Origin of the sequence: Nonomuraea sp. NPDC047529, from assembly GCF_040642995.1 — a bacterium.
Taxonomy (GTDB): Bacteria; Actinomycetota; Actinomycetes; order Streptosporangiales; family Streptosporangiaceae; genus Nonomuraea.
The window spans coordinates 1-54,835 of record NZ_JBEYTJ010000049.1; the positions used below are offsets into that span (position 1 = coordinate 1).

The window sequence follows — 54,835 nt, forward strand, 5'->3', positions numbered from 1 at the left end:
GGTGCCGGTGGTCCGGTCATCACGCCCTACAAGGGCAGAGATAAGCCCGCCTCTCAGAAGCGGGCCAACCGATCACACGCCCGCCTTCGCGGTCCGGGCGAACGCGCCAACGCCCAGCTCAAGACCTGGCGCATCCTGCGGAAGCTCCGCTGCTGCCCACTCAAAGCTGGGCACCTCTGCAAGGCCATCGCTCTTCTGCAGAACTACGAAGTCGCCCGAGGATGAAAAGAGGTCAGTGATCAGTGGCGTCGCATGAATCGTCGGAACGCGATGTTGGAATTGCGGCGGCTGCGGTTCCCACATCGGCCGGGCCGGGTGGCGGAGTGGTGGGGATCAGGGGTGGAAGAGGGTGTTGAGTTCGCCGAAGTCCAGGGAGTCGGCCAGGGCTTCGTACGTGCCGGTGGTGAGGAGTTCTTCGGCGGCCTTGCGGGCGGCGGTGTAGGCGGTTTGGGCGAGGGCGGTGCCCAGGCTGATCCGGCGTACGCCTGCCTGCGTGAGTTCCGCGACCGTGGGGCCGCCGGCGACGGCCATCGCGTTGACCGGGAGCGGGGACTCGGCGCAGAGCGTGGCCAGCGCGTCGAGGTCGAGCAGGCCGGGGACGAAGATGCCGTCGGCTCCGGACTCGGCGTAGGCCGCCGTGCGCCTGATCACTTCGGTCAGGCGGCCGGAGGAGGGGCCGATGGCGAAGAGGAAGACGTCGGTGCGGGCGTTGACGAAGAGTCCGGGGAGACCTGCCGAGGCTGCCGCCTCCCGGGCCGCGCGGAGTCTGGCGGTCTGGTCGGAGAGGTCGAACAGCGGGCCGCCGACGGCCTGGGAGTCCTCCAGATTGACGCCCACCGCGCCGGCCTTCGCCACCGCCCGGACGGTCTGGGCGACGTCCTCGGGGGTGGGGCCGTAGCCGCCCTCGACGTCGACCGTCACGGGTACGTCGACGGTGTTCACGATGCGTCGGGCGGTTTGCAGCATCTCGTCCCGGGTGAGGTGCTGGCCGTCGCCGCGGCCGAGGGACCAGGAGACGCCGCCGCTGGTCGTGGCGATGGCCGAGGCCCCGGCCGCGGCGATCACGGCGGCGCTGGCGGCGTCCCAGGCGTTGGGGAGGATCAGGACGGAGTCGGTGCTGAGCTTTCTGAACAGATCGGCCTTTTCCGTCGCCGTCGCGGCAGTGGCGGGAGAGTTGTCCACAGGCATGTGCGTGACCGCCTTCGGGGTGTTCGGAGTCCGGCACCATGGCTCGGTGGGTGCCTGCTCCGGGATGTTGCCGGGCGGAGGAGTAGGCGTCCATTGATTAAGCTCTGACCGAATCGTGGACGCTCTGGAGGCGGCATGAAGGCGCGGCTGGCCTTTTCGGTGAACGATCTGGCCGAGACCCGGTTCGCGGTCTCTCCCATGTGGGAGGTCGTCACGAGTTGCCGGGTGCTGGCCGGGGCCACGGTGGCCGATCCTCATCGTGGGTGGGCCGAGCAGGTGCGTCCGCGGCTGGCGGCGGCGGGGCTCGATCGTGGGTGGCTGGCCGACATGGTTCCGTCCGCCGGTCACCTTCCCGACTTTCTCAATCCGACGACCGCGTCCCATGAGCTGCCCGACGAGCTGGCGGCCATCGAGGCCGGCGACCCGGAGCGGGTTCGGCGGGACCTCGACCTGTTGTCCGCCGAGCGGGGCGGCCGGTTGTCGCCCCGGCTGCGCAACCTGCACCGCGACCCTCGGACGTACCTGCCCAGGGTCGTCGCGGAGATCGAGGCGTACTGGGAGCTCGCGATCGCGCCCTACTGGGCGCGGATCCGGTCGGTGCTGGAGGCGGACGTCTTCCATCGGGGGCGTCAGGTGGCCGAGAGCGGTACGGCCCGGACGCTCGACCAGCTGCACCCCACCGTGCGCTGGGACAGCGGAGGGCTCCAGTTGGCGCAGCGGCACTGTGCCATCACCAGGATCGAGACCGGGGCGGGGCTGCTCCTGGTGCCGTCGGTCTTCGCGTGGCCGCGGGTGCTGACGCGGTCCGTCCCGTCGGAGCCGCCTCAGCTCGCCTATCCGGCTCGGGGGATCGGCGTGCTGTGGGAGTCGCGCAGGCACGCGCCGATGGACGCCCTCGCCGCCGTGATCGGCCGGTCCCGGGCGTTGCTCCTGGCCGAACTGGACTCGCCCGCCTCCACCACCGAGCTCGCCGAGCGGTCGGGGCTTTCCGCGGCGGGGGTGTCGCAGCATCTCACCGCGCTGCGGGCCGCCGGGCTGACCAGCACCCATCGGGCCGGCCGCACGGTGTTCTACGCCCGTACGGGGCTCGCGGACGCTCTGCTCACGGCTCAGGTGTGAGCTGAAGGCCGGCTGGTTCCGGGGGCGTTCGCGCGGCCGGGGCCGGGCCTGGTCAGCCGGGGGTGCGGTGTGAGGCCGCGAGGGCGCTGATCTTTTTTGTCCCGATCATCCTGACTATTGTGATCCCCATTGTTCGGGGGGAAGGCGGGCGATGGACGCGGATGGGGCCGAGGCGTTCCTGGGCAGCCGGTACGTGCTGCTCGACGAGATCGGCGCCGGGGCGATGGGGACCGTCTGGCGGGCGCGGCACCGGGAGACCGGGGAGACCGTGGCGGTCAAGATGTTGCGCAGCAACCTCGCCGGTGACCAGGACCTGGTGCTGCGGTTCGTCCAGGAACGCAATGTGTTGCGGACCCTACGCCATCCCCACATCGTCACGATGCGTGACTTCGTCATCGAGGGGGAGCGGCTCGCCCTGGTGATGGACCTGGTCGAGGGCGGGGATCTGCGCGGCCTGCTCCAGCAGCACGGCACGCTGCCCCCGGCCGTGGCCGCCGAGCTGATGGCCCAGGTCGCCGAGGCGCTGGCGGCGGCGCACGCGATGGGTGTCGTGCACCGGGACGTCAAGCCGGGGAACGTCCTGATCGACGGGCCCACGGGGCAGGTGCGGCTGACGGACTTCGGGGTCGCGCGGATCGTCCTCGGGCCTGGGCTGACGCAGACGACCTCGATCATCGGGACGCCCGCGTACCTGTCGCCCGAGGTGGCCGACGGTGGCCCTCCCACGGGGGCGGTGGACGTCTATGCGGTCGGTCTGATCCTTTACGAGCTGATGGCCGGGCGTCCGCCGTTCGTCGGTGAGCATCCGATGGCTCTGCTCCGACAGCATGCGATGGCCATGCCGCGGCGCTTGCCCGGGATGCCCGACGCGCTGTGGGCGGTGATCGCCGCTTGCACGGCCAAGGATCCGGCCGGGCGTCCGGCGGCGGGGCAGGTGGCGGTGGCGTTGCGGGAGGCGGTGCCGTCGGTGACCGGGCTGGCCGCCTTGCCGCGGGTCGCGAAGGGGGAGGCTCCGTCCGCGACGTCCGAGCCGTTGCCGCCGCCCGCGGGTGCCGGTGGGGCGGGTCCTCCGTCCGGGGGTGCAGTTGGGGTTGGGCCGGGTGGTGGCGGGGGCTCGGTGCCGTCCGCCGGTGCAGGCGGTGGGGACGGAACGGTTCCTTCCGGGGCGGCTGCGCAGCGGCGGGGGCGGTCTCGTCAGTGGATCGTCGTCGCGAGCACCGCCACGGCGGTGGTGCTCACCGCGGCCACGGTGGCCGTCATGGCGCCATGGCGTACGCCGGACGCGGGGGCCGTGAACGACGCGGCAGGGCTTCCGGGGACCGCGACCGCCGAAGTGGCCGGGACCGCGACGCCCGTTCCGTCCGAGCCGGACGAGAAGACGTCCCAGCCGGACGAGGCGGAGGAGGAACCGCTCAAGTCGTCGCCGAAGAAGACGCCGAAGGAGCCGGTCCGTACGCCGGGAACGGGCGGCTCGGAACGCACGGCGGCGCCCAGCGCGACCACGGACCCCACGCCGGCCCGTACGGCCGAGCCCCGCCGGACGTCGACAGGGCGGAAGACGGAGGCCCCGCACACCGTGGACCCCGGCACGGAAGGGACGAGCGCTCCGCCGCGCAGCTCCCAGCCGGACTGGAAGTGCCGTTCGTGGATCTCGGCAGGCAACGGCTCGGGGGTGGAGATGTCGCCCTGCATGGCCATGGTGGGCGATGTCTTCTACCTGAAGGGACGCATCAGAGGGGCGAGTACGGTTCGCTCGGACGTGCACGTCCAGCTCTACAACACCGATGCGGATCAGAACGCCTCTCAGCCGTTCATCTGCTCCGGGGTGGCCCCGCGCAACGACGGGGAGGTCGCCACCTGCGGGCCGTTCACCACCACGGCACCGGCCATCCGGGCCAAGCACGACGTACGGCAGCGGTGGCGGCGAGCGGGGACGGCGGCGTTCGGCGGTGGCGCGGAGAGCCCCTGGCTTCTCTGGTGACAAGTGGAAGGGCCGCCCGATGGGGAGCGGCCCTTCGCGCGGTCAAGCCAGTGGTCACGGTCTGGTGGTGCAGACGGCGCCGTTGAGGGTGAAGGTGGTGGGGAGGAGGTTCGGGCCGGCGTAGTTGCCGACGAATCCGATCGTCGTCGAGGCGCCCGTGCCCAGGGACGCGTTGCCGGGCTCGCTGACGGCCTTGACGTTCGAGCCCGTCTCGGTCCAGGTGGCGCTCCAGCCGCTGCCCAGACTCTGCCAGGGCCTCGGCCAGGTGAAGCTCAGGGTCCAGCCGTTGACCGGGGCGCCGTTGTTGGTGATCTCGATGGCGCCGACGTAGCCGCTGGCCCAGTCGGTCTGGTCGGTGAGGCGGACGGCGCAGGAGCTGGTGGCGGGGGTGCCAGTGGTGAAGGTCAGGGGCGGGGAGGCCCAGGAGACGCCGCCGCCGCTGTCGCGCGCGATCACGTTGACCGTGTAGGTGCTGCCGGGCCTGAGGTTGCCCACCGTGTAGGAGGTGCCGGCGGTCTCGCCGAGCTGCTCGCTGACGGCGCCGTTCTGGCGGTGGAGCTCGTACTTGGCGATCGGGCGGGCGCCGGGGGCGGCGGCGGGCCAGGAGAGGGTGGCGGCCTTGTCGGTGACGTTCGAGGCCGTGGGGCGGCCGGGCGCGCCGGGGAGGCCGGTCTGCGGCGTGGCGGGACGCAGGACCAAGGTGGTCAGGGAGAGCGGGGGCAGCGTCTGGCTGGTGGCGGTGCCGGTGGTCGCGGTGGTGATGGAGGTGGCGCCGTTCGTGTGGGTCAGTACGGTGGGCGCGCCCGCGGCCGGCGTGAAGCCCGCGTAGTCCACGGCGACCGGGTAGGACGTGTCCGGCGAGGTGTTGATCAGCATGACCGCGAGGCCGCCGTCGGGCCGCCGGACGGCGTGCGCGCTGACCTTCGGCTGGTCGGTCCCGGCCCGGACGAACTGGTCACCGGCACGGGCGAACCTGCTGACCATCTGCAGCGCGTGGTACGGCGCGAACGGCGTGTTCAACGGCGGCTCGCACACCCCGGACGAGTTGCAGACCCCGCTGGACAGCAGCCCGAAGTCACCGTAGTCGGTGTGCCCCTCGACCTGGGTGACGTTGCCGATGCCGTTGTGCACGTTCCACCAGTCGACGGTGAACACGCCGTTCGCCAGCAGGCTCGCGTAGGCGTCGGCGGCGGCCAGGGCGCCGGGCTGGGTGTTCGTGCCGTTGCTGCTGGAGCCGGTGTTGAACTCGGTCATCGCGAGGCCGATCCGGTCCGAGCCGGGCCCGGCGTACGCGGCGATCTGCCGCCGGGTGAGCTGGATCATGTCCGGGATCTGGCCGGCCCTGTCCAGGGCGCCGGGGTACCAGTGCAGGATCACGAAGTCGATCTTCGGCCCGGCCAGGGACAGGACGACCTTGTTCCAGCTCCCGTCGTCGCCTTCGGCGGTGATGGCGTCGGGCCAGTTGGCGGGGGTGGTCAGCACCGCGCCGATCTTGATGGACGGGTCGGCCGCCTTCATGGCGTCGGCGTAGGCGACGACGTTGCGCGCGTACTCGGCCGGGCTCTTGTCGGCGTGGTCGTCGGCCTCCCAGGCGCTGCCGTAGTGGCCGTTGCCGTAGTTCTCGTTGCCGATCTCCCAGTACTTGACGCCGTAGCCCTTGGTGACGTTGGCGTGCCGGACCCAGGCGGCGGCCTCCTCCGCGGTGCCGGTGCCGTAGTTGGCGGTCACCATGGCCTGCGCGCCGGTACGCCGTACGCCGCGCATGAAGGTGTCGAAGTCGGTGTTCGGGGCGACGTACCCGCCGGGGGCGGTGTGGGTGGCCCAGTGGTAGATGTCGGAGTAGGAGCCGCCGGGGTAGCGCAGCAGCTTGACGCCCGCGTCCTTGAGGAGGTCGGCGGTCTGGTCGGTGCCCAGGTTCGAGTCCCAGATCGCATGGTTGGAACCGATGCCGGTCTCGGGGGCGGTGGCCAGGGCGGCGCGGGCGTTGACGGTCACCGCGACGGGGGTGACGTCGTCGGCGCGCGCCGGGGGAGCGATCAGCGCGGTCAGGGTCAGGAGGGCCGCGGTCGCGGCCCGGGGCAGGGTCATGCCAGGCATCGGGGTACCTCGCCGTGGGAAGCCGTGGGAAGAAGCCGTGGGTAGCGGTGTGACTCGACGCCCCCTCCTGACCAGGAGGCAAGCATGATCATGCGACGTCGGCTCCGGCCCGTCAATCGGCGCTGAAACTTTCACGCGTGACGCCGGTCAGGCGGGCTTGAGCAGGCCCCTGTCGTACGCCGCCGCGACGGCCGCCGCCCGGTCCTTGACCTCCAGCTTGGCGAAGACGTGCAGCAGGTGGGTCTTCACCGTGGCCTCGGTGACGAACAGCCGCCTGGCCACCTCACGGTTGGTGGCGCCGCGGGCGATGAGAGCGAGCACCTCCAGCTCGCGCGGGCTCAGCGTGCGCTGCTCCGGCGCGTGCGCGCGCCGCGTGAGCACCCCGGCCACGGCCGGCGACAGCACGGTCTCGCCGCGGGACGCCGCCAGCACGGCCTGCCGCAGCTCGGCGCGTGGCGTGTCCTTGAGCAGGTAGCCGGTGGCGCCCTCCTCGATCGCGGGTACCACGTCGGCGTCGTCGCCGAAGGTGGTCAGCACGAGCACGTGCGTGCCGGGGCACTGCTCGCGCAGCCGGCGGATGAGCTCGGCGCCGCTCGTGCCCGGCATGCGCAGGTCGAGGAGCACGACGTCGGGGCCGGTGCGCAGGGCCACCGCGAGCGCCTCGGCGCCGTCGGCGGCCTCGCCGACCACCTCGAAGCCGTCGGTCTCGAAGATGCCGCGCAGCCCGTCGCGGACCACCGGGTGGTCGTCGACGATGATCAGGCGTACGGGCATGGCTCACGTTCCCGGGTCGGCGGGGATGGCCGGAACGGTGGCGGAGATGCCCGTCCCCTGGCCAGGGGCGCTCTCGACGGCGAGGCTGCCGGCCAGGCGGGTGACCCGCTGCCGCATGGCCACCAGCCCGAACCCGCCGCCGGACCCGCCGGTGGAGCCGGAGCCGGGGGTGAAGCCGGACCCGTCGTCACGGACGTCGAGCGCCACCACGTCCTCCATGTACGACAGCGTGATCCCCACCCGGGCGGCCCGCGCGTGCTTGCCCACGTTGGCCAGCGCCTCCTGGGCCACCCGCAACAACGTGCTCTCCACCTCGGTGTGCAGCGGCCGGGCGTCGCCCGTGACCGACACCGGGGCGGGCACCCCCGACGCCCGCGACCAGGCCGCCGCCACCTCCGACAGGGCCGTCCCGAGCTGCGCCGCGGCCAGCGGCGCCGGGCGCAGCGCCTGGACCGAGCGGCGGGCCTCGGTCAGGCTCTCCCTGGCCAGCTCGCGTACGGTCGCCAGCCGCGCGCGCACCGCCGGCGCCGCTCCGACGGCCTCGTCGGCCGCCTCCAGCTGGGTGAGGATGCCGGTCAGCCCCTGGGCGACGGTGTCGTGGATCTCCCTGGCCAGCCGCTGCCGCTCGCCGAGCACGCCCGCCTCGCGGGCCTGGACCAAGAGCCGGGCCTGGAGGTCGGCGTTCTCCTCGGCGAGCGCGGCCAGCCGGGCGCTCTTCTCCTTCAACTGCGTGTTCTGCTCGGAGACGGTCTGGAACACCAGCCCGGTCATGGACGCCACCAGCACCCCGACCACGAACGAGGCCAGCAGCTCGACCGGGCTGCGACCGTCCGGCGGACGGGCGGCGACCAGCGTCCCGACCGTCACGGCGACCCCCGCGTACGCCCACAACCCCGGCAGCAGCGCGAAGCACTGGACGAACACCCCCACCCCGGTCACGGTGAAGACCGTGTCGATCCGCACCAGCGCCACGACCACCGCCAGCAGCACCACGAAGTAGCCGGCCACCACCCACGCCCGCGCCGTCCAGCCGGGACGGTAGGCCACCACGAACCAGTGCCAGGCCGCCGCGAACAGCGCCAGCGCCAGCACCTCCACCCGCCAGGCCCGCAGCAGCGAGAACAGCGCGGGAAGCAGCACCAGCAGGTACGGCAGGGCCGCGGTCACCCGCTCCCACCGGCTCACCACCGCAGGGCCTTCACCGCGACGCCGCCCGCGACCACGCCGACCGCCACCATGATCCCGAGCGCGAGCGGCGGAAGCGCGCCGGTCGACCAGCCGTCGCGGATCGCCTGGACGGCGGGCGCCATGGGCGTCAGGTCCCCGATCGCCCGCATCGACCCCGACATGGTCTCGCGCGGGATCACCGCGCCGGACAGGAACACCATGGGGAAGAACAGGGCGAGCCCGATCACGGTCGCCGCCCGGCCGCTGGGGGCCAGCGCGCCCAGCAGCAGCCCGACGGCGCCGAGGCTGAGCGCGCCGAGCAACCAGGCCAGGACCACGCTTGGAAGGCTCGCGGGCGCGTTCAGCCCGTAGCCGGCCACGCCGAGGACGACCAGCAGCACGCTCCCGAGCACGGCCAGCAGCATGTGCGCGGCCCACTGGGCGCCGCACAGCATGAACGGCGTGGCCGGGGTGGCCCGCAGCCGCTTGAGCACCCGCCGCTCCCGATACTGGGCCAGCGTGGCGGGCAGGACGACCAGCGCGGCCAGCCCCACGACGAAGACGGTCAGCATCGGCACGGTCGCGTCGACGAGCCGCTCGCCGCCGGGCAGCGGCCGGTCGCCGCCGCGCAGCTTGACCCAGAGCATGACCAGCGGGAAGGCCAGTGCGAAGTAGGCCGACATCGGATCGCGCAACCCCAGCCTGAGCTCGACGGCGATGACTCGCGTGAAGCCTTTCATGCCTGGGCCCTCCCCGTCAGGGTGAAGTAGGCGTCCTCCAGGGAGGCGGCCCGCGCCTCGCCGATCAGCTCGCGCGGGCTGCCCTCGGCCACCACCCGGCCGCGGTCGATGACGGCGATCCGGTCGCACAGGGCCTCGGCCTCGTCCATGAAGTGGGTGACCAGGACGACGGTGATCCCCCGGTCGCGCATGGCCCTGATCAGCCCCCAGGTGGTGCGGCGGGCGTCGGGGTCGAGGCCGGTGGTCAGCTCGTCGAGCAGGACCACCTCGGGGTCGCCGACCAGGGCCAGCGCGATGAACAGGCGCTGCTTCCAGCCGCCGGACAGGCCGCCGAAGCGGGCGTCCTTCCTCTCGGTCAGGCCCCATTCGTCCATGACGGCCCGCCAGTCGGCGGGGTGGTCGTACAGGGAGGCGTAGAGCCGCAGGGCCTCGCCGACCTTGATGCCGTCGGGGAGGGCGGCCTCCTGCAACTGGGCGCCGACGCGCTGGAGCAGCGCCCGCCGGTCGCCCTGCGGGTCGAGGCCCAGCACGCGCACGCTGCCGCCGTCGGGACGCCGCAGCCCGGACACGCACTCCACGACCGTCGTCTTCCCCGCGCCGTTGGGCCCGGCGAGCCCGAAGATCTCGCCGCGTTCCACGGTCAGGGAGACGCCGTCGAGCGCCCGGGTGTGTCTGTAGTTCTTGCGCAGGTCGTCGATCTCGATGACTGTCATGATCTGAGCATCACGGCGGAGCGGCGGCCGCGACATCCACCGATCGGTGGATGGCCGGGACGCCGCCGCCGGTGCGTCACTTGGACAGGTAGAGGGTCTTCCAGGTGCCCGCGTACAGGCAGTTCAGGGACGGCTTGGAGCCTCTGCCCTCGGCGCAGACCTTCAGCTCGACCTGGTAGACGTCGCGGTACTCGAAGGAGAACCGCTTGGCCGAGCCGTAGGAGCAGTTACGGACGCTGCGCTCCTTGAAGGGCAGGTTGCTCCCGTCGCGGTACGTGATCCGGAACACCGCCCAGCCGCAGGCCGAGTCCTTGCGGGTCTGGTCGGTCAGCTTGCCGGAGATCCGCACCGCGTCGGCGGTCGGCAGGTCGGCGTGGTCCTCGCCGGTCGCGCTCAGCGAGCCGGTCGCCTTGGCGGCGTGCCCGGGGGCGTAGTAGGGACCCCACGAGGCCGCCGAGGCGGCCTGGGCGGGGGAGGCGGCGAGCGCGAGCAGGGCGGCGGCGGCGACACCGGTCAGGACGGCGGCGGTACGGGAGGTGGTCATCGAGGGGTTCCTTCCTCTCGGGGGATGACCACACGGTGCATTGGACCGATTTCAACCGGCTTGCTGGGCCGCTTGCAAACTAGTTGTATTTGTACTGCCTCGTCGCGACCCGATGGGAGCCGTTGAAGACCGAGGCGCGGTACATGCTGACCGACCTGTCGCCGTGCTCTGCCTTGCCGCAGGTGCCGAGGCCGGCGAGCTGGTGGATCTCGTACCGGGCGGTCGGGTCGCCGGCCACGAAGTACTCGGCGCGCGCCTGGTACTCGTCGGCCCTGGTGTCGCAGGCGAAGACGTACGTGTCGCGCTCGTGGAAGCACACGCTCGCCCCGCCCTTGGTGGACGTGCACCGCTCCGAACGTCCCCGCGCGGCGGCCGGGGTGACCTCGGTGTCGCGCCTGACCGGGTACTTGGTGAGGTTGCGGACCGTCTTCCAGCGGCCCACCTTGACGCGGTGGTTGCCCTCGTACACGGCGGCCCGGAACGTCACGGTCCTGCCGATCTCGCGGTTGCCCCGGATCTCGCCCTTGCCGCCCAGGTTGTGGATGACGTACTTGGTGCCGAGGTACTCGTTCAGGTGGTACTCGACCGCGGCGTGCAGCTTGTCGTTCCGCGTGTCCTCGATCCAGATGCCCGGCCGGTCGCTGCCGTCCGGGCCCACGCACGCCTCGGCGCCCTTGACGCGCATGCAGGTGGGCTCGGCGCCGGTGATGGGGCCGGTGGTGAGGGCGGCGGTCAGGGCGGTGGTGGTCACCGGGGTCGGCTGTTGGGCGGCGGCGGCCGGCGGGCGGGCCTCGCCCCGGGCCACGGCCCCTTCCGTGGTGAGCACGGCGGCCGTCATCACGGCCATGGCTACGAGCTTGCGACCTAAAGCCACTTCGGTGTCTCCAGTCTCACGGGTCACACACCGGGCGGTGCATGAGTGTGACGCGAAAGATGTCGGAGTGGTTCAGAAATATGCGGTTTGAGCCTCGCTAGGGTGGGCTGAATGGCGGACGAGATGACTGACGAACGGCTGCGGGAGATCGCCGGAAGGCTGGCGGAGGTGCCCGGCGTGGTGGCCGTGGCGCTCGGCGGGAGCCGGGCACGCGGCACCCACCGGCCCGACTCCGACATCGACCTCGGCCTCTACTACCGGGGGCGCCTGGCCGTCGCCGACCTGCGCGAGCTGGCCCGGGAGATGACCGGTGAGCCGACCGACGTGACCGAGCCCGGCGGCTGGGGCCCGTGGGTCGACGGCGGCGGCTGGCTCACCATCGACGGCCTGCGGGTCGACTGGATCTACCGCGACCTCGACCGCGTGCGCCGCGTCTGGCACGACTGCCGCGCCGGCCGGTACGAGGTCGGCGTCCAGGCCGGCCATCCGCTGGGCTTCTACTCCCACGCCTACGCGGGCGAGGTGGCGCTGTGCAAGGTGCTCGCCGATCCGTCCGGCGAGCTGGCGGCCCTGCGCGCCGAGACGGCCGAGTACCCGCCCGCGCTGCGCGAGGCGCTGGTCCAGGGGCTGTGGGAGGCCGGCTTCTCGCTGACGATCGCCGGGTACGGCGCCGCCGGCCAGGACCCCGCGTACGCGGCCGGGGCGTTGTTCCGGGCGATCGGCGTCGCCTGTCACGCCCTGCACGCGGCCGACGGGGCCTGGCTGATCAACGAGAAGGGCATGGTCGCCGCCGCCGACCGGCTGCCCTCGGCGCCCGCCGGGTTCGGGGAGCGGGCCCAGGCGCTGTTCGCGTCCGTCGGCGGCACGCGGGAGGAGATCACCCGTGCGGTGGCCGCCGCCGAACGGCTCGTCGCCGACGTCCGGGCCGCCTGCGGGGTGTGATCAGGCGTTCTCCTTGGCCTTGGCGGGGGCCAGGGTGGTCAGCAGCAGCAGGAGCGCGCTCTGGGCGAGCATGCCGGGCGCGAGCGGCGGGGCCGGGCCGACGGACTTGGTCAGCGCGTACCACCATTGGGTGAGGGGGGAGAGGGTCTGCCAGGTGTCGGCGTATCGGGGGTCGAAGGCGCCCATGTCATGGTTGGCCGAGATGTGCGCGTACACGCCATAGGCCGAGGCGAGCAGCACCACCAGCGCGATCCCGCGGACGACCTTGAGCGTGAGGGGGGAGGCGTCCAGGGCGAGCACCACGAGCGCGGCCCCGAGCGCCAGCAGCGCCACCCACGGGACGAACTGCTGCCAGGACTGCCAGTGACGTTCGAAGGCCAGCTCCAGGGCCGCGCCCAGGATGCCCAGCGCGACCAGGCCGAAGAGCCACAGGCGTACCGTGACGGCGCCGAGCCGTGCGATCTGCGTTTGCGCGTTCGTTGGAGGCACGCGCACCACGCTGCGCCCCCGGTCTCAGAGACATCTCAGGAATACATGAACGTTCAATGAGAATCGCGGCTTGCCCCTCGTTTCCGGACAACTGTGACTTAAGGGATCATAGGGACGTGAGCGTAGTCGCGGTCGTCCTCTCGGTGCTCGCCCTGGTCCTGAACGGACTGATGGCGGGAGTGTTCTTCGCCTTCTCCACCTCGGTCATGCCCGGCCTGGACGCCGTGGGGGAGGACGGCGCGACGGCCGCCATGCGCAGCATGAACAGGAAGATCCTGAATCCGGGGTTCCTGTCGATGTTCACGCTCGCGCCCGTGGCCTCACTGCTGGCCGGCGTGTTCCTGCTGATCGGCGGGGACGGCGGGCCCGCGGTCCTGGCGTTCGCGGCGGCCGCCGTCTACTTCGCGGGCTCGATCGTCGTCACGGCCGCGGTCAACGTGCCGATGAACAACGCCATCGAGGCGGGCGAGCTGGCGTGGAGGGCGTACGCGCCGCGCTGGACCCGCTGGAACACGCTGCGCGGATGGGCCTCGGCGCTGGCCGTGGCGCTGCTGGGCGTGGCCCTGTACGTCTGGGTCTGAACCGGCCGGATGCATCCCGATGGACGGGCACCGGGATGCGCATCCGCGCGACGGGATCACATGTTGATCATGTGGCCCGCGAGGCCGTGGATCGCCTCCTTGACCGCTTCGCCGAGCGTCGGGTGCGCGTGCACGTTGCGCGCGACCTCGTGCACGGTGAGGTCCCACTGCTGGGCCAGCGTGAGCTCGGGCAGCAGCTCGGTGACCTCGGGGCCGATCAGGTGGGCGCCGAGCAGCTCGCCGTGGGTGTTGTCACTGATGATCTTGACGAACCCGGCCGTGTCGCCGAGGCCGTGGGCCTTGCCGTTGGCAGTGAAGGGGAACTTGGCCACCTTGACGTCGTAGCCCAGGTCGCGGGCCTGCGCCTCGGTGTAGCCGAAGCTGGCCACCTGCGGCTGGCAGTACGTGGCCCGCGGGATCATCACGTAGTCGAGCTCCATGGTCTCGGCGTCGCCGATGGTCTCGGCGGCGATGATGCCCATCGACTCGGCGGCGTGGGCCAGCATGAGCTTGGCGGTGACGTCGCCGATGGCGAAGATGTGCGGCACGTTCGTGCGGCAGCGGCCGTCGACGGCGATCGCGCCGCGCTCGGTGAGCTGCACGCCGGTCTTCTCCAGGCCGTAGCCGTCGACGCGCGGCTGGAACCCGATGGCCTGCATGACCTTGTCGGCCTCCAGCACCTGGGTCTGGCCGTCGCGGGTGACGGTGACCTTGACCGAGCCGCCGGTGTCCTCGATGCCGTCGACGCGGGTCGAGGTCAGCACCTCGATGCCGAGCCGCTTGTAGCGCTTGGCCAGCTCGGCCGAGACCTCTTCGTCCTCCAGCGGCACGACCCGGTCGAGGAACTCCACGATCGTGACCTTGACGCCGTAGTTGTGCAGCACGTAGGCGAACTCGACGCCGATCGCGCCCGCGCCCGCGATGATGATGCTGCGCGGCAGGTTCTCGGTGAGGATCTGCTCCTCGTACGTCACCACCCGCTCCGACAACTGCGTGCCCGGGATCAGCCTGGTGGTGGCGCCGGCCGCGATGATGCAGTGGTCGAACGTGATCGTCTCGTCGTTGACCTGCAGCGTGTTGGCGTCGAGGAAGGTGCCGCGGCCGTCGTACTCGGTGATGGCGTTCTTCTTCATCAGGTAGTGAACGCCCTTGACCCGGCCGTCGGCCACCTTGCGGCTGCGCTGGAAGGCCGCGCCGTAGTCGAAGCTCACCTCACCGCTGATGCCGAACGTCTTGGCCTCGTTGTGGAAGATGTGGGCCAGCTCGGCATTGCGCAGCAGCGCCTTGGACGGGATGCAGCCCACGTTCAGGCAGACGCCACCCCAGTACTTCTCCTCGACGACCGCGGTACGCAGCCCGAGCTGGGCGGCGCGGACGGCGGCCGTGTATCCTCCGGGACCCGCGCCGAGAACGACGACGTCATAGTGAGTGCTCATGACTCGGACCATACCGCCCGCCCCAGGTCACCCTTGACGCTAGACCTCCACCTTGTACGACAGCGTCAGCTCGTCGGCCGGAACCCCGCGGATCCCCCAGTTCACCTTGGGCATCTCGATGATCGTGATCTCCACGTCCTCGGGGTCGAAGCCCGACTTCTCGTAGATCGCCCGGATCAGCGCCCGCTTGGCGTCGTCGCTGCGTCCCGTGAAGCACACGACCTCGATGATCAGATAGTTCGCGCTTCGCTGAGGGCAGACGAAGTCGTCGGCGTCCATCAGCAGGAACCGGTGGAAGCGCTTCTCCTCAGGCACGCCCCACGCGCTCACCAGGCATGACTGCAGCAGATCGGAGATCTCCCGCTGCCGTCCGCCCCACACGTCACGCCGCCCGTAAACCTTCACTTGTGCCATGTCGGCAATATAGAGGGTGTGATCCGCGTACTTCTCGCCGACGACGAGGCCATGATCCGGGCCGGGGTCAGGGCGATCCTCGACTCCGACCCGTCCCTGGAGGTCGTGGCCGAGGCCGGCGACGGCAGGCAGGCCGTCGACCTGGCCATCGGCCACCGTCCCGACGTCGCCCTGCTCGACATCCGCATGCCACGGCTCGACGGCCTGGCCGCCGCGGCCGAGCTGCGCCGCGTCGCGCCCGCCACGGCCGTGGTGATGTTGACCACGTTCGGCGAGGACGACTACATCTCCAAGGCGCTGGAGGTGGGCGCCGCCGGGTTCCTGCTCAAGTCCGGCGACCCGCGCGAGCTGATCGCCGGCATCCACGCGGTCGCCGACGGCGCGGCGTACCTGTCGCCCAAGGTGGCCCAGCGCGTGATCGCCCAGCTCGCCGGCGGCAGGATGACGCGCGAGGCCCAGGCCCGCGACCGCGTCGGCGGCCTCACCGACCGCGAGCGGGAGGTCCTGGCCCTGCTCGGCGCGGGCCTGTCCAACGCGGAGATCGCCAAGCGGCTGCACATCGTGGAGGGCACGGTGAAGGCGTACGTGAGCACGATCCTGACCCGGCTCGACGTGCGCAACCGCGTCCAGGCCGCGATCATCGCCCACGAAGCGGGATTGGTAGCCTGACCTGTGATGTATCGCCTCGTGTTCACACAGGTCCTGCGGCGGTTCGACGCCGAGGCCGTGCACCGTCTCACCGTCAGGGGCCTGGCCGTGCTCGCCCGGCTGCCCCTGCTCAAGCGGCTGCTCCACCGAGCGTTCGCCCCACATGACCCGGTCCTGCGGGTGACCGCGTTCGGCGTGCACTTCCCCGGCCCGTTCGGCCTGGCCGCCGGGTTCGACAAGGACGCGGCCTGCGCCGAGGCGATCGCCGCCCTCGGCTTCAGCCACGTCGAGGTCGGCACCATCACCGCGCACGCCCAGCCGGGCAACCCGCACCCTCGCCTGTTCCGGCTGCCGGGGGAGCGGGCGGTGATCAACAGGATGGGCTTCAACAACTCCGGCGCCCGCGCCGCCGCCCGCCGGCTGCGCCGTACGCGCGGGGTGCCCGTCGTGGTCGGCGTCAACATCGGCAAGACCAAGGTGGTGCCGGAGTCCGAGGCGGTGGCCGACTACGTGGCCGGCGCCAGGGAGCTGGCCCCGCTGGCCGACTACCTGGTGGTCAACGTCAGCTCGCCCAACACGCCCGGGTTGCGCAACCTCCAGGCGGTCGAGCTGCTGCGCCCGCTGCTGGTCGCGGTCAAGGAGGTCGCCGACGCGACGCCGCGCCGCACGCCGCTGCTGGTGAAGATCGCCCCCGACCTGGCCGACGAGGACATCGACGCGGTCGCCGACCTGGCCGTGGAGCTGGGCCTCGACGGCATCATCGCGACCAACACCACCATCAGGCACGGCGGCGAGACCGGCGGCCTGTCCGGACGCCCGCTCAAGGCGCGCTCGCTGGAGGTGCTGCGCCGGTTGCGCGCCAAGGTCGACGACCGGCTCACCCTGATCTCCGTGGGCGGCGTCGAGGACGTCGACGACGTCTGGGAGCGCCTGCTGGCCGGGGCCACCCTGGTCCAGGGCTACACGGGCTGGATCTACGGCGGCCCGCTGTGGGCGGCCCGCATCCACCGGCAGCTCGCCCGCCGGGTCCGCCGCCACGGCCTGTCCTCCGTCACCGAGGCGATCGGCCGCACCGCCTAGGGCTCCCCTATCGTGGGATCGTGATCAATGCCGAGGTGAGGCTCACCGATGACGTCGTCATGCGCGCGATCTCCAGGTCCGACGCGGAGGCGCTGGCCGACGCCTACCGCCGCAACCGCGACTTCCTGCGCCCCTGGGAGCCCCGCAGGCCGGCCGACTTCTTCACGTCCGCCGGCCAGGCCGCACGCCTCGAACGACTCGCCGAGGACCGTGCGGCCGGGTTCGTGATGCCGTGGGTGCTCGCGGACGGCGACCGCGTCGTGGGCAGGATGAACCTTAACAGCATCATCCGCGGCGCCGCCCAGAGCGCGTCATTGGGCTACTGGGTGGACGCCGCGTACAACGGGCGGGGGCTGGCCACCAAGGCGGTGCTGGAGGCGTGCCGGGCCGCCGACGAAGACCTGGGCCTCCACCGGGTCGAGGCGGGCACGCTCCTGCACAACAAGGCATCCCAGGCGGTCCTGCGCAAGGCGGGCTTCGAGGAGTACGGCATGGCCCCCCGCGCCGTCAGCATCGACGGCGCGTGGCAGGACCACATGCTGTTCCAGCTCATCCTCAACGACCGCCCCGCGCCCATGTGACCGCCGGTCAGACGCTCGGCCTGGTCGACTCCGCGTCGTGCGTCATGGCGTCGATGCGCTCCATCACCTCGCTCACCCGCACGCCGCTCGGCCGGTGCGGACGCCGCCGCTGCCACGGGTGCGGGCCCGCCGTCGGCCGGTACTCCACGCCGATCGCGTCGAGCCGCCCGAGGTGCTCCTCCAGCCGCCCGGTGAACCCGTCGCCGGCCGAGCCGGCCCAGGCCACCTCCGCCAGCGCGCACGACCGCGGCCAGAGCCGGTAGTCGACGGTCCTCGGGTCGGGCACCCGCTCGGTCCAGAGCTGGGCCTGCACGCCCATGACCCGCGCCCGCTCCTCGTCCGTCCAGTCGGCGGGGGCCGGGGCGAACGCGGCCACGTCGGCCACCGTGGTGGCGTCGCCGATGGCCATCGGCTCGTCGGCCGAGGCCGCCTCGGCGTAGTCGAAGTAGAGCGGGAACACCGGAGTGGCGACCACGTCGTGACCCGCCGCGGCGGCGCGCCGCCCGACGCCCATGCCGCGCCACGGCATGACCACGGTGTCCTGGCGCAGCCCGCCGCTGACGAACGCCTCGTCCCACACCACCGCGCGCGAGCCGCGCTCGGCGAGGGCGTCGGCCAGCGCGCGCAGGAACCACGACTGAAGGTCGATCACCGTGGACAGGCCCAGCGAGTCGCGGTAGGCCGTGATCTCCGCCGACTGCGCCCAGTGGTCGAGGACGACCTCGTCCCCGCCGATGTGGAAGAAGGGCACCTCGCCCAACGCGCCGATGACCTCGTCGAAGATCGTGGTCAGGAACTCGACGGTCGGCGGCAGCGGCGACAGGATCGCCGGCGAGATGCCCCACCGGTCGAGCACGTCGTAGCGCTCGCCGGTGGCGCCGAGCGACGGGTAGGCGGCCAGGATCGCCGAGGCGTGCCCCGGCACGTCGATCTCGGGCACCACCGTGACGAACCTGGACCGCGCGTACGCGCCGATCTCGGCCAGATCGTCCAGCGAGTAGTAGCCGCCGTGCGGGACGTCGTCGTACGCCTCCGGCTCCCGGTAGTAGTTGCTGGCCGTGCGCGGCCGGTGCGAGGAGACCTCGTGCAGCAGCGGGTACGCCCTGCTCTCCACCCGCCAGCCCTGGTCGTCGACCAGGTGGAGGTGCAACCGGTTCAGCTTGTGCACGGCCATCAGGTCGATCAGCCGGAGCACCTCCCGCTTGGGGGAGAAATGCCGGGCCACGTCGAGGTGCAGCCCCCGCCAGGCGAACCGCGGCGCGTCCTCGACCCGCACCCCGGGCACGGGCCACGACGCGCCCGCGGCGAACCGGTAGGAGGCGTCCGGCAGCAACTGGTGCAACGTCTGCGCGGCGTAGAACGCGCCCGCCGCCCCGCCCGCGACGATCTCGACCCCGCGCGACCCGGTGGTCAGCCGGTAGGCCTCCTCGCCGAGCGCGGGATCCTGACGTACCTCGATGTCGCCCGAGTCTCCCGGACGGAGGTCGAGGAGGGGGAGCGCGCGACGTACCGCGTCCGCGAAGGGACCGGCGACGGTCGCGCCCGAGGTCAGTTCGAAGGATCCGGAAAGATCACTGAGCAGCTCTGGGCGAGGAATCATGCTTCGAGATAGTGCTGCATCCCGTTCGCGAGTGCCAAGGCGATCCGCTGCCTGAACTTCGGATCCTGGAACTTGGCCGCGTCGCCCGCGTTGCGCATGTTGCCGCACTCGACGAAGATCTTCGGCACCGTCGAGAGGTTGAGTCCGCCGAGGTCGTTGCGGAAGCTGAGCGCCTTGCTGCCGACGTAGGTGGAGTACGGCAGGCCCGTGCCCCTGGCGAAGGCGTCGCGCACGTCCACCCCCAGCCTGGTGGAGGGCGCCACGACCTTGTCCACCGGCCCGTTGATCTTCTTCGGGATGATCACGTGGAACCCATGGCCCGCGGCGGCGGCGCCGTCGGCGTGCACCGAGATCGCGGCGTCGGCCTTGGCCTTGTTGCCGATCGCGGCCCGCTGGGTGATGCACGGCCCGACGCTGTCGTTGTCGGACCTGGTCAGCTTGACGGTCGCGCCGCGGCCCCTGAGGATCTTGGCCATGCGGTTGGAGACGTCCCAGGCGAAGGCGGCCTCGGTGTAGTGGTTGTTGGTCTCGGTGCCGGTCGTGTCGCAGGGCTTCCACTGCGTCAGCACGTTGACCTTGCGGTTGATGGCCTTCGGGTCGCGGAAGTTGCCGCCGTTGTGCCCCGGGTCGATGACGACGACCTTGCCGTTGAGCGGCTTGGCGTCGGGTGGTGCCTGCTGCGCGGGCGTCCCCTGGGTGGGCCCGTCCTGGGCGGGTGGCTGGGCCGGCGCCTCGGCGGAGGAGGCGGCCTGACCTGCCGCGACGCCACCGGGCTCGGTGCCGCCGCACGCGGAGGCGATCAGGCCGCAGACGGCGAGGACGGTGGCTGGTAGAGCACGCATGAGCTCCAACTTACGTGAAGCCCCGCGTTCAGGCCCGTATCAACAGGAATCCTGCGAGTCGGCCTGCCGCCCCACCGAAGCGTCCGGTCGGGACCGCTGGGGCGGTCCGCCTGGCGGTTTCGCCGTCCGCTTCACCACACGTGCTCGCCGACCTCCTGCCGTTCGAGCAGGGCGGCCAGCTCCCGCGCGTCCTCGGCGTCGAGGCCGAGGACGACGCGGGGGCGGCCCCACGGATGGTCGAGGGAGTGCGCCACGTAGCTGGCGACGGACTCGGCGCCGACGTCGGCGCCCCGCCCCCTGCCGGCGCGCCAGTGCCCCCAGGCGCGTTCGAGCTCGGCCGCCGCGCGCTGGGCGCAGGACACCAGTTCTGGATCACGCATGACTGTCCCCCGGATCAGATCGTGACCGAACCAGATTCGGCCACAATTAGCATGACCCTGACGAGTAAACCGCCGTGCGGCGACGCTGCCGTACGGCTTGACCCAGGCTTTGGGCGGCCTTGCTGACGAGAGACCTGCGCATGGGCCTGCCGTGCCATTGCGGCGCCCGGCGAAGGCCCGCAACGGCAGCGCAACCGGCAGATATCCCTCAGGCAGGTCCCGTGCTGCGGCGCACGATCAGCTCGGGTTGGATCTCGCGCAGCCGGGCGCCCTTGGCCGGCTCGCCTATCCTGTCGCTCAGCAGCGCGGCCGCCGACCTGCCCATGGCGCGGCGCGGCTGGTCGACCGAGGTGAGCGAGATGTGCCGCGAGGCCGACAGGTGGGTGTTGTCGTAGCCGATGACGGACAGGTCGTCCGGCACCCGCAGCCCCAGCTCGGCCGCGGCGGCCAGCACCCCGAGCGCCACCACGTCGTTGGCCGCGAACACGGCCGTCGGCCGCGGGTCGCGGGTCAGCAGGGCGATCGCCGCCTCCCGGCCGCCCTCCTCGGTCGCGTCCGCCGCCTCGACCATGATGTACGGCGCCAGCGAATGCCTGCGCATCGCCACGAGGTAGCCCTCGCAGCGCGAGGACCGGGGGCCCTCGATGTGCGCGATCCGCTTGTGCCCGAGGTTCACCAGGTGGTCGATGGCCAGACGGGCGCCGAGCTGGTCGTCGTCGACCACGATGTCGACGCCGTCGAGCTCGATGTCACGTTCCCCTACGACGACGGTCGGGGTGTAGGCGGTGGCCTCGATCAGCGTCTCGCTGGTCGGTGCGATGCCTAAGAGCACCAGCCCGTCGACCCGGAGCTCCAGGAAGGCCTCCACGGCCTCGTCCTCGAACGCCGGGTCCCACTGGCTGTTCCCGATCAGCATGCGCAGCCCGTCGCCGTGCAGGCTCTCCTGCAGGCCGTCGAGGAACTCGGCGTAGAACGGGTTGTGCAGGTCGGCGACGAGCGCCCCGACCAGATGGGTACGTCCTTCCACCAGGCTGCGCGCGACCGCGTTCGGCCGGTAGCCGAGCTCGCGCGCCGCCTGGAGCACTGCCTGCCGCCGATGCTCACTCACGTGCGGGGATCCGCGCAGCACGAGTGAGACCAGCGACTTCGAGACGCCGGCTCGCTCGGCGACGTTGCGGATGGTGGGTCGTGGCCGAGGCAATGGCTCTACCTCGCGGAGCTCGGCGATGGTTGAAGTGTTGACGGGCGGTCCTGACATGTGTCTCCCCCGCGATGCGGATATGGGCACCTGTCTCACCAAACGATCGAGTAAGCCGCAGGGTACGGCTTCGGGTTAGGGAAGCCTGATATTGACCCATTCGCCACACGTCCGCTATTGGGCACGTCGTCGGATACTGTGCAGGTGTGACACCCGGGAAGTCGGCCGAGACGGCACGGCCCGCACGCCGAAGGCTGAGTGTGGACCGCCGTCGCGAAGAGCTCATGGCGGCTGCGCTGGAGCTGTTCAGCACCCGTGACGCGGAGGCCGTCTCGATCGACGACGTCGCCTCGGCGGCAGGCGCCTCACGAGCGCTCGTCTACCACTACTTCGGCGGCAAGCAGGAGCTCTACGTGGCCGCGCTGAGGAGCGCGGCGGAGCAGCTGGAGTCGCGGCTGCGCCCGGCCGAGGGCGGCAGACCGCTCGACGAGCTGGCCGCGGGCCTCGGGCGTTACTTCGACTTCGTCGAGGAGCACGCCGCCGGCTTCGCCGCGCTGCTGCGCGGTGGGCCCGCCAACCGGGCGGGCGAAGTGGGGGAGATCGTCGACGGCGTGCGCCGGAGGCTGTTCCGCCTCATCCAGAAGCAGATGCGCGTCGAGGAGCCGAGCCCGGTGCTGCGCACCACGCTGCGCTCGTGGATCGCCTCCGTGGAGACGGCCGGTCTCGACTGGCTGGAGCATCGCGACGTCGAGCGGCCGATCCTGGAGAAGATGCTCGTCGATCACATGGTGGCCCTGCTGGGCGTCGCCGCCGCCTACGACGGCGGGGTCGGCGAGCTGCTCGACGTGCTGACCGGCGAGCAACTGGCGTAGCGGGGGAAGAGTGGCGCCGGGCGGGCGACGCCAACTTCCCCGTGCGACGTCACGTCGGTGGACCGGGCATGCGTACCTGGTCCACCCTCAACCCCCCTGAGGTTCGTGACGACCCTTGCGACTACTCGGAACGCTGCTGCGGAATGCCCGCCAGCAGTGCGCGAACCTCGGTCTCCCGGTAACGCCGATGACCACCGAGGGTGCGAATCGACGTCAACTTGCCCGCCTTGGCCCACCGCGTAACGGTCTTGGGGTCGACCCTGAACATGGTCGCGACCTCAGCGGGCGTGAGCAGCGGCTCGGCCTCGGGTGTACGAGCTGACATTTGTGCGGCCTCTCCTCCGTGTGGACCGGCTTAGCGATCCTGTGACTGCCTTTGCGCGTGTCACGGATGTCCCCCTATGGCGCAGAGCGTGCGGCTTTTCTGAGCCATATGCGGCATCACCCGATGTGACCATACCGCCACGCAGAGCGATTGGCGAGCCCTTCTTTGACCCAACTGCCCGCCCCCATGGCGATGTCACGCTCGGTGATTCTAGCGACACGGTTCGTGGTATCGCAGTGAAAACGGCAAACTACTCAGTTCGCAGAAGAGAGCAGCCGCGAGACGTGACCTACTCATGCAGGTCAGACGGTTGTTTTGGGGCTCAGTTGGCTGATTCCAGCTGTTGCATTGACTTCCACCGAAGGATGACGCGCTGGTACATGGCATAGGCAAGTTCTTCTTGACCCGTGTCCAGACCGGTCAAAGCGGCCGAAAGCTCAGCAACCGACTGGTCGGCCTGAAGCGCGTCGTCGTTCATCAGACGGACCAGACCGCCGTAGTCGAGCTCGACCAGCGAGTGCGGGTGGAACTCCTCCAGCCAGCGCGCGATGTCCTCCACGTCGAGGTTGGACGACGTGTCGCCGAGGTGCCGGCGCATCACGTTGAGGGCGCGGGCGGCCCGCCTCCTGGCCTGTGCCATGGAGGTGACGTAGATGAGGTTACGGCCCGTAGCGGTCGTCACGTCCTGTCCCGGGGTGGAGGAGCCGAGCACCAGCCAGCGCTCGTTCCCATCAAACGGTACGAACCACGAGGGCGGCACATGCCACGCCGTGGTGCGAATGTGCGTACGCAAGGCGGAAGAACCGGCCCGGCGCTTGAACCGGTCGAAGTCGTCGGCCGTCTGCTCGGCGATGGCCTTGGGCACGAGCCGGTCCATCAGCTTCACAGGAGTGGCGCCACGAAGCCGTGAGAAGGCCAGCCAGGACCGCAACCGGGTCTGCCAGGGACACACGTACAAACGGTCCTCAACGCGCCGCAGATAGGCATTGGGGCTCTCCTGGGCGGGAACGGGCTCAGGGGGCATGCCGAGCAGGCGCATGACCGACTCGCCGTGCTCCGCGTTGAGCGCGTTCGCCCGGCGCGGACGGTCACGTGAGTCGGCGTAGTCGGCCCACAGCTTGCGCTCGGACTCGGCGAACGCGGTCAGTGGCTCATAGACGCGGAGGTAGGCGGCATAGGGCAGCACGGAGGCATCGTGTCACGAAGAGCACCTGCGTGCACCGTTGAGGCTTACTAGTCTGAGAGTGATCCCCGCCGCGAAGGTGCGGCGGGCCGGACAGGGAGTCACTACCGTGACCGACGTCTTCGGCACGTCCCACAAGGACGTCCACGAGCAGGTCGTCTTCTGCGCAGACGAGCAGAGCGGCCTGCGTGCCATCATCGCCGTCCACAACACGGCCCTCGGCCCCGCGCTCGGGGGCACCAGGTTCTATCCGTACGAGAGCGAGCAGGCGGCCCTGGCCGACGTGCTCAACCTGGCCAGGGGCATGTCCTACAAGAACGCCTTGGCCGGTCTCGACCTCGGTGGCGGCAAGGCCGTCATCATCGGCGACCCGGCCAGGCAGAAGAGCGAGGCGCTGCTGCGCGCCTACGGCAGATTCGTCGAGTCGCTCGGCGGGCGCTACATCACCGCCTGCGACGTCGGCACCTTCAGCGAGGACATGGACATCGTCGCCCGGGAGTCCCGCCACGTCACCGGCCGCACCCTGGCCCACGGCGGCGCCGGCGACTCCTCCGTCCTCACCTCGTTCGGCGTCTTCCAGGGCATGCGCGCCTCGGCCGAACGGGTCTTCGGCACGCCGTCGCTGCACGGCAGGCGGGTCGGCGTCGAAGGGGTCGGGAAGGTGGGCCACCGCCTGGTCGAGCTCCTGCGCGAGGACGGGGCCGAGGTCGTGATCTGCGACGTCGACCCGCGGGCCGTCGAGCGGGTGCGCCAGCGGTACCCCGAGGTCGAGGTGGTCGCCGACGCCCAGGCGCTGACGACGTCCGACATCGACGTCTTCGCGCCCTGCGCGCTGGGCGGCGCGCTCGACGACGCCACGGTGGCCGGACTGCGGGCGAGGATCGTCTGCGGCGCGGCCAACAACCAGCTCGCCCACCCCGGGGTCGAGAAGCAGCTGGCCGACCGCGGGATCCTGTACGCGCCCGACTACGTGGTCAACTCCGGCGGCGTCATCCAGGTCGCCGACGAGATCGAGGGCTTCAGCATGGATCGTGCCAGGGCGAAGGCGACCCAGATCTACGACACGACCCTGAAGATCTTCGGGATCGCGGCGGACGAGGGCGTTCCTCCGGCTGTGGCAGCGGATAGGCTAGCCGAGCGCAGAATGTCGGAAGTCGGGCGTATTAGGGCCATTTGGCTGGGCCACTGACGCCCCACGCCCATACGACGTACCGAGCTGGGCACAAAACAGGTACGGTAATAGGCGAACGATAGGCTGACGTCCAAAGTCAGGCGGCGTCAGTGTGTGGTGCGTTAGCGACGAGGGGTCGGGGACGATCCCACACGAGGGGGTCGAGCCAATGGGGCGCGGCCGAGCAAAGGCCAAGCAGGTCAAGGTTGCTCGCCAGCTGAAGTACAACAGCGGTGGCACGGATCTTGACCGACTTCGCGACGAACTCGGGGTCGGCGACTCCAGCAATGACGACGCCGACGACCTCAACGATGAGCTGGCGGATCGCTATGCCGATTACGCCGATGACTACGGCTCCGGGGACGACGAGGACGACCGTCCTTCCGGTCGCCGATAGCCGTTCTTCAGAGTGACGTGGCCGAGGGTCCGGCGTGCTGCCGGATCCTCGTTCATGATCGTCGGGCCTCACGGGCGACCGTGAGGCTTTCGTCACGCTTGCGTGTGGTCGAGAGGGTCCGCGATCTTGGCGATCCTCTCTTCCGGCGCTGAGTGGTTTCTGGCGCTGAGCACCCGGTGTCGAGCGTGTCCGGCGGGTCCCGCGGGTAGGCGTGCGTGCCCGGCTCCCGGGAGAAGGCGTCGTCCCGCTTGATCGGCGTGGGTGGCCGGTGGTGGCGCAGTCATGCCCGCCGGTCGGCATGGAGTCTGAGTGTCGGGTTCTCCCAACGCATTTCTAACGCGTCATGGGGCTGGATATACCATTAGGAACCATGGAGTTCCTGATCGGTGAGCCGCTCGCGCTGGACCTGGTGAACACCCGTACCCAGGACTTCGACGTTCTCGACACGCCCGAGGGGTTCGCGAACTGGATCGATCGTCAGGCGGGCCGGCTCGCGGCGGTCGAGGGGCCGTTCGCGGCGGAGGAGCTGGGGGCGGTCCGGGAACTGCGGGCACACGTGGAGGCGGCGGTCGACGCCGTACGCCGGGGTGAGGGGCCGTCCGGCGAGGCGGTCGGGGCGATCAACGACGCGATGCGCGCCGCGCCCGCGTACGGGCATCTGGACGTGACGGACGCCGGGCCGGCCAAGGGCACGCGCAGGGACGGCGACCGGCTCGCCCGCCTGCTCGCGCAGCTCGCCGAGGCCGCGGCCGACCTGCTCACCGATCCGGCGGCGAGCCGGATCCGGGCCTGCGAGGGCCCCCGGTGCCGCATGATCTTCCTGCCCGCCCACCCCCGGCGCCGCTGGTGCTCACCCGAGCTGTGCGGCAACCGGGTGCGCGTCGCCCGCCACTACCAGCGCCACAAGCCGGCCTGACCGGGAACCGGACTTGGGGACCGAACCAGGTCCGGCCCCCAAGAGGGTCAGCGGTAGCGGGCCTGGCCCGAGCCCTGGACGATCTCGCCCAGCACCCACGCGTCGAGCCCACGCTCGCCGAGCAGGCGGATCGCCTCGTCGACCGAGCCGGGGGGCACGACGGCCGCCATGCCCACGCCGAGGTTGAATGTGCGGTCCATGTCCTTCTGGGCGATCCGCCCGTGCCCGGCCAGCACGCCGAAGATCGCGGGCGGGGTCCAGGACGAGCGGTCGAGCAGCGCGTCGAGGTGGCCGGGAAGCGACCGCGACAGGTTGGCCTCCAGGCCGCCGCCCGTGATGTGGGAGAAGGCGTGCACCTCGGACCTGCGGGCCAGGTCGAGGCAGTCGAGCGAGTAGACGCGGGTGGGCTCCAGCAGCTCCTCGCCCAGCGGGCGGCCCAGCTCGGGCAGCACCGCGTCGAGCGAGAGCGACGTCTCGCGCAGCACGTGCCGTACCAGCGAGTAGCCGTTGGAGTGGATGCCGGAGGAGGCGAGCCCGAGGACCACGTCGCCCTCGCGGACCCGGTCGGGGCCCAGCATGGCGTCGGCCTCGACCACGCCGGTGCCGGCTCCGGCCAGGTCGTACTCGTCGGGGCCCATGGCGCCGGGGTGTTCGGCGGTCTCGCCGCCGACCAGCGCCGCGCCGGCCAGACGGCAACCCTCGGCCACGCCGCCGACGATCTCGGCGACGCGCTCGGGCACGACCTTGCCGACGGCGATGTAGTCGGTCATGAACAGCGGCTCGGCCCCGCAGACCACCAGGTCGTCGAGGACCATGCCGACCAGGTCGATGCCGATCGTGTCGTGCTTGCCGTAGCGCTGGGCGATCATGACCTTCGTGCCCACGCCGTCGGTGGAGGAGGCCAGCAGCGGACGCCGGTAACGCAGCAGCGCCGAGGCGTCGAAGAGTCCGGCGAAGCCGCTGGCGTCGTCGACCACCTCCGGCCGGCGGGCCCGCGCCACCTTGTCCTTCATCAGGGTGACGGCGCGCTCGCCCGCCTCGATGTCGACGCCGGCGGCCTCGTATGTGCTCACGCTTTGCTCTCCAACACGAACTTGCCCACGTTGTCCTGGTCGATCGGGATCGGGTACGAGCCGTCGAAGCAGGCCCGGCAGAGCCGCTCGGCGGGGATGGTGGTGGCCTTGGTCAGGCCCTCCAGGGAGATGTACCCCAGCGAGTCGGCGCCCAGCGAGGCCCGGATCTCCTCGACCGACAGCGAACCGGCGATCAGCTCGGCCCTGGTCGCGAAGTCGATGCCGTAGAAGCAGGGCCAGCTCACGGGCGGCGAGGAGATGCGGACGTGCACCTCGCGCGCCCCCGCCTCGCGCAGCATCTTCACGATGGCGCGCTGGGTGTTGCCGCGCACGATCGAGTCGTCGACGACCACCAGGCGCTTGCCCTCGACGACCTCGCGCAGCGGGTTGAGCTTGAGCCGGATGCCGAGCTGGCGGATGGTCTGCGAGGGCTGGATGAACGTGCGGCCCACGTAGGAGTTCTTCACCAGGCCCTGGCCGTAGGGGATGCCGCTCTCCTCGGCGTAGCCGACGGCGGCGGGGGTGCCGGACTCGGGCGTGGGGATGACCAGGTCGGCCTCGACCGGGTGCTCGCGGGCCAGCACGCGGCCGACCTCGACCCGGGTGACCTGCACGCCGCGGCCCGCGATCGTGGTGTCGGGGCGGGCGAGGTAGACGTACTCGAACAGGCAGCCCTTGGGGTCGGGCAGGGCGAAGCGGCGCGACCTGACGCCGTCCTCGTCGATGGTGAGCAGCTCGCCCGGCTCGATCTCGCGGACGAACGTGGCGCCCACGATGTCGAGGGCCGCCGTCTCCGAGGCCACCACCCAGCCGCGCTCCAGGCGGCCCAGGACCAGCGGGCGGATGCCCTGCGGGTCGCGGGCCGCGTAGAGGGTCTTCTCGTCCATGAACACGAGCGAGTACGCGCCCTTGACCTGCGGCAGCAGCTCGGCCGCCGAGTCCTCGATGGAACGCGTGCGGTCCTGCGCGAGCAGCGAGGTCAGGACCTCGGTGTCGGTGGTCGCCCTCGTGGAGCCGGGAGCCAGGCGCTCGGCCAGCTCCGGCGTGTTGATCAGGTTGCCGTTGTGCGCGAGCGCGAGCCCGCCGACCTCGGTGGAGCTGAGGGTCGGCTGGGCGTTCTCCCACACGCTGGAACCGGTGGTGGAGTAACGGCAGTGACCGATGGCCAGGTGGCCGCGGAGGGTGCCGAGCACCGACTCGTCGAAGACCTGGGCCACCAGGCCCATGTCCTTGTAGACGAGGATGCGGCTGCCTTCACTGACCGCGATGCCCGCGGACTCCTGGCCGCGGTGCTGCAACGCGTACAGCCCGTAGTAGGTGAGTTTGGAAACTTCCTCGCCTGGTGCCCATACGCCGAAGACGCCACAGGCGTCTTTGGGAGCGCGGTCGTGGGGGTCCAGGTCATGGCCGAGCCGGCCGTCGCCCTTCAGCACATGCCTCAGTTTAGGTTGCGGGCTTCCGTGCTCGCACACCCGGGTGCTCCATCAGCCGGCGTGGGACGATCTGCCGGCGTTGGAACCGTCGCGGACGAACTCTCCGGTGACGTTGCGGTTGGCCGCCGATCCGAGGAAGTGGATCAGTGCCGCCATGTCGTCGGCGGTCGAGAGCCTGCGGCTCGGCGTACGGGCGGCGATGCGGTCGAGGGCCTCCTGGGTGACCGGGCGTTCGGCCTCGGTGATCGTGAGCCCGGCCACGGCCACGTTGACCAGGATGCCGTCGCCGCCGGCCTCCCAGGCCAGGGCTCGGGCCATGCCGTGCAGGGCCATCTTGGCGGTGCCGTACGGGCCCGGGCCCGGCCGGCCCTCCTCGGCGGCGCCCGAGGAGACGAAGACGATCCGGCCGAAGCCGCTCCTTCTCATCCCGGGCAGTACGGCCTGGACCAGCAGGGCGTTGCCGACGACGTTCGCGTGCAGGGCGGCCGTCCATTCGGCGGCGGGGACATCCTCGAAGTCCATGCTGTTGGGCATGATCGTGCCCCAGCGGACGGCGTTGAGCACGAGGGCGTCCACCGGGCCCGCCTGGGCGGCGGCGGGCGCGATGGTGGCGTGGTCCTCCAGGTCCAGGTGGACGGCCGTCGCCTCGCCGCCCACCTCCTCGATGCGCTTGACGACCTCGGCGGCGCGGTCCGGGCCGGTGTTGTAGGTGATGGTGACCCGCGCGCCGGCCCTGGCGTAGGCGAGCGCGGTGGCGGCGCCGATGCCGGAGGAGCCGCCGGTGATGAACGCGTGCATAGGGATGCCTCTTTCTGATTAGCCGACTAATTAGCCAGCTAAGTCGCTTTTGATCCCTTCCGGCAAGGGGGTTTCGCTCTTGGTGAAGCGGGCTATTGGGGGATCGCGCGTACGAGGCGGGCCAGGAGGTGGCGTTCGGCGTCGTTCAGGCCCTGCTGGAGTTCCTCGTCGGTCCTGGCCCAGATCTCCTCGACCGGCTCGCGCAGCGCCTTGCCCGCCTCCGTCAGGTGGACGCGGCCCACCCGGGGGCGGTCGGGGTCGGGGGAGCGGTAGACGAGGCCCACGCGTTCGAGGCGCTGGAGGGTCTTGGTGACGGTCGGCGGCTCCACGCCCAGACGGGCGATCAGCTCGCTCTGGGTGAGGCCGTCCTGCCGCCACAGCTGGTTGAGCAGGAGCTCCTGGCCCACGTGCAGGCCCAGTGGCGCCAGGGCGGCGGCCATCCGGTTGCGATGGGTCTTCATGACCATGATCAGGGCGTACGTCAGGGTCTCGTCCAGCATGCACTCATCTTGCCCGCCGCCTGCCGCTTTGGCGCATGGTGACCCAAGGATGGCACCCGTCTTACCGTGTCGTGCGCTTTAGCCGATGCCCTCCGCGAAAGGGTGAAGTATCCGGCATGCAGACCCGTCGGGAGACGCAGACGTGACCACACCTGGGGACCCCAACGAGCCCCGCGAGGGGCAGGACCCGCAGCACCGCGAAGGCCGCCCCCAAGAGGGCCGGCCCGAACACGCTCCGCCGCAGCACACACCCGAATGGTGGCGAGAGGGGACGGCCGAGGAGGCGGAGACCGCCGCCGACCCCGACCACGTCCCTGGATACGAGCCGGCGCCTGGACAGGCGGGCGATCCTCGGGGCGGGCCCCCCGGCGAAGGAGCCGGCCACGGAGCCGGCCCCGGAGAGGGGAGCCGGCCCGGCGGCGGGCGGCATGAGGGCGAAGGGGCCGGGGAACAGGCCGGTGGCGGCCGGTGGGCGGACGAGTGGCCGTTCGAGGACGAACGGCAGGGCGAGCAGCGACAGGGCGAGCAGCGACAGGGTGGGGAACGGCAGGGCGAGGAGCCGCAGGGCGAGGAGCCGATCGCGCCCGCGCCGCCCGTGGTGCCGCCGCCCGACGTGCCGCCGACGCACGAGCCCAGGCCCACGGGACAGCCCCACCATCCCGACCTGCCCACCTCGCCCGAGACGCCGGCGCCGGCCGTCGGCGACACGGGGGAGGCGCGTTGGGGCAGGGGGGACGCGGAGGAGACGCAGGTCTATCCGATGCCCGGCGCGACCCCGGCCTACCCGGGCTGGGGCACGCAGCCCGACGAGGAACCGGGCCGGCCCGCGCCGTCCCGCTACGAGTACGGCGACGTGCCCACCTTCGAACCCCCGCCCGCCGGCACCCACGCGGCCGGAGGCCCCGAGGAGCCGCCCCCCGCCCCGGGCGGCACCCCCTCCGAGACGACCACCCCCTTGCGCAGTCAGCCCGGCAAGGAAGGCGGCCCGCCGGAGGCCCCCGGCACGCCGGGAACGCCGGGAACGCCGAGCACGCCAGGCGCAGGAGGCGGGGCGGGGCCAGGGGCGCCGTACGGGGGAGAGGGCGCCTACGGGGGGCCCAGCGCCTCGGGGGTCCCGGACGAGGGCCCAGCGGGCTCGTACGAAGGCGGACGGGACACGTCCGTCCCCGGGACCACCCCCTCCAGCCCCTACGGCGGCCCGCCCGGCTACGGCCCGCCCCCGGGAAGCCCTCCGTACGGCCAGTACGGCCCCTACGGCACCCAGCCGCCCTCGCCACCGGGCAGCGGCCTCGCCACCGCCTCGCTGGTGCTGGGCGTGGCGAGCCCGTTCCTGGTGTTCGTCTGCTTCACCGGCGTGCTCACCGCGATCCTGTCGATCGTCTTCGGCTGCGTGGCGCTCGCCAAGCGGGTGGGCAGGGGCCGGGCCATCGCCGGGATCGTGATCAGCGTGCTCTCGCTGGTGTTGTTCGCGATCGTCGCGATCTGGTTCTGGAAGGTGGTCCAGGAATGCGGCGACCTTCCCGGCCAGCTCGCCGACCAGTGCTTCGAGAGCAAGTTCCCCTGGATGGGCAGGGGACGCTAGAGCGGCAGGTGGGCTGACAGGTCGGCGCGGGAACCGCTCGCCGCGACCGAGCCCCTGGCCATGGCCTCGTCCCAGGTCAGTCGGCCGAGCGCCAGCTCCAGCCAGGTACGGGCGTCGGTCTCCACCACGTTCGGCGGCGTGCCGCGGGTGTGGCGGGGGCCCGGGATGGCCTGGACGGCGGCGTAAGGCGGCACGCGCACCTCGACCGTGCGGCCGGGAGCCGCGGCGGCCAGCTTCTCCAGCAGGTGGCGCACCGCCTGCCTGGCCGCGTCGCGCTCGGGGACGAGCCCGCGGTCGTAGGCGGTGAGCACCGCCGCGACCAGGGCGTCGGGCAGGGCCGACGCGGGGCCGTCGTAGGGCGGCTGGTCGAGGGCGACGAGCTGGCCGTCGAGGGCCGCGCGCAACTTCTCCAGGTCCATCTTGCGTGGTGGCACGGGTCCATTGTCTCGCGGGAAGCGTTCACCGGGACGGAGGTCGTCGTTCACCTCGGGTTTCGTCGGCGACCGTAACGTCCCCGCCGTACAACTGCGCACATATCTGGAGGACCTGTGGCGAACCCTGAGGCGGGGCGGCTGCTGCCGCTGCTTTCCACCCCGCACAAAGGTGGCCGATCCGCTCTGACCTGTCAGTTCCGTTGCGGGAACGCGTGCGCGCACGACGTGGCCAACACGACGGGCAACGTCTACTTCGGCGACGTGGTGAAGGAGGCGCTGTCGCGCCGCGGCATGCTGCGCGCGGGCGCGCTCGGCGCGCTGGTGGCGGGCGTCGGCGTGGCGGGCGCGGTTCCGGCGTTCGCCGACGAGCCGGGGGCCGAGGCCGAGACCGCGGCCGCGCCTGCCGCCGAGAGCCTGCGCGGCCGTGGCGGGATCGCCTTCACCTCCGTGCCGCCGAACAAGGACGACGCGCTGCGCATCCCCGACGGCTACAACTCCTCCGTGGTCGTGCGCTGGGGCGACCCGGTGCTGCCCGGCGCGCCGGCCTTCGACTTCGACAACCAGACGGCCGACGCCCAGAACAAGCAGTTCGGCTACAACTGTGACTACGTGACGTTCTTCCCCATGGGCAACAACCGCGGCCTGCTGTGGGTGAACCACGAGTACACCGACGAGAACCTGATGTTCCGCGGCTACACGGGCGGCGCGGCCGCGACCGAGGAGCAGATCAGGATCGCGCTGGCCGCGCACGGCGGTTCGGTCGTGGAGATCGAGCGGGCGCACGGCACCGGCGAGTGGAAGCTCACCACCAAGGGCCGCCGCCGCTACAACCGGCGCGTCACGGCGCAGACGCCGATGCGCTTCTCCGGCCCCGCCGCCGGTTCCGACCTGCTCAGGACGGCCGCCGACCCCAAGGGCCTGGCGCCGGTCGGCATGCTGAACAACTGCTCGGGCGGTTCCACCCCCTGGGGCACGGTCCTGACCGCCGAGGAGAACTTCGACCAGTACTTCGTCAACGGCGACAAGGTGCCCGAGGCGCAGCGGCCGTACATCTCGCGTTACACGATCACCACGGGCACCCCGGCGAGCAATCGCCGGTTCGACCGGATCGAGGAGCGCTTCGACCTGGCCAAGCACCCGAACGAGGCCAACAGGTTCGGGTGGATCGTGGAGATCGACCCGTTCGACCCCGACTCCACGCCGATCAAGCGCACCGCGCTCGGCCGGTTCAAGCACGAGGCCGCCAACACCACCCTGGCCAGGGACGGCCGCCTGGTCGTCTACATGGGTGACGACTCGCGCTTCGAGTACATCTACAAGTTCGTCTCGAAGAACCGGTACATCCCCGGCTTCGACCGGCACAACCGCGCCCTGCTGGACGAGGGCACCCTGTACGTCGCCAAGTTCACCGGCGACAGCCCGGCCGCCGAGATCGACGGGTCCGGCAAGCCGCCCTCCGACGGGCTGTTCGACGGCTCGGGCCAGTGGATCCCGCTGGTGTCGGGCGACAGGTCGTACGTGGACGGCATGACCGCCGCCGAGGTGCTGATCTACACGCGTACGGCGGCCGACAAGGTCGGGGCGACCAAGATGGACCGTCCCGAGGACATGGAGCGCAACCCGGTCACCGGCGGCGTCTACGTGGCCCTGACCAACAACTCCAACCGCACCGCCGCCCAGGTGGACGAGGCCAACCCGCGCGCGTCCAACAAGCACGGCCACATCCTGGAGATCGCCGAGCGGCGCGATGACGCCGGCGAGACCACCTTCGCCTGGTCGCTCCCGCTGATCTGCGGCGACCCGAACGACCCCGCGACCTACTTCGCCGGCTTCGACAAGACCAGGGTCTCGCCGATCTCGTGCCCGGACAACGTGACGTTCGACGCCGACGGCAACCTGTGGATCTCCACCGACGGCAACCAGCTCGGCAGCAACGACGGCCTGTTCGTCATGCCGGTACGCGGCTCCGACCGCGGCCACCTGCGCCAGTTCCTCACGGTCCCGCTGGGCGCGGAGACCTGTGGGCCGCTGGTCACCGCGGACCAGAAGAGCGTGTTCGTGGCCGTGCAGCACCCGGGCGAGCTGGACGGCGCGACCCCGGACAACCCGGCCAGCCGCTGGCCCGACGGTGACCAGCCGCGCCCGTCGGTCGCGGTGGTCTGGCACGGCAGGGGCAAGAAGATCGGCAGTTGACCTCAAGTTAACTTGAGGAAATAGTCTCCATGCCATGAGCATGGAAGTGACCGCCTGGCATCAGCTTTACTCGATGAACAACCGTCCGGAGCGTCGCCCGCTGAACAGGGCGACGCTCCGGCGTATCGGCGGGTTCGCCCGCCCTCACCGCCGCAGGATCGTGCTGTTCCTCGTGCTCAGCGTGGTGCTGGCGGGGTTGGCCGTGGTGTCGCCGCTGCTCGCCGGGCGGGTGGTCGATGCGATCTTCAACGCCGAGCCGCTCGACGTGGTCGTGGTGGTCGCGGTGCTGATAGCGGGCCTGGCGCTCGCCGAGGCCGGCCTCGGCCTGCTGAACCGCTGGCAGTCGGCCACCATCGGCGAGGGCCTGATCCTCGACCTGCGCACGGCCGTCTTCGACCACGTGCAGCGGATGCCGGTCGCGTTCTTCATGCGGACCCGTACCGGGGCGCTGGTGAGCCGGTTGAACAACGACGTGATCGGGGCGCAGCGGGCCTTCACCGACACCTTGTCCAGCGTGGCGGGCAACGTGGTGCAGCTCGTGCTGACCCTCAGCGTGATGATCGGCATCTCGTGGCAGATCACCCTGCTCGCGCTGCTGCTCCTGCCGGTGTTCGTGCTGCCCGCGCGGCGGATGGGCGTCAGGATCGCGCGGCTGCGGCGCGAGGCCGCCGACCACAACGCGGCCATGGGCACCCAGATGACCGAGCGGTTCTCCGCGCCGGGCGCGACGCTGGTGAAGCTGTTCGGCCGGCCGGCGCGCGAGTCGGCCGAGTTCGCCGCGCGGGCGCGGCGGGTGCGCGACATCGGCGTGCGCTCGGCCATGAACCAGTCGGTGTTCGTCACGGCCCTGACCCTGGTCTCGGCGCTCGCGCTGGCCCTCGTCTACGGCCTCGGCGGCTTCTACGCCCTGCGCGACCAGCTCGAACCCGGCGCGGTCGTGTCGCTGGCCCTCCTGCTGACCCGCCTGTACGCGCCCCTGACCGCCCTGGCCAGCGCCCGCGTGGACGTGATGAGCGCCCTGGTCAGCTTCGAGCGCGTCTTCGAGGTGCTCGACCTCAAGCCGCTCATCCAGGAACGTCCGGAGGCCCGCGAGGTCCCCGACGGCCCGGTCTCCGTCGAGTTCGACGACGTGCGCTTCGCCTACCCCGCGGCCGACAAGGTGTCGCTGGCCTCGCTGGAGGAGGTCGCCACGCTGGACTCGCGGGGCGGCGAGGAGGTGCTGCACGGGATCTCGTTCACGGCCCTGCCGGGCCAGATGGTGGCGCTGGTGGGCTCGTCGGGGGCCGGCAAGTCCACGATCGCCCAGCTCCTGCCCAGGCTGTACGACGTCGACTCAGGCGCCGTCCGCCTCGGCGGCGTGGACGTACGGGACCTGACCTTCGACGCCGTCCGCGACACCCTCGGCATGGTCACCCAGGACGGCCACCTCTTCCACGAGACGATCAGGGAGAACCTGCTGCTGGCCAGGCCCACGGCGAGCGAGGAGGAGATCTGGGACGCCCTCACCAGGGCCCGCCTGCGGACGCTGATCGAGTCGCTGCCCGACGGGCTCGACACCGTGGTCGGCGAGCGCGGCTACCGCCTGTCCGGCGGCGAGCGCCAGCGGCTCACGATCGCCCGGCTCCTGCTGGCCAGGCCGCGCGTGGTGATCCTGGACGAGGCCACCGCGGCCCTCGACTCCACCTCCGAGGCGGCCGTGCAGGCGGCCCTGGGGGAGGCGCTGGCGGGCCGGACCGCCGTGGTGATCGCCCACCGGCTGTCCACCGTGCGGGCGGCCGACCAGATCCTGGTGATCGAGGACGGCCGCATAGCCGAGCGCGGCACGCACGCCGAGCTGCTGGCCATGGGCGGCCGCTACGAGGAGCTGTACCGCACTCAGTTCGACGAGCCGACGGTGGCGGAGGCGGTGGCCTGAGGACCGTCCGCCTCCGACGGGCGGCGGGACGGGCGCAGGGCGTACAGGCTGAGCGGGATGGCCGCCAGCACGATCACCGCCGCGATGACCAGCGTGAACTGGTAGGCGTCCAGGAAGGCGGCCAGCGGCGGCCGGTCGCTGCCGCTCTGGCTGGAGCTGAGGATCGCGCCCAGCACGGTGATGCCGAGCAGGCCGAACACCTCGCGTGAGACGTTCAGCACGCCCGAGGCCACGCCGGTCCGCTCCTTGGGCAGGCCGCCGAGGATCGCCGAGGTGAGCGGCACCAGCATGCCGCCGCCGAGGCCGTAGAGCAGGAACCAGGGCGCGACGTCGGCGTAGTCGCCGTCGGCGCCGACGCCGGAGATCAGGTAGATCGCCGCGCCCATGAGCGCCATGCCGAGCGCCACCGTCGGGCCGGTGCCGAGCCGCGCGGAGATCCGCTGCGACAGGATCGCGACGACCGCCATGACCAGGGCCATCGGCACGAACGCCAGGCCGGCCTGGGTGGGGGAGAAGCCGAGCACGTTCTGCAGCCACAGGGCGCTGAAGAAGTAGATGCCGAACACGCCGAACGACCAGATGCCCATGGTCAGCGCGCCGCCGCTGAACACGCGGGCGCGGAAGAGCGACAGGTCGATCATCGGGCGCTCGGCCCGCGCCTCGACCAGCGCGAACGCCACGGCCGCCGCCGCCGCGAGACCGAACGCGGCCAGGATCTCGGCCGACGTCCATCCGGCGCGGTCGCCCTCGATGAGCGCGTAGGTGAGGGAGACCAGCGCGAGCGCCGAGGTGGCCAGGCCGGGCAGGTCGAGCCGGTGCCGCAGGCGGGTGAACGCGGGCCGGACCGCCCACAGCCCCAGGCCGAAGGTGGCGACGCCGATCGGCACGTTGATCAGGTAGATCCAGCCCCAGTGCAGGTTCTCGCTGATGAAACCGCCGGCCGCCGGGCCGAGCGCCATGGACAGCGCCCCGGACGCGCTCCAGATGCCCACGGCCCTGCCGCGCTCGCCGGGGTCGGGGAAGATCTGGCTGATCAAGGTGAGCGACGTGGGCGTGAGCAGCGCCGCCCCCACGCCCTGGACGGCCCGTGCCGCGATCAGCATGCCGCCGGAGGTGGCGAGCCCGGCGCCCAGCGAGGCCACGGTGAAGACGGCGAGCCCGGCCAGGAACACCCTGCGGGCGCCGAACAGGTCCGCGAGCCGGCCGCCGACCAGCATGAGCCCGGCGAAGACCAGGATGTACGAGCTCACGATCCACTCCAGACCGGAGATCGTCAGCCCGAGCTCCCGCTGGATCGTCGGCAACGCGACATTTCCCACGTTGTTGTCGAGATAGGTCATGAAGGTGCCCAACGTCACGGCACCCAGCGCCCACCATCGCATGGAACAACCTCCTATACGCCGTACTTGTACGTCGTACAGTTCAACTTGTACAGCGTATAGTTGTCAACCGTGATGGGAAAACTGACCGCGCAGGCCATCGCCGAGCGAGCGCTGGAGATCGGCGACACCGAGGGGCTCGACGCCGTGACGATCCGGCGGCTGGCGACCGACCTGGGCGTGACGCCGATGGCCCTGTACTGGCACTACAAGAACAAGGACCAGCTCCTGTTCGGCATGGCCGACCACCTGATCGGCGGGTTCGTGCCCGCGCCGGCCGACGAGCGGCCCTGGCAGCAGCAGCTCCGCGACCTGACCCAGGGGCTCATCAGGACCCTGCGCGCCCATCCCTGCGCCAAGAACGTCATCGAGCAGATCGACCCGATCTCCGTCCCGAACTTCCTGGTCGTCTGGGACAAGGCCCTGGGCCTGGCCCGTACGGCGGGGTTCGGCGTCGAGGAGAGCTGCCTGATCACCAAGTACCTGCTGCAGAGCGCGCTGTCGATCGCCGACGCGCCCGTGCACTTCAAGGCCGGCCGGACCGGCGAGGAGATCGCGGAGGCCGTCCGGGTCAAGCGGGCCGGCCTCCAGTCGCTGTCGCCGGAGAAGTACCCGTACCTGGTCGAGATGGCCTCACCGCTGGTGGCGGGGGCCGACCCGGACTTCTACGACTCCTTCGGCGTCGATCTCGTGCTGCGCGGCATCGAGGCGCTGGCCGCCGGACGTTAAAGTCGGGATCATGCCCTTCGAGCTGGTCTGCGAGATCGAACCTCCCACCAAGCCCGACCTGAAGCGCGTACGCCACCAGATCGGCACGCTCAGCCAGGTCGCCCATTCCTTCCTCATCCCCGACAACCACATCGGCCGGGCCACCGTGTCGAGCGTGGCCGTGGCCCACGAGGTCGAGGCGATGGGCGGGCGCAGCATCGCCTGCCTGAACTCCCGCGACCGCAACCTGCTCGGCTTCCACCGCGACCTGCTGACGGCCGCGGCGTACGGCGTCGACCAGTTCCTGTTCGTCCACGGCGACAAGCCCGCCGGCGGCAGCCGTACCGGCGACCTGACGGTCCGCTCGATGATCGAGGAGGCCAGGGGCTTCTCGGCGGCCGTCCGCGTCGGCGCGGCGGCCGGGTTGCGCCCGCTGCCCGACTGGAAGCGCGCGGCCGACTTCCTGTTCTCACAGGTCAGCTTCTCGGTCGAGGCGCAGGTGCGCTGGCGCGAGGCCAATCCGATCGACGTGCCGGTCTACGCCGGCGTCATGGTGCTGGCCAGCGAGCGCCACGCCCGTACGCTGGCCGCCGCCATCCCCGACATCGCCCTGCCCGCCGAGCTGGTCGAACGGGTGGCCGCCGACCGCATGGCGGGCGTCGAGGCGGCCTGCGAGCAGGTGCTCGCGCTGCGCGAGTCCGGCGCGTTCGACGGCGTGCACCTCATCCCGGTCTCCCGCTACCGCGACGTGGAGTCCAGGCTCGCCGGAGCCCTCTGAGACCTGGCGAGCGCGGCCAGCAGCGCGCCGGCCAGCGCCACGGCGAACAGCACCGCGTACGCGCGCTGGAAGCCGTCCATGAGCTGCCCGACGGCCACCGGGGAGAGCGTGGACAGCGTGCCCGCGTACACCTGGGCGCGCAGCGCCGGGCCGACGGAGCTGGTCACGACGCTGAGCGACAGGCCGACGCTGATCACGATGCCGACGTTCATGATCATGACGCGGAAGCCGTTGACCACGCCCAGGCTGCCGGTGGGCAGGGCGGCCATGACCTGGGTGGTGTTGCCGGTCAGGAACGTCCCGCTGCCGCACCCTGCCACGAACAGGGCGAGCCCGGTCACCCAGTACGGCGTCGCCGGGTCGGCCGTGAGCATCAGCGTGCCGAGCCCGAGCGCGCTCATCGCCGCGCCGCCGATCGACAGCCCGTACGGCGAGACCCGGGGCCCGAGCAGGCCCGCGATCGGCGAGGCCAGCCCGATGCCCACCGGCACCGGCAGCACGCTCAGCCCGGCCGAGAACGCGTCGAGCCCGCGCGCCGCCTGGAAGTAGAGCGCGACCACCAGGATCAGCGCCGAACGGGCGAGCGCGTTGCAGAAGGAGGCCAGGTTCGCATAGGCCAGCAGCCGGCCGCCGAACAGCCGCAGGTCCAGCACCGGGTTCGCCGAACGCCGCTCGGCCAGCACGATCAGCGGCAGCAGCAGCACGAACAGCGCCGCCCCGGTCAGGACGACCGGGCTGGTCAGGCCACCCGACCCGGCCTCGTTGACCGCCAGCAGCACCGCCGACAGCGCGGCGAACACCAGCACGTTGCCGAGCGCGTCCACCGGCTGCTTCGGCCTCCGGGGCATCTTGCGTAAGATCACCGCACCCCAGCCGAGCGCGACCAGCCCGGCGGGCACGTTCACCCAGAAGATCCACTGCCAGCCCGCGGTCTCGGCGATCAGGCCGCCGAGCGTCGGACCGGCGAGCTGGGCCACCGACAGCGTGCCGATGTAGACGCCCATGCCCTGGCTGAGCCGTTCGGGCGGGAACGCGTCGGTGATGATCACCGTGCCGTTGGCCAGGATCATCGCCGAGCCGATCGCCTGCACCACGCGCATGCCGACCAGGAACCAGACGTCCGGTGACAGTCCGGCCAGCAGCGAGGCCGCGGTGAACAGGGCGAACCCCGCCAGATACACCTCGCGCCTGCCGAGCAGGTCGGCGACCCGGCCGAAGAACACCAGGCTCGCGGTGTTGACCAGCAGGAACGCCAGCAGGATCCATCCCGACTGCGTCGCGTCGGCGTGGAAGTGCCGCACCACGGTCGGCAGCGCGACGTTGAGCGTGCTGCCCGCGATGCCGATGAGGACGAGGCCCAGGCTGGTGACCGAGCAGACGCGCCACGCGTAACGCATGGAGGTGCCGGTTTCGGGGGTGACCGCGACCATGCCTCCCACTATGACGTACGTCGTACGTCCGTTTTGTGGCAGGGGTTATCTGGCTCGCCTGCGTAACCCCTCGACGTCGTGGATGACCACCCGCCGCCTGCCCGTCTCGATGAGCCCGCGGTCGCGCAGGCTGCGCAGCGCCTTGCTGACCGCCTCGCGGGAGGAGCCGGTCCAGCCGGCCAGCTCGTCCTGGCTGAGCGGAAGGGCCACGCGCACGCCGGCGGTGGTCGGCTCGCCGTACCGGTCGGCCAGTTCGAGCAGCCGGGTCGCCACCCGGCCGGTGGTGTCGAACGCGCCGTACTCGACGCGCTTGCGGTCCGCGTCGCGCAGCCGGCCGACGACGAGCTGCAGGAGCAGGACGGCGATGCGGCCGTGCGCGGCCAGGAAGCCGCTGAAGTCGCCGATCACGATGCCCTGGACGGGCTCCAGCGCGGTGACGGTGGCCGAGCGCGGCGAGCCGTCCACGGCCGACATGTCGCCCAGCAGCGCCCCGGGGCCGCGTACCGCCAGGACCACCTCGGTGCCGCTGCTCGTGTGCGAGGACACCTTGACCCGGCCCCGCGTCAGCACGACCACCCAGTCGGCCGAGTCGCCCTCGCCGATCACCGTCGTGCCGCGATCCCACTGCCGCGGGCGCCCGGCGGCTCGCAGGGTGTCGATCTCCTCGGCGGTGAGCATGGAAAGAAATTCGCCGGGCTCTGGAGTCATGCGCCGATTATGTACGGACGGCCATTGCCGTTCTATGGCATTCCAGTCAGAACGTACGCGGCCACGGGTTCTTCCTTGCCCTTCAGGGTGAGCCGTCCCAGGGCGTCCACCGAGACGTCCCGGCCGAGTTGCCGCAGCGTCGTCTCGCCGATCACCACCGTCCCCGGCTCGGCCAGGGCCTGCAACCTGGCGGCCACGTTGACGCAGTCGCCCATCGCGTTGAAGCCGCGTAACTCGGGGCTGCCGATGTTGCCGACCAGCGCGGGACCGGTGTTGACGCCCACCCGGAAGGTCGGCCACTCCACGTCGTCCGCGCGTTTCCAGGCCATCTCCTCGGCCACCTCGGCCGCGGCCCGCTGCATCTCCAGCGCGGCCCGGCAGGCCGCCCTGGCATGCCCCGCCTGCGTGGCCGGCGCGTTGAACAGGGCCAGCATCGCGTCGCCGACGAACTGCACGATCGTGCCGCCGTTGTTCAGCACGCAGGGCACGGCGGCCGTGTGGTAGCGGTTGAGCATCTCGACGATCTCGCCGGGCGTGACCTGCTCGGAGAAGGAGGTGAAGCCCTTGAGGTCGGCGAAGAGTGCGGTCAGCTCCTTCAGCTCGCCGCCGAGCGCCGCCCGTCCGGGGTCGGCGAGTAGGGCGTTGGCCACGTCGGGCGACATGTACTGGCGGAAGAGGGTGTCCAGCTCCTGGTAGAGGCGGGCGTTCTCCAGCGAGACGGACAGCTGGCCGGCCAGGGTGGCGGCCAGCGCCTCGTCCTGGCCGGTGCGGCCCACCGGCACCTCCAGCACGCCGGCCAGGTGGCCCCTGACCGTGAGCGGGTAGGCCAGCCGGTGGTCGCGGCGGATCGGCCCGTCGCCCTCGAACTCGTACGCGCGGGAGCCGATCTGCGTCCGGCCCTCCGACACCAGCGCGATCTTGACGTCGCCGTACGCCTGCCTGACCCGGTCGAGCGCGGTGGTCAGCAGCTCGCCCTCCGGCAGGCCCACGCGGGTCTGCGCGCTCACCGCCACCAGCGCGGCCAGCCGCTCCGACAGCTCCCGCTCGTGGGCCAGCGCCTCCCCGGCCCGGTCGAGCACGGCGGCCTGGCTCTCGTTCAGCCGGAACTTGCCCGACAGCCGGGTCGCGGCCAGCGGCTCGCCCCTTCGTACGTGCTCGACCAGCTCCTCCAGCGCCTGGTCGTAGTCCTGCTGGAGGCGCGCGACCGTCGCCGCCAGCGTCACCGAGTCGAACAGGCCGGCGCTCGACCCCTCGCGCCTGAACTGCAGGTAGGCGCTGTAGGCCACGAACACGAAGGCGAGGGTGAGCAGCACGTGCCACTCCCACCACGACAGGTGCCAGTTGAGCTGCGACATCCCGGCGACCATCGCCTCGGCCAGCAGCGCGTACGCGGTGATCAGGCTGACCAGCATGGCCGAGGGGCGGCGGCGGTGGAGCAGGAACATCATCACGCCGGCCGCGCCGTACAGCAGGACGCCGGGGACGGACGCCAGGCCCAGCCAGCTCACCGGCGCGACCAGGGGCGGATCGCTGAGCGCGGTCAGCTCGGGCACCAGCGAGACCAGCCCCCACAGCAGCAGGAAGCCGAACAACATCGCCCGGACGAAGTGCTGCGCGTCAAGGACGGCCCTGGCCGCCCGCTCGCCCAGCGGCAGGGCCGAGGCGAACGCGAACATCGACGCGATCGTGAGCCCCACCTGCTGGCCCAGGTCGAAGCCCAGCGAGCCGGTCGGCAGGATGACGCCGGGCGTGGCCAGGCCGTGCAGCAGGAAGAAGCCCGCGCTGCTGAGGAACACCATGGACACCAGGAACAGCCGGGCGTCCTGACGGCGGCGCGCGGCCTCGGTGATCAGGCCGCCGAGCGCCACGTTGATCCCGGCCACCGCGAGGATCATCCAGAAGTGGCTCGCGTTGTGCTGCCAGACGACGTTGAGGTGCTGCTGCGCGAGCAGCAACCAGAGCCCCAACAGGGGGAGAACGAGGTGGATGCCCCAGACCACGCCTCGGACGGGCTGCGTGGCCGGCGGCAGGTAGGGGCTGGGCACAGACCCGATTATCCACGCGGGATCGCCGCCGCCAATGCGTCCTTTTACCCACTGGCACCGCGACAGTCGGTCAATCTGGTCAGTAACTCTCCGTTTCGTGACATACACGTTATGTAGTTCTTGCCAACCTTTGGAACGGTCGAAACGTGAATCTCATGCACAACCTGAGCATCACTTGTCCCTTGGAAGGAAAGCCGTGGCTATCAAGGTTCGCGGTGGGCGTACGCTCACCCTCGCCACTGTCGGAGCGCTCGCCGCCTCGCTCCTCGCCGTCGGTGGCGTGGCCACCGCCTCGTCGGCGGCGAGCGAGGTCTACGCCTGCGTGCACAAGAAGACGCGGTACGTCCGCATCGTCAACCCGACCACGCCGTGCCGGAAGACCGAAGAGCGCGTCGTGATCGGCGGCAGCACGACGGAGCTGAACGGCGCCACCTCCGGCCCCAAGGGCGACACGGGCCCGCAGGGCAAGCAAGGCGTCGCCGGCCCGCAGGGCCCCCAGGGCCCGAAGGGCGAGACCGGCCCGGTGGGCCCCCAGGGCAAGCAGGGCCTCCCCGGCAAGAACGGCCAGGACGGCCCGCAGGGCCCCAAGGGCGACACCGGTCCCCAGGGCCCCAAGGGCGACGACGGCAAGAACGGCCAGAACGGTCAGAACGGCCAGGACGGCAAGCAGGGCGAAAAGGGGCCGAAGGGCGACACGGGTCCGCGCGGCCCCGAGGGCCCCAAGGGTGACACCGGCTCGCAGGGCCCCAAGGGCGACACCGGCTCGCAGGGCCCCAAGGGTGAGCCCGGCAAGGACGGCGGCGGCGCCGCCTACGGCACCTACACCAACGACGCGACCATCAGCGGCCTCGGCTCGGCGACTGCCACCTGTGACAAGGGCGGCACCCCGACCGGCGGCGGCTTCTCCTTCAGCACCCTGAAGAACGCCGAAGTCATGGGCAGCTTCCCCGGCGCCAGCGGCTGGACGGTGACCGTCGCCAAGGACGACAACGGCGGCGGCAACAACCTCACCGCCGACACGCAGACCCACGGTGGCGGCAACAACGGCACCAGCGTCTTCGGCAAGGTCTACGTCGTCTGCATCAAGAAGGTCTGACAACGCTGAAAGGGCCGGTGCGGGATCACCCCGCACCGGCCCTTCTCGTTGGATCTCAGCCGAACAGCGCGGGCAGCGTCGCCGAGTGGGTCTCGCGGATCTCCTCGATCCCCACCTCGAACACGCCCTCGACCACCAGCGACTCCCCGCCGGTGACCCCGAGCCCGTAACACGGCACCTCGTGCCGCCCGCACAGCGCCGCGAACTCGTCGAACGCCTCCGGCCGCACCACGACCAGGGCCCGCGCGGCCGACTCGCTGAACAGGTCGGTGAACGGCTCGCCGCTCAGCGCCACCGTGGCCCCGACGCCGCGCGCCAGGCACGACTCGGCCAGCGCCACGGCCAGGCCGCCGTCGGACAGGTCGTGCGACCCCTCCAGCAGCCCGCGCGCCGCCGCCTCGACCAGCACGGTCGCCAGCGCCTGCTCGGCCTCCAGGTCCGCGTTCGGCGGCAGGCCGCCCAGGTGGCGGTGGGCGACGTGGGCCCACTCCGAGCCGCCGAACTCCTCGCCGGTGTCACCGAGCAGCACGACCCGCAGCCCCTCGGCGGTGAACCCGGACGGCACCCGCTTGGCCACGTCGTCGATGACGCCGAGCACGCCCACGACCGGCGTGGGGTTGATGGCGGTCGAGCCGGTCTGGTTGTAGAAGGAGACGTTCCCGCCGGTCACCGGCACGCCGAGGGTGCGGCAGGCGTCGGCGAGCCCGCGTACGGCCTCGGCGAACTGCCACATGACCTCGGGGTCCTCGGGCGAGCCGAAGTTGAGGCAGTTGGTGACGGCCAGCGGCTTGGCGCCGGTCACGGCCACGTTCCGGTACGCCTCGGCCAGCGCGAGCTGCGCCCCCGCGTAGGGGTCGAGCTTGGCGTAACGCCCGTTGCCGTCGGTGGACAGGGCGATGCCCCGGGTGGTCGGCTCGGCCCCGGCCATGACCTCGGAGATGCGCAGCATCCCCGCGTCGGCGGGCTGGGCCAGCACGGTGTTGGCACGGACGTACCGGTCGTACTGGGAGGTCACCCACTCCTTGGAGGCCAGGTTGGGCGAGCCGAGGAGCTGCAGCAGGGTGGCCCGCAGGTCGTCGGGACGGGCCAGCCGGTCGGGGGTGTCGGAGTTGAGCGCGCCCTGCCCGGACGGCTCGTGGAAGGGACGCTCGTAGACCGGGCCGTCGTCGGCGGCGGTGCCCGGCGGGATGTCGACGATGACCTCGCCGTCCCACGTCATGATCAGGCGACCGGTGTCGGTGACCTCGCCGATGACGGTGGCCGGGACGTCCCACTTGGCGCAGATCGCCAGGAACGCGGGGATGTCGTCGGGCCGGACCACGGCCATCATCCGCTCCTGGGACTCGCTCATCAGGATCTCCTCGGGCCTGAGCGAGGGGTCGCGGAGCGGGACCAGGTTGAGGTCGACCTTCATGCCGCCGGTGCCCTTGGCGGCCAGCTCGGTGGTGGCGCAGGAGACGCCGGCCGCGCCGAGGTCCTGGATGCCGACGACGACGTCGGCCGCGTAGAGCTCCAGGCAGCACTCGATGAGCAGCTTCTCCATGAACGGGTCGCCCACCTGCACGGCGGGCCGCTTGGCCTGCGACTCGTCCTCGAACGTCGCCGAGGCCAGCACGGACGCGCCGCCGATGCCGTCGGGGCCCGTGGACGCGCCGAACAGCACGACCTGGTTGCCCGGGCCGGGCGCGGTGGCCAGCTTGATCTGGTCCTTGCGCAGCAGGCCGACGCAGAGCGCGTTGACCAGCGGGTTGCCGATGTAGCAGGGGTCGAAGACGACCTCGCCGCCGATGTTGGGCAGGCCCAGGCAGTTGCCGTAGTGGCTGATGCCCTCGACCACGCCGGGCAGCACCCGCCGGGTGTCCACGGCGTCGGCGCCGCCGAAGCGCAGCGCGTCCATGACGGCGATCGGGCGGGCGCCCATCGACATGATGTCGCGCACGATCCCGCCGACGCCGGTGGCCGCGCCCTGGTGAGGCTCGACGTAGGACGGGTGGTTGTGCGACTCGATCTTGAACGTGGCCGCCCAGCCGTCGCCGATGTCGACGACGCCCGCGTTCTCGCCCATGCCCACGAGCAGCGCCTCGGACTTGGGCGCCTTGGTGGCGAACTGCCTCAGATGCACCTTGGACGACTTGTACGAGCAGTGCTCGGACCACATGACGCTGTAGATGGCCAGCTCGGACCCGGTGGGACGGCGGCCCAGGATCTCTTTGACCCGGTCGTACTCGTCCTGCTTCATGCCCAGCTCGGCGAAGGGCATCGGCTCGTCGGGGGTCTCGGCGGCCCGCTTGACGTTGTCGGTGCTCATGCGTTCACCAGATTCTTCAGGATGGACGTGAAGAAGCCGAGCCCGTCGGTGCTCGGCGCCCCGACCAGCTCCTCCACGGCGTGCTCGGGGTGCGGCATGAGGCCGACCACGTTGCCCGCCTCGTTGCGGATGCCGGCGATGTCGTTGAGCGAGCCGTTGGGGTTGCCCCCGGCGTAGCGCACGACGACGTGGCCGCCGGACTCCAGCGCGGCCAGCGTCTCCTCGGAGGCGACGTAGCGGCCCTCGCCGTGCTTGACCGGCAGCACGATCTCCTGGCCCTGCTCGAAGGAGCCGGTCCAGGCGGTGGCGGGCTGCTCGACCGTGAGCCGCTGGTCGCGGCAGACGTAGTGGAGCGAGGCGTTGCGGGTGAGCGCGCCGGGCAGCAGGTGGGCCTCGCAGAGGATCTGGAAGCCGTTGCACGTGCCGATCACCGGCAGGCCGGCCTTGGCGGCCGGGATGAGCTCGTCCATCAGCGGGGCGAACCTGGAGATCGCGCCGCAGCGCAGGTAGTCGCCGTAGGAGAAGCCGCCGGGCAGGAAGACGGCGTCGACTCCCTTCAGGTCGTGGTCGGCGTGCCACAGCGGGACCGCCTGCGCGCCCACGAGGCGCACGGCTCTGGCGGCGTCCTGGTCGTCGAGAGTTCCTGGAAACGTGACTACGCCCACACGGGCAGCGCTCATGACAGTCGTCCCCTCCGAGGAATGCGCACGCGCGTGCCACCGTCTCTTAGGGGCGGACGGCGGTCTACGGCGGTGTACTCAGATTATCGGGTGCGCGGCTGTGTTCCGGGCAGCGGGTCGGACCGCGGTCGGACAGCGCTCAGACAGCGGCCAGCTCGCGGTGACGGGCGCCCTCGGCCTCGTCGTCCCAGGCGAGCATCTTGCGCAGGTGGACCGTCGTGCCGCGGCCCGGGGTGGTGCCGAAGGAGATCTCGTCCACCACGGACCGCATGATCAGCAGGCCGCGGCCGTTCTCGGTGTCGGGCGGAGGAAAGTGCAGCGGCATCGACGGGAGGCCGTCGCCGCTGTCGGCGACACGCACGTCGCAGCGGCCGTAGCCGATCGACGCAGAGACCTCGTAACGATTGGCCGGGCCGCCGTGTCGCACCGCGTTGGAGCACGCCTCGGAGACGGCGAGCAGCATGTCGGCGATGCAGGTCTCGCTCACGTTGAGTGAACGCATCGCATCGCCAAGCACCCGCCTGACCATCGGTATGCCGATCGCATCCCGAGGCAGCGCCAACGAGAACTCAATATCCACCGGACTCCTCCGGGCTCCGGAATGTCACCTGGAGTAGGTTTCCCTGTGAAATCGGGGCTAACCGCAAAATCACGTTGTTGTTATTTAGTGTTGGCACGCCCGTGGCATTGTGGCATGCCCGAACGCGACTTTAACCCACCAGGGGTAAAACCAGGCATCAAATGTGCCTTCTACCCCTCAACTCGGACGCTGTAGTCCTCAATCACGGTGTTGGCCAGCAGTGTCTCGGCCATCTTCCGTACCTCGTCGAGAGCCGCCTCGTCGGCCGGGCCCTCCAGCTCGACCTCGAACCGCTTGCCCTGACGGACGGCCGAGACGCCGGCGAAACCGAGCCTGGGCAGCGCCCTGGCGATGGCCTGGCCCTGCGGGTCGAGGATCTCGGGCTTCAGCATGACGTCTACGATGACGCGCGCCACTGCGTTCCTCCTGGGTGGAGTGGGTGCTTGGGAAAGCAAGCCTACCGGCGTGCATGCCCGTCGACACAACGGGAACGGGGAGGACATGGGGCTTGCGCGGAGGGCTGTGACGTCTGCCACGATGTCCCCAAACGCGTACGAACCACCACCACATGGTTCGCACGCACCCACGGCTGGCCTCAGGTGGCGACCCCATCGACACCGGCCCCGATCGCACAGGAGCGGCACGTGACAGTCGACGCCTCTCGTGGTGCCGAAGCACCCCCTGAGCTCGTGCAGTTGCTCACCCCCGAAGGAGTACGGGTCGAGCACCCCGACTACGACATAGACCTGACGCCCGAAGAGGTCAGGTCGCTCTACCGCGACCTGGTGCTCGTCCGGCGCATCGACCTGGAGGCCGTGGCGCTCCAGCGGCAGGGCGAGCTGGGCATCTGGGCCTCGCTGCTCGGCCAGGAGGCCGCCCAGATCGGCTCGGGCCGCGCGCTCACCGACACCGACATGGCCTTCCCCACCTACCGCGAGCACGGCGTCGCCTGGTGCCGCGACGTCGACCCGGTGAAGCTGCTGGGCCTGTTCAGGGGCGTCAACCACGGGGGCTGGGACCCCGAGGAGCACAACTTCCACCTGTACACGATCGTGATCGGCAGCCAGACCCTGCACGCGGTCGGCTACGCGATGGGCATCCAGCGCGACGACGCCTCCGCCGCCACGATCGCCTACTTCGGCGACGGCGCCACCAGCCAGGGCGACGTGAACGAGTCGTTCATCTGGGCGAGCGTGTTCAACGCGCCGATCGTCTTCTTCTGCCAGAACAACCAGTGGGCCATCTCCGAGCCGCTGGAGAAGCAGAGCCGCATCCCGCTCTACCGCCGGGCCTCGGGCTTCGGCTTCCCGGGCGTCAGGGTCGACGGCAACGACGTGTTCGCCTGCCTCGCGGTGACCAGGAAGGCGCTCGACGCCGCCCGTACGGGCCAGGGGCCGACGCTGATCGAGGCGTTCACGTACCGGATGGGCGCCCACACCACGACCGACGACCCGACCCGCTACCGGGTGGCCAGCGAGCTGGAGGCGTGGAAGCTGAAGGACCCGATCGAGCGGGTCAAGGCGTACCTGTTCCGCAACGAGCTGGCCGACCAGGCGTTCTTCGACTCCGTCACCGCGGAGGCCGACCAGCTCGGCGCCGACCTGCGCAGGCGGTGCCTGGCGATGCCCGACCCCGAGCCGCTCGATATCTTCGACCACGTCTATCGCGAGCCCCACGCGCTCATCGACGGGGAGCGCGCGCAGTTCGCCGCCTACTTGGAGGGCTTCGAGAAATGACGGTGTTGAGCCTGTCCAAGGCGCTTAACGAGGGCATGCGCCGGGCCATGGAGGACGACCCCAAGGTCCTCATCATGGGCGAGGACGTCGGCAAGCTCGGCGGCGTCTTCCGCGTCACCGACGGCCTGCAGAAGGACTTCGGCGAGGACCGCGTGATCGACACGCCGCTCGCCGAGTCCGGCATCATCGGCACCGCGATCGGCCTGGCGCTGCGCGGCTACCGGCCGGTGTGCGAGATCCAGTTCGACGGGTTCGTCTTCCCGGCGGCCGACCAGATCATCACGCAGCTCGCCAAGATGCCGATGCGCTCGCTCGGCGCGATCAAGCTGCCCGTCGTCGTCCGCATCCCGTGCGGCGGCGGCATCGGCGCGGTCGAGCACCACAGCGAGTCGCCCGAGGCGTACTTCACGCACACGGCCGGCCTGCGCGTGGTGGCCTGCTCCAACCCGGCCGACGCCTACACCATGATCCAGCAGGCCATCCGGAGCGATGACCCGGTCATCTTCTTCGAGCCCAAGCGCCGCTACTGGGAGAAGGCCGACATCGACACGGCCTCGACCGACTGGTGGACGCCGTTCGACAAGGCCAGGGTCGTCCGGCCGGGGTCCGACGTCACGCTGCTGGCCTACGGCCCGATGGTCAAGACGTGCCTGGAGGCCGCCACGGCCGCCGAGGACGACGGCCGCTCGCTGGAGGTGATCGACCTGCGCTCGCTCAACCCGCTGGACGAGCCGCTGGTCATGGAGTCCGTACGCCGGACCGGACGGGCGGTCGTGGTCCACGAGGCCCCCGTCTACAGCGGGTTCGGCGCCGAGCTGGCGGCCCGGATCACCGAGCGGTGCTTCTACCATCTGGAGTCGCCCGTCCTGAGGGTCGGCGGCTTCTCCACCCCCTATCCGCCGTCGAAGCTCGAAGAGCACTACCTGCCCGACCTGGACAGGGTGCTCGACGCCGTCGACCGCGCCTTCGGGTTCTGAAAGGGGGACGTGCTTCCATGCGACGCGAGTTCAAGCTCCCCGACGTCGGGGAGGGGCTGACCGAGGCCGAGATCGTCCGCTGGCACGTGCGGCCGGGCGACGAGGTCAAGGTCAACCAGATCGTGGTGGAGATCGAGACCGCCAAGTCCATCGTCGAGCTGCCGATCCCCTGGGACGGCGTGGTCTCGGGGGTGCTGGTCGAGGAGGGCGTCACGGTCGACGTCGGCACGCCGATCGTCTCCGTGGACACCGGCGGCGGCGAGGTGGCCGGTGAGGGAGGCGGCGGCGACCAGGGGCTCAAGGCGCTGGCCGACGACATGGTGCCCAAGCCGCCGGAGGAGGGCGCGGTCGAGCCCGGCGCCCACGGCAGCCCCGCGCCCAAGGAGGAGCGGCAGGCGGTCCTGGTGGGCTACGGCGTCAAGACCGGCGCCTCCAAGCGCCGTCCCCGCAAGCAGCCGGCGGAGCCGATCGCGGCCGCGCCCGTGGCCAATCCGGCCCGCGTGGAGGTCCCCGGCCCGGCCCCGACGGCCCGCCCGGTCGAGCCGGCCGGGCCCCCGCCCGTCGTCGCGCCCGTCGGTCCGGGCCGCGTGGCCGTGCTGGCCAAGCCGCCGGTCCGCAAGCTGGCCAAGGACCTGGGCGTCGACCTCGCCACGCTCACCGGCACCGGCCCCCAGGGGTCCATCACCCGCGACGACGTGCACGCCGCCGCCGAGGGCGGCCCCCACGCGGCGCCCGAGCCCGTCCGGCAGGCTCAGCCCCAGCAGCGGGAGGAGCGCGTCCCCGTCAAGGGCGTGCGCAAGATGACCGCCCAGGCCATGGTGGCCAGCGCGTTCACGGCCCCCCACGTCACCGAGTTCCTCCAGGTGGACGTGACGGAGACCATGGAGGCGGTCAGGCGCCTGCGTGCCCTGCCCGACTTCGCCGAGGTCAAGGTCTCCCCGCTCCTGCTGGTCTGCCGGGCCCTGCTCACCGGGGTCAGGCGCTACCCGATGATCAACTCGTCGTGGGACGAGGCGGCTCAGGAGATCGTGGTCAAGCACTACGTGAACCTGGGCATCGCCGCCGCCACCCCGCGCGGCCTCGTGGTGCCCAACGTCAAGGACGCCCACGCCCTCTCCCTCCCCGAGCTGGCCAGGCAACTGGGCGCGTTGGCGGAGACGGCCAGGGCGGGCCGCACCCAGCCGGCCGAGATGTCGGGCGGCACGATCACGATCACCAACGTGGGCGTGTTCGGCGTCGACGCCGGCACTCCCATCCTCAACCGGGGCGAGTCGGCCATTCTGGCCTTCGGCCAGGTCAGGGACATGCCGTGGGTGGTCGACGGCGAGCTGGCCGTGCGCAAGGTGACCACGCTCGCGCTCAGCTTCGACCACCGGATCGTCGACGGCGAGCTGGGCTCGATGTTCCTGCGCGACGTCGGCGCCATGCTGGAGGACCCGCTCCGCATGCTCGCCTGGGGTTAGAGCCAGGCGGTGACCGCCGGGAGGACCCCTCTCCCCGGTGGTCACCGCAGGCTCGGCCAGGGCGCCTTCTTGTCACTCGCGCGGGGGCCGTACGACTCCAGCCACACGGGCGCGCCCACGACATGAGAGACCGCCGCGGGCCAGTCTGATACACCCTCCTCGTACACGGGGGCGGCCCGCAGCAGCCGGGACGTGCGGTCCGGCTCGGCGAACGTGACGGGCCGGTCGTAGCGCACGCACATGCGCGAGACGTCCGCGTCCAGGTGGGTGAGGGCGAGGCCGTCCACGCCGCCCGCCGCCTCGGCCGCGTACCGGTGGGCGACCGCGTCGAAGTGCCCGAGCCGGAAGGCTCCCTGCCACGGTCCGGCCGGGTTGTGCGGTTCGGGCAGCGTCAGCGCGGGGTCCTCGGTCACCAGCGGGCCGGGGCCGTGCCGGGTGGTGTACGTCCGCAGCACCCCCAGCCGCGCCGCCCCCGCCCCCTCCAGCAGCTCCAGCGCGTTGGCGAAGGTCGTCGTGCTCCACGTCGTGTACGGGTCGAACCCCCACCGCTCGTCCAGCAGCACCCCCTGCGCCCCCTCGAACACGACCGGCCCCCGACTGACCAGCCCGGCCGTGTACGACGAGTCCACCAGCCGCACCCGCTCGGCGAACGCCCGGTAGACGGCCACGCAGTCGGCCACCGCAGGCCCCTCGCCCCCCAGCGCCTCCCGCAGCACGGTCAGCTTCCGCGTCAGCTCACGCGGCGAGTCGCCCGCCCGGGGCGCCAGCGCGCCGTGCTCCAGCCGGTACGCCATCACCTCCCCGACGCCCATCCCGCACGACCCGTGCCGCGCGGCCCCCCGCGCCAGCTCCCGCCTCCTCCCGGCCGCCACGTGGTACGGCGTCGCCAGCAGGCAGTCCCGGTCCACCGTGAGCAGCCCGAAGGGGTCGGGCACGCCGAGCCGCGCCAGATGCTCCGCCTCGGCCGACAGGGCCAGCGGATCGACCACCACGAAGCTCGACAGATGCGTACGAACCCCTCGGAACGTCCCCGCGCCGAACTGCGCGAACGTGTGATGCCGCCCGTCGTCCAGGACGACGTTGTGCCCCGCCTGCGCGCCCCCGTTGAACCGGACCACGGCGTGGACGGGCAGCGTGGCGCACGCCCAGTCCACGACCGTGCCCTTGCCGGCGTCGCCGTACCCGAGGTCGACGACGACGAGGTGTTCGTTCACGGCCGGAGCCCGTCGAGCGGCTCGGCGGTGACCACCGTGCCGCGGTCGAGCCTGGCCAGGGCCCGCGACACGGACGCGCCGGCCGTCGAGCCCAGCTCGGCCAGGTCCTCAAGGCCCTCGTCCAGGCCGATCGCGTCCTCGCCGAGCCCGACGGTGAGCGCGATCGTCTCGGACACGGCGTCGAGGTCGTCCAGCTCCAGCACGTTCTGGCCGAGCAGGTCGCGCCAGGCGTCCAGCACCTCGGGGTCGCCGGCGTAGCTGGCCCCCTGGGGGAGGATGAAGTAGACGTCGTACTTGCGGGTCAGCTCGCCGACGATGTCGGCCACCCCGAGGGGCGCGGTCAGGCGGTCGCCGACGAGGTCCTCGACCTGGTTCCTGGACACCCGCGGGTAGGGCATCTCGTCGCCGATGACGAACAGGTAGCCGCGCCTGCCGCGCTTCTCGTGGCAGTCGATGGAGGTGTGCCTGGCCATGAAGTACATGGCCAGCTCGTAGGACTCGCGCTTCTGGCCGCCGCCCCCGCCCTCCAGCAGGATCAGGCCGAGCTGGTCGTCCATGCGGTTGTCGGACTCGAACTGGCCGACCTGCAGCGGCGCCCGGTCGCAGGTGGCGTCGCCGATCGCGCCGAACATGATCTGCGGGTCGGTGGCGTACCCCTTGCGCAGCAGCAGCCCGAGCAGGTCGGGCAGCCGGGTCTGCAGCCCGCGGGGGACCGCGCGCATCGAGCCGGTCACGTCGAAGAGCACGGCGATGGCCAGCGAGTCGGGATGCTCGGCCGAGTCGCGGCTCTCCCGCGTCACGCCGAAGGGGTCGAGGTCGGGGTGGACCTGCCGGGCTCCGCCGTCGCTGTAGGCGAAGGCGCTGGAGCCGGTGGCCGCGCGGTAGCGCGCGGCGGAGTCGTAGACGTTCGTTGACCAGATTCCGCTGCCCATGGCAGCCTCCCTCAAAGGTGGAGCGGACGGTACGTGCGGGGTCCGTACAGGTCGTCGAGCAGGTCGTCGAGCTCGCGCAGCAGCTCCCACGCGTCGGACGGCGGGCGCAGCAGGCAGCCGCGGACGAAGGCGCGCATCCGGCGCGGGCACTCGCCCAGCAGGCGCTCGACGCACCTGGTCAGGGCGGTGATGTCGGCGCGCTCGTCGAGCCGGTCGCCGTGACACCAGTCGACCAGCACGAGCCCGTGGTCAAGGGGATGGACGAGGACGTGGCGGGGGAGCACGGCGCCGTGCGCGACGCCGGCCCGGTGGGCGAACCCGGCGGCCACGAGCAGCCGCCGCCAGATCCAGGCCACGTCGCGGGGGTCGCGGCCGGTGCCGACGCGTTCGAGGGTGACGAACCCGTCGGGCGCCCGGCTGAGCACGTTCGCCTGCCGGACCACCTCGCCGCTCCGGTAGCGGAAGCTCTCGACCAGGCGGGGGACGTACGGCAGGAGGCGCGGGTCGCCGTCCGAGGCGAGCTTCCGCAGCGCGGCGGCCTCGCGGACCAGCAGCCGGCCGGCGGCCGGGTCGCGGGCCACCTTGAGCAGCGAGTCGCGCCCGGCGCCGCGCCCGGCCGGG

Annotated in this window: 54 protein-coding genes (1 of these 54 cut by a window edge); 21 read left to right on the forward strand and 33 right to left on the reverse strand. The window is 71.4% G+C overall.

What is annotated here, in order from left to right:
* The coding region (locus ABZ815_RS45470; protein WP_357706440.1) for a transposase family protein at positions 1-225 on the forward strand (225 nt) is incomplete at its 5' end.
* Positions 226-333: 108 nt separating this feature from the next.
* On the opposite strand, the gene ABZ815_RS45475 is transcribed toward ABZ815_RS45470, so the two are convergent.
* A complete protein-coding gene (locus ABZ815_RS45475) occupies positions 334-1,182 on the reverse strand; it encodes an isocitrate lyase/phosphoenolpyruvate mutase family protein (protein ID WP_357708018.1) in 849 nt (282 codons plus the stop codon).
* Between the two features lie 141 nt (positions 1,183-1,323).
* On the opposite strand from ABZ815_RS45475, the gene ABZ815_RS45480 reads away from it, so the two are divergent.
* Complete coding sequence (locus ABZ815_RS45480) at positions 1,324-2,307, forward strand: DUF5937 family protein (RefSeq protein WP_357708019.1); 984 nt, start codon at positions 1,324-1,326, stop codon at positions 2,305-2,307.
* Positions 2,308-2,458: 151 nt separating this feature from the next.
* Complete coding sequence (locus tag ABZ815_RS45485) at positions 2,459-4,288, forward strand: protein kinase (RefSeq protein WP_357708020.1); 1,830 nt, start codon at positions 2,459-2,461, stop codon at positions 4,286-4,288.
* A 54-nt stretch (positions 4,289-4,342) separates the two neighbouring features.
* On the opposite strand, the gene ABZ815_RS45490 is transcribed toward ABZ815_RS45485, so the two are convergent.
* From ABZ815_RS45490 to ABZ815_RS45520, 7 genes are all read right to left on the reverse strand, one after another.
* Complete coding sequence (locus tag ABZ815_RS45490) at positions 4,343-6,385, reverse strand: cellulose binding domain-containing protein (protein WP_357708021.1); 2,043 nt, start codon at positions 6,383-6,385, stop codon at positions 4,343-4,345.
* A gap of 147 nt (positions 6,386-6,532) precedes the next feature.
* Positions 6,533-7,159: a response regulator transcription factor gene (locus ABZ815_RS45495; RefSeq protein ID WP_357708022.1), complete on the reverse strand. Its 627-nt coding sequence runs from the start codon at positions 7,157-7,159 to the stop codon at positions 6,533-6,535.
* 3 nt (positions 7,160-7,162) lie between these two features.
* On the reverse strand, positions 7,163-8,344 hold the full coding sequence (locus ABZ815_RS45500) for a sensor histidine kinase (RefSeq protein ID WP_357708023.1): 1,182 nt from the start codon (positions 8,342-8,344) through the stop codon (positions 7,163-7,165).
* Positions 8,341-9,066, reverse strand: coding sequence for an ABC transporter permease (locus tag ABZ815_RS45505; protein WP_357708024.1), 726 nt, complete (start codon positions 9,064-9,066; stop codon positions 8,341-8,343). The genes ABZ815_RS45500 and ABZ815_RS45505 overlap by 4 nt, the downstream gene beginning before the upstream one ends.
* The gene (locus ABZ815_RS45510) at positions 9,063-9,779 is read right to left on the reverse strand and encodes an ABC transporter ATP-binding protein (protein WP_357708026.1); all 717 of its coding nucleotides are present in this window, start codon (positions 9,777-9,779) and stop codon (positions 9,063-9,065) included. The genes ABZ815_RS45505 and ABZ815_RS45510 overlap by 4 nt, the downstream gene beginning before the upstream one ends.
* A gap of 76 nt (positions 9,780-9,855) precedes the next feature.
* On the reverse strand, positions 9,856-10,323 hold the full coding sequence (locus ABZ815_RS45515; RefSeq protein ID WP_357708027.1) for a hypothetical protein: 468 nt from the start codon (positions 10,321-10,323) through the stop codon (positions 9,856-9,858).
* Between the two features lie 79 nt (positions 10,324-10,402).
* The gene (locus ABZ815_RS45520) at positions 10,403-11,170 is read right to left on the reverse strand and encodes a hypothetical protein (protein WP_357708029.1); all 768 of its coding nucleotides are present in this window, start codon (positions 11,168-11,170) and stop codon (positions 10,403-10,405) included.
* Between the two features lie 138 nt (positions 11,171-11,308).
* Here ABZ815_RS45520 and ABZ815_RS45525 point away from each other — a divergent pair, with 138 nt between their 5' ends.
* Complete coding sequence (locus ABZ815_RS45525) at positions 11,309-12,139, forward strand: nucleotidyltransferase domain-containing protein (RefSeq protein WP_357708031.1); 831 nt, start codon at positions 11,309-11,311, stop codon at positions 12,137-12,139.
* Here ABZ815_RS45525 and ABZ815_RS45530 read toward each other — a convergent pair whose 3' ends face one another.
* Positions 12,140-12,628, reverse strand: a complete 489-nt coding sequence (locus ABZ815_RS45530; RefSeq protein WP_357708032.1) for a hypothetical protein — start codon at positions 12,626-12,628, stop codon at positions 12,140-12,142.
* A 116-nt stretch (positions 12,629-12,744) separates the two neighbouring features.
* Here ABZ815_RS45530 and ABZ815_RS45535 point away from each other — a divergent pair, with 116 nt between their 5' ends.
* Positions 12,745-13,209 (forward strand): anthrone oxygenase family protein, encoded by a 465-nt coding sequence (locus tag ABZ815_RS45535; protein WP_357708033.1) that lies wholly within the window; start codon positions 12,745-12,747, stop codon positions 13,207-13,209.
* A gap of 56 nt (positions 13,210-13,265) precedes the next feature.
* On the opposite strand, the gene lpdA is transcribed toward ABZ815_RS45535, so the two are convergent.
* Both lpdA and ABZ815_RS45545 read right to left on the reverse strand, forming a co-directional pair.
* Entirely contained in the window at positions 13,266-14,645 is a 1,380-nt protein-coding gene (gene lpdA, locus ABZ815_RS45540; protein ID WP_357708034.1) for a dihydrolipoyl dehydrogenase, read from the reverse strand.
* A gap of 39 nt (positions 14,646-14,684) precedes the next feature.
* Positions 14,685-15,059 carry a tautomerase family protein gene (locus tag ABZ815_RS45545; RefSeq protein ID WP_357708036.1) on the reverse strand — a complete coding sequence of 125 codons (375 nt, stop codon included), beginning with the start codon at positions 15,057-15,059 and terminating at the stop codon, positions 14,685-14,687.
* Positions 15,060-15,077: 18 nt separating this feature from the next.
* Between ABZ815_RS45545 and ABZ815_RS45550 the strand changes: the two genes are divergently transcribed.
* From ABZ815_RS45550 to ABZ815_RS45560, 3 genes are read left to right on the forward strand one after another with little or no spacing between them, the layout of a single operon-like run.
* Positions 15,078-15,728 (forward strand): response regulator transcription factor, encoded by a 651-nt coding sequence (locus tag ABZ815_RS45550; RefSeq protein WP_357708038.1) that lies wholly within the window; start codon positions 15,078-15,080, stop codon positions 15,726-15,728.
* Positions 15,729-15,734: 6 nt separating this feature from the next.
* A complete protein-coding gene (locus ABZ815_RS45555; protein WP_357708040.1) occupies positions 15,735-16,787 on the forward strand; it encodes a quinone-dependent dihydroorotate dehydrogenase in 1,053 nt (350 codons plus the stop codon).
* Positions 16,788-16,807: 20 nt separating this feature from the next.
* Positions 16,808-17,368, forward strand: a complete 561-nt coding sequence (locus ABZ815_RS45560; protein WP_357708041.1) for a GNAT family N-acetyltransferase — start codon at positions 16,808-16,810, stop codon at positions 17,366-17,368.
* Positions 17,369-17,375: 7 nt separating this feature from the next.
* On the opposite strand, the gene ABZ815_RS45565 is transcribed toward ABZ815_RS45560, so the two are convergent.
* The 4 genes from ABZ815_RS45565 to ABZ815_RS45580 all read right to left on the reverse strand — a co-directional run bounded on the left by ABZ815_RS45565 (position 17,376) and on the right by ABZ815_RS45580 (position 21,448).
* Positions 17,376-18,968 carry a beta-N-acetylhexosaminidase gene (locus ABZ815_RS45565; protein WP_357708043.1) on the reverse strand — a complete coding sequence of 531 codons (1,593 nt, stop codon included), beginning with the start codon at positions 18,966-18,968 and terminating at the stop codon, positions 17,376-17,378.
* The gene (locus ABZ815_RS45570) at positions 18,965-19,810 is read right to left on the reverse strand and encodes an N-acetylmuramoyl-L-alanine amidase (RefSeq protein WP_357708044.1); all 846 of its coding nucleotides are present in this window, start codon (positions 19,808-19,810) and stop codon (positions 18,965-18,967) included. The genes ABZ815_RS45565 and ABZ815_RS45570 overlap by 4 nt, the downstream gene beginning before the upstream one ends.
* A gap of 131 nt (positions 19,811-19,941) precedes the next feature.
* A complete protein-coding gene (locus ABZ815_RS45575) occupies positions 19,942-20,190 on the reverse strand; it encodes a hypothetical protein (RefSeq protein ID WP_357708046.1) in 249 nt (82 codons plus the stop codon).
* 208 nt (positions 20,191-20,398) lie between these two features.
* Positions 20,399-21,448: a LacI family DNA-binding transcriptional regulator gene (locus ABZ815_RS45580; protein ID WP_357708048.1), complete on the reverse strand. Its 1,050-nt coding sequence runs from the start codon at positions 21,446-21,448 to the stop codon at positions 20,399-20,401.
* A 224-nt stretch (positions 21,449-21,672) separates the two neighbouring features.
* On the opposite strand from ABZ815_RS45580, the gene ABZ815_RS45585 reads away from it, so the two are divergent.
* Positions 21,673-22,260, forward strand: coding sequence for a TetR/AcrR family transcriptional regulator (locus ABZ815_RS45585; RefSeq protein ID WP_357708049.1), 588 nt, complete (start codon positions 21,673-21,675; stop codon positions 22,258-22,260).
* A 121-nt stretch (positions 22,261-22,381) separates the two neighbouring features.
* Here ABZ815_RS45585 and bldC read toward each other — a convergent pair whose 3' ends face one another.
* Together bldC and ABZ815_RS45595 are read right to left on the reverse strand one after the other, a co-directional pair.
* On the reverse strand, positions 22,382-22,585 hold the full coding sequence (gene bldC, locus ABZ815_RS45590; protein ID WP_013133571.1) for a developmental transcriptional regulator BldC: 204 nt from the start codon (positions 22,583-22,585) through the stop codon (positions 22,382-22,384).
* 322 nt (positions 22,586-22,907) lie between these two features.
* On the reverse strand, positions 22,908-23,771 hold the full coding sequence (locus ABZ815_RS45595) for a hypothetical protein (protein ID WP_357708050.1): 864 nt from the start codon (positions 23,769-23,771) through the stop codon (positions 22,908-22,910).
* A 106-nt stretch (positions 23,772-23,877) separates the two neighbouring features.
* On the opposite strand from ABZ815_RS45595, the gene ABZ815_RS45600 reads away from it, so the two are divergent.
* The 3 genes from ABZ815_RS45600 (at position 23,878) to ABZ815_RS45610 (ending at position 26,252) form a co-directional block, all read left to right on the forward strand.
* Entirely contained in the window at positions 23,878-24,957 is a 1,080-nt protein-coding gene (locus ABZ815_RS45600) for a Glu/Leu/Phe/Val dehydrogenase dimerization domain-containing protein (protein WP_357708051.1), read from the forward strand.
* 151 nt (positions 24,958-25,108) lie between these two features.
* Complete coding sequence (locus ABZ815_RS45605) at positions 25,109-25,336, forward strand: DUF3073 domain-containing protein (RefSeq protein ID WP_357708052.1); 228 nt, start codon at positions 25,109-25,111, stop codon at positions 25,334-25,336.
* Positions 25,337-25,706: 370 nt separating this feature from the next.
* A complete protein-coding gene (locus ABZ815_RS45610) occupies positions 25,707-26,252 on the forward strand; it encodes a CGNR zinc finger domain-containing protein (protein ID WP_357708053.1) in 546 nt (181 codons plus the stop codon).
* Between the two features lie 47 nt (positions 26,253-26,299).
* On the opposite strand, the gene purM is transcribed toward ABZ815_RS45610, so the two are convergent.
* The 4 genes from purM to ABZ815_RS45630 all read right to left on the reverse strand — a co-directional run bounded on the left by purM (position 26,300) and on the right by ABZ815_RS45630 (position 30,056).
* Positions 26,300-27,325: a phosphoribosylformylglycinamidine cyclo-ligase gene (gene purM / locus ABZ815_RS45615; RefSeq protein ID WP_357708054.1), complete on the reverse strand. Its 1,026-nt coding sequence runs from the start codon at positions 27,323-27,325 to the stop codon at positions 26,300-26,302.
* On the reverse strand, positions 27,322-28,758 hold the full coding sequence (gene purF / locus ABZ815_RS45620; protein ID WP_357708055.1) for an amidophosphoribosyltransferase: 1,437 nt from the start codon (positions 28,756-28,758) through the stop codon (positions 27,322-27,324). The genes purM and purF overlap by 4 nt, the downstream gene beginning before the upstream one ends.
* A 51-nt stretch (positions 28,759-28,809) precedes the next feature.
* Positions 28,810-29,556 (reverse strand): SDR family NAD(P)-dependent oxidoreductase, encoded by a 747-nt coding sequence (locus tag ABZ815_RS45625; protein ID WP_357708056.1) that lies wholly within the window; start codon positions 29,554-29,556, stop codon positions 28,810-28,812.
* Positions 29,557-29,648: 92 nt separating this feature from the next.
* The gene (locus tag ABZ815_RS45630) at positions 29,649-30,056 is read right to left on the reverse strand and encodes a MarR family transcriptional regulator (protein ID WP_357708057.1); all 408 of its coding nucleotides are present in this window, start codon (positions 30,054-30,056) and stop codon (positions 29,649-29,651) included.
* A 142-nt stretch (positions 30,057-30,198) separates the two neighbouring features.
* Between ABZ815_RS45630 and ABZ815_RS45635 the strand changes: the two genes are divergently transcribed.
* A complete protein-coding gene (locus ABZ815_RS45635) occupies positions 30,199-31,638 on the forward strand; it encodes a hypothetical protein (protein WP_357708059.1) in 1,440 nt (479 codons plus the stop codon).
* On the opposite strand, the gene ABZ815_RS45640 is transcribed toward ABZ815_RS45635, so the two are convergent.
* Positions 31,635-32,057, reverse strand: a complete 423-nt coding sequence (locus tag ABZ815_RS45640) for a sterol carrier family protein (RefSeq protein WP_357708102.1) — start codon at positions 32,055-32,057, stop codon at positions 31,635-31,637. The genes ABZ815_RS45635 and ABZ815_RS45640 overlap by 4 nt on opposite strands.
* Positions 32,058-32,186: 129 nt before the next feature.
* On the opposite strand from ABZ815_RS45640, the gene ABZ815_RS45645 reads away from it, so the two are divergent.
* Together ABZ815_RS45645 and ABZ815_RS45650 are read left to right on the forward strand one after the other, a co-directional pair.
* On the forward strand, positions 32,187-34,265 hold the full coding sequence (locus tag ABZ815_RS45645; RefSeq protein ID WP_357708060.1) for a PhoX family phosphatase: 2,079 nt from the start codon (positions 32,187-32,189) through the stop codon (positions 34,263-34,265).
* A gap of 34 nt (positions 34,266-34,299) precedes the next feature.
* Positions 34,300-36,180 (forward strand): ABC transporter ATP-binding protein, encoded by a 1,881-nt coding sequence (locus ABZ815_RS45650; protein WP_357708061.1) that lies wholly within the window; start codon positions 34,300-34,302, stop codon positions 36,178-36,180.
* Here the strand turns inward: ABZ815_RS45650 and ABZ815_RS45655 are convergent.
* On the reverse strand, positions 36,141-37,562 hold the full coding sequence (locus ABZ815_RS45655; RefSeq protein WP_357708062.1) for an MFS transporter: 1,422 nt from the start codon (positions 37,560-37,562) through the stop codon (positions 36,141-36,143). The two genes, ABZ815_RS45650 and ABZ815_RS45655, sit on opposite strands and share 40 nt — an antisense overlap.
* A gap of 72 nt (positions 37,563-37,634) precedes the next feature.
* Between ABZ815_RS45655 and ABZ815_RS45660 the strand changes: the two genes are divergently transcribed.
* Both ABZ815_RS45660 and ABZ815_RS45665 read left to right on the forward strand, forming a co-directional pair.
* Positions 37,635-38,288, forward strand: coding sequence for a TetR family transcriptional regulator (locus ABZ815_RS45660; RefSeq protein WP_357708103.1), 654 nt, complete (start codon positions 37,635-37,637; stop codon positions 38,286-38,288).
* A gap of 10 nt (positions 38,289-38,298) precedes the next feature.
* On the forward strand, positions 38,299-39,045 hold the full coding sequence (locus ABZ815_RS45665) for a methylenetetrahydrofolate reductase (protein ID WP_357708063.1): 747 nt from the start codon (positions 38,299-38,301) through the stop codon (positions 39,043-39,045).
* Here ABZ815_RS45665 and ABZ815_RS45670 read toward each other — a convergent pair.
* Genes ABZ815_RS45670 through ABZ815_RS45680 form a run of 3 tightly spaced genes read right to left on the reverse strand, consistent with a single transcriptional unit; the run spans position 39,006 to position 43,228 of the window.
* The gene (locus ABZ815_RS45670) at positions 39,006-40,475 is read right to left on the reverse strand and encodes an MFS transporter (RefSeq protein WP_357708064.1); all 1,470 of its coding nucleotides are present in this window, start codon (positions 40,473-40,475) and stop codon (positions 39,006-39,008) included. The two genes, ABZ815_RS45665 and ABZ815_RS45670, sit on opposite strands and share 40 nt — an antisense overlap.
* 45 nt (positions 40,476-40,520) lie before the next feature.
* Positions 40,521-41,183, reverse strand: a complete 663-nt coding sequence (locus tag ABZ815_RS45675; RefSeq protein WP_357708066.1) for a Crp/Fnr family transcriptional regulator — start codon at positions 41,181-41,183, stop codon at positions 40,521-40,523.
* A 32-nt stretch (positions 41,184-41,215) separates the two neighbouring features.
* Complete coding sequence (locus tag ABZ815_RS45680; protein ID WP_357708067.1) at positions 41,216-43,228, reverse strand: adenylate/guanylate cyclase domain-containing protein; 2,013 nt, start codon at positions 43,226-43,228, stop codon at positions 41,216-41,218.
* Positions 43,229-43,424: 196 nt separating this feature from the next.
* Here ABZ815_RS45680 and ABZ815_RS45685 point away from each other — a divergent pair, with 196 nt between their 5' ends.
* Positions 43,425-44,324, forward strand: coding sequence for a hypothetical protein (locus ABZ815_RS45685; protein WP_357708068.1), 900 nt, complete (start codon positions 43,425-43,427; stop codon positions 44,322-44,324).
* A gap of 55 nt (positions 44,325-44,379) precedes the next feature.
* Here ABZ815_RS45685 and purL read toward each other — a convergent pair whose 3' ends face one another.
* The 4 genes from purL to purS form a co-directional block, all read right to left on the reverse strand.
* Positions 44,380-46,632 (reverse strand): phosphoribosylformylglycinamidine synthase subunit PurL, encoded by a 2,253-nt coding sequence (purL, locus tag ABZ815_RS45690; protein ID WP_357708069.1) that lies wholly within the window; start codon positions 46,630-46,632, stop codon positions 44,380-44,382.
* A complete protein-coding gene (gene purQ / locus ABZ815_RS45695) occupies positions 46,629-47,312 on the reverse strand; it encodes a phosphoribosylformylglycinamidine synthase subunit PurQ (RefSeq protein ID WP_357708071.1) in 684 nt (227 codons plus the stop codon). Before purQ ends, purL begins: the two co-directional genes overlap by 4 nt.
* 139 nt (positions 47,313-47,451) lie before the next feature.
* The gene (locus ABZ815_RS45700) at positions 47,452-47,841 is read right to left on the reverse strand and encodes an ATP-binding protein (protein WP_352320494.1); all 390 of its coding nucleotides are present in this window, start codon (positions 47,839-47,841) and stop codon (positions 47,452-47,454) included.
* A 221-nt stretch (positions 47,842-48,062) separates the two neighbouring features.
* Positions 48,063-48,308, reverse strand: coding sequence for a phosphoribosylformylglycinamidine synthase subunit PurS (gene purS, locus ABZ815_RS45705; RefSeq protein WP_357708072.1), 246 nt, complete (start codon positions 48,306-48,308; stop codon positions 48,063-48,065).
* Positions 48,309-48,536: 228 nt separating this feature from the next.
* Between purS and pdhA the strand changes: the two genes are divergently transcribed.
* The 3 genes from pdhA to ABZ815_RS45720 are packed head-to-tail and all read left to right on the forward strand — an operon-like array spanning position 48,537 to position 52,068.
* A complete protein-coding gene (pdhA, locus tag ABZ815_RS45710; RefSeq protein WP_357708073.1) occupies positions 48,537-49,628 on the forward strand; it encodes a pyruvate dehydrogenase (acetyl-transferring) E1 component subunit alpha in 1,092 nt (363 codons plus the stop codon).
* Entirely contained in the window at positions 49,625-50,605 is a 981-nt protein-coding gene (locus tag ABZ815_RS45715; RefSeq protein ID WP_357708074.1) for an alpha-ketoacid dehydrogenase subunit beta, read from the forward strand. Before pdhA ends, ABZ815_RS45715 begins: the two co-directional genes overlap by 4 nt.
* Before the next feature lie 17 nt (positions 50,606-50,622).
* Positions 50,623-52,068: a dihydrolipoamide acetyltransferase family protein gene (locus ABZ815_RS45720; RefSeq protein WP_357708075.1), complete on the forward strand. Its 1,446-nt coding sequence runs from the start codon at positions 50,623-50,625 to the stop codon at positions 52,066-52,068.
* A gap of 41 nt (positions 52,069-52,109) precedes the next feature.
* On the opposite strand, the gene ABZ815_RS45725 is transcribed toward ABZ815_RS45720, so the two are convergent.
* The 3 genes in view from ABZ815_RS45725 to ABZ815_RS45735 are tightly spaced (at most 11 nt apart) and all read right to left on the reverse strand, a layout consistent with a single transcriptional unit that may run on beyond the window.
* Positions 52,110-53,282 (reverse strand): adenylosuccinate synthetase, encoded by a 1,173-nt coding sequence (locus ABZ815_RS45725; RefSeq protein ID WP_357708076.1) that lies wholly within the window; start codon positions 53,280-53,282, stop codon positions 52,110-52,112.
* Positions 53,279-54,214 (reverse strand): hypothetical protein, encoded by a 936-nt coding sequence (locus ABZ815_RS45730; protein ID WP_357708077.1) that lies wholly within the window; start codon positions 54,212-54,214, stop codon positions 53,279-53,281. The genes ABZ815_RS45725 and ABZ815_RS45730 overlap by 4 nt, the downstream gene beginning before the upstream one ends.
* A gap of 11 nt (positions 54,215-54,225) precedes the next feature.
* A protein-coding gene (locus tag ABZ815_RS45735) for a molecular chaperone DnaJ (RefSeq protein WP_357708079.1) crosses the window boundary here: on the reverse strand, positions 54,226-54,835 show its 3' portion. Its footprint extends 245 nt past the window's final position; only the last 610 of its 855 coding nucleotides appear in the window; its start codon lies beyond the right edge, outside the window; its stop codon occupies positions 54,226-54,228.

What these genes read in the sequence shown, in the direction of transcription:
- ABZ815_RS45655 (WP_357708062.1), bottom strand. Translation starts at nt 37,562, where the DNA reads ATGCGATGGTGGGCGCTGGGTGCCGTGACGTTGGGCACCTTCATGACC.
- purL (WP_357708069.1), bottom strand. Translation starts at nt 46,632, where the DNA reads ATGAGCACCGACAACGTCAAGCGGGCCGCCGAGACCCCCGACGAGCCG.
- ABZ815_RS45675 (WP_357708066.1), bottom strand. Translation starts at nt 41,183, where the DNA reads ATGACTCCAGAGCCCGGCGAATTTCTTTCCATGCTCACCGCCGAGGAG.
- ABZ815_RS45525 (WP_357708031.1), top strand. Translation starts at nt 11,309, where the DNA reads ATGGCGGACGAGATGACTGACGAACGGCTGCGGGAGATCGCCGGAAGG.
- ABZ815_RS45625 (WP_357708056.1), bottom strand. Translation starts at nt 29,556, where the DNA reads ATGCACGCGTTCATCACCGGCGGCTCCTCCGGCATCGGCGCCGCCACC.
- ABZ815_RS45700 (WP_352320494.1), bottom strand. Translation starts at nt 47,841, where the DNA reads ATGGTCAGGCGGGTGCTTGGCGATGCGATGCGTTCACTCAACGTGAGC.
- ABZ815_RS45520 (WP_357708029.1), bottom strand. Translation starts at nt 11,170, where the DNA reads ATGGCCGTGATGACGGCCGCCGTGCTCACCACGGAAGGGGCCGTGGCC.
- ABZ815_RS45640 (WP_357708102.1), bottom strand. Translation starts at nt 32,057, where the DNA reads ATGGACCTGGAGAAGTTGCGCGCGGCCCTCGACGGCCAGCTCGTCGCC.
- ABZ815_RS45720 (WP_357708075.1), top strand. Translation starts at nt 50,623, where the DNA reads ATGCGACGCGAGTTCAAGCTCCCCGACGTCGGGGAGGGGCTGACCGAG.
- ABZ815_RS45510 (WP_357708026.1), bottom strand. Translation starts at nt 9,779, where the DNA reads ATGACAGTCATCGAGATCGACGACCTGCGCAAGAACTACAGACACACC.
- ABZ815_RS45515 (WP_357708027.1), bottom strand. Translation starts at nt 10,323, where the DNA reads ATGACCACCTCCCGTACCGCCGCCGTCCTGACCGGTGTCGCCGCCGCC.
- ABZ815_RS45555 (WP_357708040.1), top strand. Translation starts at nt 15,735, where the DNA reads ATGTATCGCCTCGTGTTCACACAGGTCCTGCGGCGGTTCGACGCCGAG.
- bldC (WP_013133571.1), bottom strand. Translation starts at nt 22,585, where the DNA reads ATGTCAGCTCGTACACCCGAGGCCGAGCCGCTGCTCACGCCCGCTGAG.
- ABZ815_RS45485 (WP_357708020.1), top strand. Translation starts at nt 2,459, where the DNA reads ATGGACGCGGATGGGGCCGAGGCGTTCCTGGGCAGCCGGTACGTGCTG.
- ABZ815_RS45610 (WP_357708053.1), top strand. Translation starts at nt 25,707, where the DNA reads ATGGAGTTCCTGATCGGTGAGCCGCTCGCGCTGGACCTGGTGAACACC.
- ABZ815_RS45715 (WP_357708074.1), top strand. Translation starts at nt 49,625, where the DNA reads ATGACGGTGTTGAGCCTGTCCAAGGCGCTTAACGAGGGCATGCGCCGG.
- ABZ815_RS45670 (WP_357708064.1), bottom strand. Translation starts at nt 40,475, where the DNA reads ATGGTCGCGGTCACCCCCGAAACCGGCACCTCCATGCGTTACGCGTGG.
- ABZ815_RS45605 (WP_357708052.1), top strand. Translation starts at nt 25,109, where the DNA reads ATGGGGCGCGGCCGAGCAAAGGCCAAGCAGGTCAAGGTTGCTCGCCAG.
- ABZ815_RS45545 (WP_357708036.1), bottom strand. Translation starts at nt 15,059, where the DNA reads ATGGCACAAGTGAAGGTTTACGGGCGGCGTGACGTGTGGGGCGGACGG.
- ABZ815_RS45575 (WP_357708046.1), bottom strand. Translation starts at nt 20,190, where the DNA reads ATGCGTGATCCAGAACTGGTGTCCTGCGCCCAGCGCGCGGCGGCCGAG.
- ABZ815_RS45580 (WP_357708048.1), bottom strand. Translation starts at nt 21,448, where the DNA reads ATGTCAGGACCGCCCGTCAACACTTCAACCATCGCCGAGCTCCGCGAG.
- ABZ815_RS45665 (WP_357708063.1), top strand. Translation starts at nt 38,299, where the DNA reads ATGCCCTTCGAGCTGGTCTGCGAGATCGAACCTCCCACCAAGCCCGAC.
- ABZ815_RS45570 (WP_357708044.1), bottom strand. Translation starts at nt 19,810, where the DNA reads ATGCGTGCTCTACCAGCCACCGTCCTCGCCGTCTGCGGCCTGATCGCC.
- ABZ815_RS45730 (WP_357708077.1), bottom strand. Translation starts at nt 54,214, where the DNA reads ATGGGCAGCGGAATCTGGTCAACGAACGTCTACGACTCCGCCGCGCGC.
- ABZ815_RS45480 (WP_357708019.1), top strand. Translation starts at nt 1,324, where the DNA reads ATGAAGGCGCGGCTGGCCTTTTCGGTGAACGATCTGGCCGAGACCCGG.
- ABZ815_RS45630 (WP_357708057.1), bottom strand. Translation starts at nt 30,056, where the DNA reads ATGCTGGACGAGACCCTGACGTACGCCCTGATCATGGTCATGAAGACC.
- ABZ815_RS45650 (WP_357708061.1), top strand. Translation starts at nt 34,300, where the DNA reads ATGAGCATGGAAGTGACCGCCTGGCATCAGCTTTACTCGATGAACAAC.
- ABZ815_RS45660 (WP_357708103.1), top strand. Translation starts at nt 37,635, where the DNA reads ATGGGAAAACTGACCGCGCAGGCCATCGCCGAGCGAGCGCTGGAGATC.
- ABZ815_RS45585 (WP_357708049.1), top strand. Translation starts at nt 21,673, where the DNA reads ATGGCGGCTGCGCTGGAGCTGTTCAGCACCCGTGACGCGGAGGCCGTC.
- ABZ815_RS45490 (WP_357708021.1), bottom strand. Translation starts at nt 6,385, where the DNA reads ATGCCTGGCATGACCCTGCCCCGGGCCGCGACCGCGGCCCTCCTGACC.
- ABZ815_RS45495 (WP_357708022.1), bottom strand. Translation starts at nt 7,159, where the DNA reads ATGCCCGTACGCCTGATCATCGTCGACGACCACCCGGTGGTCCGCGAC.
- lpdA (WP_357708034.1), bottom strand. Translation starts at nt 14,645, where the DNA reads ATGAGCACTCACTATGACGTCGTCGTTCTCGGCGCGGGTCCCGGAGGA.
- ABZ815_RS45565 (WP_357708043.1), bottom strand. Translation starts at nt 18,968, where the DNA reads ATGATTCCTCGCCCAGAGCTGCTCAGTGATCTTTCCGGATCCTTCGAA.
- purQ (WP_357708071.1), bottom strand. Translation starts at nt 47,312, where the DNA reads ATGAGCGCTGCCCGTGTGGGCGTAGTCACGTTTCCAGGAACTCTCGAC.
- ABZ815_RS45505 (WP_357708024.1), bottom strand. Translation starts at nt 9,066, where the DNA reads ATGAAAGGCTTCACGCGAGTCATCGCCGTCGAGCTCAGGCTGGGGTTG.